Below are 57,671 nucleotides of genomic sequence, written 5' to 3'. Positions count from 1 at the left end.
ATTCAACAAGGTTTGGCGAGTCAATTACAAGAAAAAGACTCTAGTTTGCGAATAAAGAGCCAACGATTTTGGGCCGCTATTTGTAATAAAGAGACGAATTTCGATGAGAAACAACAATTGATCAATGTTATTTTATCATTGACGATTGATGATATTAGTCGCTTCTTTACTCAACAACTTTTATTTAACAACAATACCGACAGGATAACCTTAGCAAGTTACCAAGAAAACATTGCCGAAAATGATGAGAAAACATTGCAGCACAATGAAAGTATTGAAAAAAAATTAAAAAATTGTCAAAGAAAATACTAAACCTGCCGATAAAACATTAGGGCTAATGATATTAACTTATCTGAGTATCTTATTCATATAAGGGTAAATAAGTTGACTTAGCTCTAGCCATGATTTTTAATGTGGCTTGATGCAATATAAATAACAAAAATAATAAAATTGCTTGCTTAATTTATACCGTTCAAACGGTCAAATAATTCATTATAAATATTTTTCTTCTATTTTATATTATGAGTGGTGTAAATAAGCCTAATTGAAGCTTCTATCCAAGGTTGTATTTGTGCTTAATTTTTTTCCAAAAACTCATCTGATAAAATACCAACAGTTATTCCGCATTTTATGCTTACTCACTCTCACGTTAATATTTGGTATCCAAAGTGCTTTGGCTGAACAAACAACAGCAACAACAGAAAACCTTATTGCAGAAAACACCTCACTATCCAGCCAAGCCGCTTTAAAGTTTAAGCACTTACTCTCCGCTGACGGTTTAAGCCAAAATAATGTCTTTGACATTACACAAGGCCATGATGGTTTCATTTGGATTGCCACAGAAGATGGCCTAAATAGATATGATGGCAAAAATTTTGTCCATTATCGAAAAAATCTAGCAGATCCTAACTCAATTGCTCATAACTTTATTCGTAAGGTTTTTGTTGATAACAATGGTATTCTTTGGGTTGCGACTAAAGTAGGTTTAAGTAAATATAATGTTAAACTTGATAACTTTGAAAACTATTACCATCAAGAAAATAATACTGAATCACTTAAAGATGATTTGATCTGGGATATTTATCAAGACAAGAAAGAAAATATTTGGATATCTACAACCAATGGTATTCAGAAATATGATCCAGCTAGTAATAATTTTAAACGAATAAAGATTCATAGTCTTGAAGATGAAATTAAAGAAATATATACAATTTTTCAAGACTCTAATGATAACTTTTGGTTCGGCGGATATGGCAATGGTATTTATTTAGCAAATAAAGATCTTAATTATTCATCTTCTCTACAAAAAAATAATAACAAATGGCACATTACTATTCCGGCTAATTCATTATTTGATATAAAAGAAATCAATAACAACTATTGGCTAGCAACAGAAAGAGGTATCTATGTACTAGATCAAAATTATAACCTCATTGACCGATACCATCTGAACCACCCATCGAATAAACTTATTTCCAATACTGTTCGCAGTATTACTCAATTTGACGAATTCACTGTTTGGGTAGGAACCGACAATGGTTTAAATATTATTAATTTACAAAACAATATAATCACCTCATATTATAGTGATACAAAAGCCAAAAGTTCACCTGAAGATTGGATTAATTCTGTTTTCAAAGACCAATTTGGTAATTTATGGGTAGGAACTTACGGTAAAGGGGTCAACTTATTCTTAAAAGACAGCTTAAACTTTTCTCATTACTTATCTGGAACATCTACTAATTCAATAACTTCATTCGCAGAAACAACAGATGGAACAATTTGGTTTTACTCACAAGAGTCAGGGCTTAATTATATAGATAAAATAGGAAAAAAAATCCCAAAAGAGATACTTCAAAATGAGGATATCTATCAACTAATTACTGATAATAATAACAACTTATGGTTAACCACTCTTTCAAATAAATTATTTGTTTTTTCTCAAAATAAAAATACAATAACTGAAATAACTTTATGGCAAAAAGAATCTCTTTACGATTCAAATTACACACCTAATCTATTAAATAATAGTATTTGGTTTGTTGATGAAAACGGACAACTAGCAAATTATCACTTAGATACTCAAAAATTTAACCGCTTCACAATTAAAGATCAAAACTTAAATAAAATAAAATCGATACACATTGATAATAATAATACTTTATGGACTTTTTCATCCAACAACCAATTGATAAGTTTAAAAATAACCTCTAGCAACATTGTTGAAAATACGATTATTTATCATGATTTATTAAATATTGATAATTTATCTATGATTGATGTTAGGAGCATAAAGTCATACAACCACTGGGTTTGGTTAACCTCTGAACAAGGCATTATTCTGTACAACAAAGAAACTAAAAAAACCGACTATTTTAATGAAAGTAATGGATTATTCAATAATTCTATAGATTCAATTGAGATTGATGAAGCAGAGAATGCTTGGTTATCTACCAACGGTGCTATTACTGTTATCTATCCAAATACAAAAAAAATAAGTAATTTTAACGAAGACTTACATTTATCTGATAGCCAATTTATTTGGAATTCATCATTAAAAACTGCAAATGATAAAATTTATTTTGGTGGAAACAATGGTTTCCACCTGTTATTTCCTTCAAAAATTATAAATATAAAACAAGAAATTAATTCCCCCGTATTTATCGATTTACTAATTGCAAATAAAAAAATAAATGTACAAACATTTACTCAAACAAGAAAACCCAACAAAGAATTCACCCTTAATAGTAATATCAATAATCTAGAGGTATTGACATTAAGACATGAACAATCCCCTTTTACTATTGAGTTTACTTCACCGAATTCCAGACTTCCTAACCAACTTTCTTATAGATACCGTCTAAAAGGACTAGAAAAAGCATGGATAAATGCAGGTAAAAATAAGCATTTTGCTACTTATACCAATCTAAGTGCTGGTGACTATAACTTTGAAGTAGAAGCTTATGACTTATTAGGTACAGCTAAAAGTGAAGTGAACACCTTAAACATCCATATACTTGCCCCTTGGTGGCTTTCAAAAAGCGCTATTATTGTTTACACCTTGTTGTTCTTTCTAGTGGTTGGCTACGTGATTCAGCAAATGCGCCATAAGCGTTTATATCATTTACAAATTCAAAAGAGTGAAGAGCGTTTAAAACTTTCCTTATGGGGAAGTGGTGATGAAATGTGGGATTGGAATATAATCACTGGCAAGATATATCGCTCAAATATTTGGGGGATCTTAGAGTTTCCACAAGATGGTAAACGTAACGTCGGCTCAGACAAAACAAATATTAACGAACATGATATCGCGCGAGTTCGTGATGCAATAAACGACCATTTCGATAACGATACCGACCATTTTGAAGCGACCTATCGTGTTAAAAATAAAGATGATAAATGGATATGGGTTCTTGACCGCGGAAAAATAGTCGAACGCGATGAGAAAGGCACCCCAACCCGCATGACAGGTACTTTAAAAGACATAAGCCGAATAAAAAAAGCTGACGAACGTTTAAAATTATTTGCCAAGTGTATTGAGAATATTTCTGATGCGGTTGTTATATACGATCGTGCTTTTAATATTGTTGATGTCAATAAATCTTACCAACGTATTACCCAAAAAACGCGTAAAGAAATGCTTGGTATAACCTTAGAGTTTGCCCAATATCCAAAAAGTTTCACCAAAGATGTAAAAAAGCACTTAATAACCAAAGGCAGTTGGCACGATGAAATCGAAAGTAAACGTGATAATGGCGAAGAGTATTTAACCGACCTTAATATCGATGTGATACTTGATGAGAATAAAAGTATTTCTCATTTTGTTGGTGTGTTTTCTGATATAACTAAACGCAAAGAAACCGAAGCTGAACTGCGTAAATTGGCCAATAGCGATACCTTAACGGGTCTTCCTAATCGTTCATATTTTCAAGCTAATCAAACTCTGCTAGTTAATAAAAAAGCCCCTCATGCTCTACTGGTTTTTGATTTAGATAACTTTAAAAAGATTAATGACTCTATGGGACACGAAGTAGGAGACGTACTTCTATGTCAGGTAGCAAAAAGAATGCAAGCTGTTGGCAGAAAACAAGATACGGTTTACCGCTTAGGTGGTGACGAATTTAGTATTATTATTGAAAACACCAACGATATTCATACGATCACCAGTATTGCTAAAGATGTGTTAACTACTATTGCTCAGCCGCTGAAACTGAGAAATCAAGAAGTAGTTCTTTTTAGTAGCTTAGGTATTGTACTTTATCCTGAAGATGGCATATCCCCGCAAGAGCTACTGAAAAACGCAGATACAGCCATGTACCATGCTAAAAACAATGGTGGTAATAAGTATCAGTTCTTTAGTGATTCGATGAATAAGGCAGCAGTAAAGCGCTTACAAGTTGAAAGCTTAATACGCCATGGTTTAAAAGAAGATTCTTTCTCAGTCTTCTATCAACCTAAGATTGAAATTTCTACCGGTAAAGTGGCCGGTATGGAAGCCTTAGTGCGTTTCGAAACCCCTAAAAAAGGCATCATTAGCCCAATAACTTTTATCCCTATTTCGGAAGAAACAGGCCAAATAATTGACATTGGCGAAGTGGTTTTAAGAAAGTCATGTTTTGCAACTAAAAAATGGGTTGATGCCGGGCTATTTAGTGGTCGGGTAGCGGTCAATTTATCAGCGGTGCAATTTACCCAGCCTAATTTGGTTGGCATGATTGCTGACATTCTCAAAGAAAGTCAATTACCGGCTAAGTACCTTGAATTAGAAATAACGGAAGGTACCGTTATGGACTCTCCCCAAAAAGCCATTGATATTATGTTGCAAATTCGAGCTATGGGTATTCACTTATCGTTAGATGATTTTGGCACGGGCTACTCATCACTCGCTTATTTAAAGAAGTTTCCGCTTAATACCTTAAAAATAGATAAAGCTTTTGTTGATGATATTGAAGAGTCAGAGCAAGGTCGTAATATGGTTGCCACTATAGTGACTATTGCACATAACTTAGGTATGCAAGTAGTCGCTGAAGGGGTTGAAACTAATCAACAGCTAAGTTTTCTTTCTGGATTACGCTGTGAGCAACTGCAAGGTTATTTATACAGTAAACCTTTACCGGAAGGAGACTTTCAAAAGTACTTACTTTCTTATCAAATCACCAAAGCATCAACCAACTTTGGGAAAACGTCATTTTAATGTCATTTAGCATTATAAAATTCTAACGAATTACTTTAGTCTCTGACAAGTTTTTGACATACGAAAATTCCTCTAAAAAACCTCCACGAAAGCCTTATTTAACAAGGCTTTTGATTTCTGGCATAATACGTGCTTTAGCATAGATGAAATTAATAATAAAAAATTAAGGAAATTTTAATGCTTAGCTCACTTATTTTATCTTTGGCAATGTCTACTTCACCAACACCTGTTGTTGAGTCTGATTCATTAATTATAAATGAAGTTGGTCGCATACGCGGTTCTATTAAAGTGAATGATCAAAAGATAGATATCGAAACTATTGGACGCATACGCGGTTCTATTAAAGTGAATGATCAAAAGATAGATATCGAAACTATTGGACGCATACGCGGTTCTATTAAAGTGAATGATCAAAAGATAGATATCGAGACGATTGGTCGCATACGCGGCTCTGTAAAAGTTTAGGAGTCCAAGATGATCAACTTATTTAAAGCTCTATTTGTAACAACTAAAGCAAACCCTATTGCTGCTAGCATTGAAATTAAAGAAATGCCAGCCAGTAAGTGGTGGAAGTAATAATCATTGAGCCACTATTATCAATGGTTAGTTTGAAGAAAGACACTGTTTGCTACAAGGAATGTAGCTGTCTTATTTTATCTAGAGTGATAAAGAAAAATTAATTTTAAAAGCTTCTAAGCTTTTAAAATTAGTGTATTAAAGCCAAACATTTTATTCATTTTCATCCGTTTCTTCATACAGAACATTGGCCAAATAAAAGGCCCAAAAACTAATCCTGCACATGCCCAGCGCTTCAAACCTAAACCACTACGTAATGCCTGGCAGTAAAAGAACATCGAACAAACAACACTGACAACCGCTAAAAATAACAACATAATATTTACCGCTAAACTGACTAAAAGAATGGCTAAAACTTTATAGGCGAAATATAACTAATTTAGAGTATTTATTCAACTTATTTTTAAAGGGTAAAAAGCATAAAAACAGAGGCATTAAATTGCCTCTTTTTCGTTAAATTGCCACCGAGGTGGCATAACATTGCCTGTTACTAATAATATTTATTACCCGTTTCAGCCATGGTAATTAATGCCTGGCAAGGCTTGAAGCGTTCGCCTAGTTCACTGCTCCACAGGTTCAACTTATTAACAATTACCTCTGCACCTAACGTATCGATATAATGGAATGGTCCACCTAAAAATGGTGGGAATCCGATACCGAAGATAGCGCCGATATCACCGTCTCTAGCATTACGAATAATACCTTCATCTAAACACCTAGCAGCCTCATTCAACATCATAAAAACACAACGCTGGACAATTTCATCATTTGTTTTTTGATCTTTAATGATGATATTTAATAATGGATAGACAGATTCATCAACAAGTTTTTTGGTGACTTTTTTACCATTTTTATCTTTATAGAGGTAAAAACCTTTCTGCACTTTTTTACCTAAACGTTTATCGGCAATAAGTTTATTAAATGCTTCTGGTGCAGCAAATCGATCGCCTAATTCAGCTTGTAAAATAGGACCAATTTTAGCACCTATATCAATACCGACTTCATCTAGTAATTGTATAGGTCCAACAGGGAAGCCAAACTTAACCAGTGCTTTATCTAACTTACCAATCGATTCTCCTTCAAGTAATAATAAGGCGGCTTCATTCATGTAAGGCGCTAAGATACGATTAACATAGAAACCCGCTTTGTCTTTAACAACTATCGGCGTTTTGCCTTGTTTTTTAGCAAAAGCAACTGTCGTTGAAATAGTTTGATCAGAGGTTTTTGAATGTGCAATAATTTCGGCTAACGGCATTTTATCTACCGGAGAAAAATAATGCAGTCCAATGACATTTTCAGGGCGCAAAGCTTTTGCTGCTATTTGTCCGATAGGTAAACTTGAGGTATTACTCGCAAAAATAGTGTCTTCAGCACAAATACTTTCCATGTCATCAACCATTTTTTGCTTTAATGACAAGTCTTCAAAGACAGCTTCTATAACCATATCAACATTTTTAAAACCGCTATAATCAACACAACCTGTAATTTTAGCCAATTGCTTTTGCATTTCACTTTTCAACATAAAGCGACGTTTAACTTTTTTGTTAAGTATGTCATAACCATATTTCATCGCATGGCTGATACCTTGCGGCGCAATATCTTTAATACGTACATCAACATTCGCTTTAGTTGCACTAACAAAAGCAATACCACCGCCCATTAAGCCGCCACCTAAAACACCAATTTGGCTAATCGGCTTAGCATTAACACCTTCGATGCCCTGCTCTTTTTTCATGTCGGTAGTAGCAAAAAAGATTTGTCTTAATTGAGCTGATTCTGGTGACATAACAAGTTCACCAAAATGATCGGCTTCAGTTTGGTAACCACTGACCGATGATTTTTCGATACCACTGCGTACACTATCAATAATTTTGAGGGGTGAAGGATAATTGCCTTTGGTTTTAGCCAATACAGATTTAGTCGCCTGATTGAAAATTATTTTACGGCCAACCGCATTACCTTCAAGTGCCTTATCTAAAACACTGATTTTGCGTTGACTCTTTTTAATCTTACTCGCTTTACCTTGTGCCGCTAGCACTAAGTTTTCAGCAGCAGAAATTAAAATGCTGTTTGGCACAACATCAACAACCAAGCCCATCTTCAAGGCTTGTTTCGCGCGTAATTGTTTACCTGTTAGCATCATATCTAATGCTTTTTGAATACCAACTAATTTTGGTAAACGCTGCGTACCACCGCTCCCCGGTAATAGGCCTAACTGTACTTCAGGTAATCCCAAGGCTGTTTTGCCATTATCACTACAAATACGAGCATGACACGCCATAGCAAGTTCAAGTCCGCCGCCTAGACAAGCACCATTAATTGCAGCAACCACAGGAATTGAGAGGTTTTCAATTTGATCAAAAATCATTTGCCCATTGCGAGAAAGAGCCGTTGCTTCACTCGCACTTTGACAGCTCGCCAGCATATTAATATCTGCGCCAGCAACAAAAGAATCTTTTTTGCCACTGATTAAGACAACACCTTTAATCGTATTGTCATTACGTATTTCTTTTAATACCGTATCAATTTCTTCAGAAAACTCAGCTTTCAAGGTATTCATGGATTCGCCAATCACGTCCATCACTAAATGAGCAATACCATTGTCTTGGCGAATTAATGTAAACGTACTCATATTGTTACTCTCTTGTTTAAGCGCTTCATCGTTTGCTTGAGTGTTATTAGGTGCAGTCATTAGTCAGTCTCCACTATCATTGCAGCGCCTAAACCACCAGCGGCACATGCGGTAGTTAAACCGGTACCTCCACCTCGACGATTTAACTCATTAAGGGTTTGTACAATTAAACGGGTACCTGTTGCAGCAAAAGGATGACCATAAGCTAACGAACCACCCATCACGTTAAATTTAGCCATATCAATATCGCCAATCGCTTTATCTTGACCTAATTGCTCACGGGCAAATTTTGTGCTGGCAAACATTTTCATATTAGCAAGCGCTTGTGCTGCAAAAGCTTCATGCATTTCAATTAAATCTAAATCTTTTAATTCCATACCTGCACGCTTAAGTGCTAATGGCGTCGCATAACTTGGCCCCATAAGCATATCTTGCCAAACATCAATGGCAGCAAAAGCATAACTTTTGATATAACCCAGCGGTTTATAACCTAATTCTTTTGCACGCCCTTCACGCATTAAAATAATGGCAGAGGCACCATCTGTTAATGGTGTACTTGTTGCTGCAGTCACTGTGCCGTGTTTTCTATCAAAACAAGGACGTAATTTTTTATAACTGGCAAGTTCTGAGTTCTCACGAATACAGTTATCTTTTTCAATAAAACTTTTATAAGGTTCACTGTAGGCGGTCATCACCTCACCGGCTAACTTACCTTCTTGCCAACTTTTTGTGGCTAAAGTATGCGAACGGTGTGCTAATTCATCTTGAGCTTCACGAGAGATATTATGGGTTTTTGCCATCTGCTCTGCAGTCTGCCCCATCGATATACCCGTAGAGTATTCAGCAACAGCTGGTGGAACAGGCATAATATCTTTTAGGCCCAACTGACGAATAAGTGATATTTTTTGCCCCAAGCTTCTCGCTTTACTTAAATCAAGTAAGATACGAGCAAACTTTTTTGACACACCAATAGGCGCAACTGATGAAGAATCAGCACCACCAGCAATACCCACATCAACATAACCTGCCATAATAGCTTCTGTTACATTAACCGTTGATTGGAAGCTTGTTGCACAAGCCCTTGAGACACTATAGGCGTCGGTATTTACATTCATGCCAGTACCCAAAACAATTTCGCGGGCAATGTTTGGCGCTTCAGGCATTTGTACCACTTGGCCAAAAACTAATTGATCGATAATAGTAGGGTCAATATCATGCTTTTTTAGCAATTCATTAACGACAATTTTTCCTAAATCTACTGCTGGTACACCATGAAAAGCAGTGGCTTGTTTTGCAAAAGGTGTTCGCAACCCAGCCACTACAGCGATGCGTTCTCCGTTTCGAGTCGTTAAATTCATTTTTGTCATGTTTTACCCTTCTATCGTAATATCTAATTTTATCGTCTTCAAACCAAGAGGTCTGACCACTTATTGATTGCTTTATTCTAACCTCAAATGAAATAAATACAACTCCCAGCTAAAACGTGAGCTATTCATTCGAAAATAAATTGTTAAAAATCATGTCAAATTGTAAAAAATCCTTGTTTTATGGTACCTGAACCTTATATATATACCCATAGGTTTAACAATAAAAACAAGTAAGTGGTAGTTAGCATGGCAATTGAACATTTTTCATCTTTAAAAGAATACTTATCTCAACAAATTATAGGTCAACACGCCCTTGTTGAAAATTTACTTATTGCATTGCTTGCCAATGGTCACCTAATTGTAGAAGGTCCTCCCGGCTTAGCAAAAACTCGTGCCGTAAATGCATTAGCTGAAGGTATTGAAGCTGATTTTCACCGCGTGCAATTTACCCCCGATTTATTACCTGCTGATTTAACTGGCACAGATATTTATCGCCCTGAAGATGGCACTTTTGTTTTTCAGCCGGGTCCTCTTTTTAGAAATTTAGTACTCGCTGATGAAATCAACCGCGCGCCAGCAAAAGTACAATCTGCTTTATTAGAGGCGATGGCAGAGGGACAAATTACGGTTGGACGTAATACTTATCCTCTTCCTGACTTATTCTTAGTGATGGCAACACAGAATCCTATTGAACAAGAAGGTACTTACCCTCTTCCTGAAGCACAATTAGATCGCTTCTTAATGCACATTGAAATTGACTATCCTGATGCTGTAAGTGAATTAGCTATTTTAAAGCTCAACCGCGGTGAAGCACTTCAACATGGCAAAGAAAGTAAAAAACCGGTAAAAGAAATATCGCAAAGTGATATTTTTGCTGCTCGCGACCAAGTGATGGAAATTCATATGGCACCGGCTATTGAAAATTATATTGTTGATTTAATTATGGCGACGCGTACTCCAGAAAAATATGATGACCAATTAAAAAAATGGCTCGCTTATGGCGCAAGTCCCCGAGCAACTATTGCACTTGACCGATGTTCACGTGCTAGGGCTTGGTTACATAACCGTGATTTTGTTAGCCCTGAAGATGTACAAGCCGTATTCCATAATGTATTACGTCACCGCATTTTGCTGACTTACCAGGCTGAAGCTGAAGGTATTAACAGTAATCAACTTCTTGATCACTTACTAAGCTTAGTCGCTGTTGCTTAAATAGCATTAATCGCTTTAACAACATCAAATAATGAACGATCAATCTTGTAAGTAAATTTATGTGGCTTAATCAAAAAAAAGAACAAAACCAGCAAGACGTTTCAAATCTGCTTAGTAGTGTTTTAAGTAATGGTATTGAATTATCAATCGATGAATTAATTCAATACCAAAACAAAACTAAACTCATTGATCTCGCTGCGCGTAAAAGTCAGCATGGTCAAATGTCAGGTAATTACTTATCTCGTAGTAAAGGGCGAGGTATGGAATTTGACGAAGTACGTCATTATCAAAATGGTGATGATATACGTGCCATCGACTGGCGAGTAACAGCACGAACAGGTAAAACCCATACTAAAATTTTTCGTGAAGAAGTTGAACGTCCAGTACTCGTAGTAACCGACCTCAGTAATTCAATGTTGTTTGGTAGTCAGCTTTTATTTAAATCAGTACAAGCTGCACACTTAGCGGCATTAGTGACTTGGCATGCTAAAGGCCGAGGCGATAGAGTCGGCGGTATTGTTTTTAATCAACATAAACATAGTGAATTAAAACCGCGCAGTCGCAAACAAGGCGTGCTTCATTATTTATACAGTTTAGTAGAAACTCATCAACATACGTTATCTATCGAACAGCAAAAACACGAAGAACATTTGTCTATTGAACAACAGCATAATTCTGCTAATGCTGCTTTTGAAGAGAATTGTGCACGACTAAGACAACTTGCTCGCCCTGGAAGTTTGGTTTATTTAATCACCGATGGTAATTATATTAGCCAAGAAACTATCCGCCACTTATCCCATATCAGTCGTCATTGTGAACTAGTTGTCTGTTTGATAAGTGATCCGCTTGAGCACGACTTACCTAATAGTAAACATAAAATGAACGTTACGGTGACCGACGGAAACTCGCGACAGCAATTATTGATTGGTGATGAAAAGGCGACTAAAAATTATCATCAACAAGCCAATGAACGAGTTCAATTGAAAAAAGATTTATTACTTAAAGCAGGCGCCCGAGTATTGCACTTCTCATCAGGTCAAACTTTAGAGCAACAATTAACTGACGGAGTCGCCTCATGGAAGCGTTAAAACAACCGTCTGAGCAATTAGCTCAATTAAAAGATATTCACTTACCAGAGCAGGTTCATAATTACCCATTCGCTTATGGCTGGTGGATCTTACTTGCGTCTATATTAATAGCGCTTATTTTCGTTACTGTAAAATGGCAAAGACGCCGAAAATTATCTCATGCTAAAAAACTAGCATTATCAAAACTTCAAAGCACCGATAATAATGACGAAATAATCACTTTATTAAAATGGGCTGCATTTCAGTATTTTCCACGAAATGAAATTGCCTCGTTACATGGCGAACGATTAAAAGATTTTTTCAAGAACACGTTAGCAATTAAGCATCAAGAAAAATTTCTAACCTTATCTGAACAGCAATTTAGTCATAAATATCAGCTCACTAAAAATTCAGAAAATGAAACGTTGAAGGAAGCCGCTCATCTTTGGCTCAGTCAAGCGCTTCCGCCGCAGTTACTAAAGCAAAATTCGGTAACAAAACATGAGAAACAGTCATGATTAATCTACTACTACCTTGGGTATTGTTAGCGCTGCCGATACCATTATTAATGTATCTATTACCAGCAAAGAATCAAAACCAAGCGGCAGCATTAAAAATGCCAATACTAATTCAAAATACCTCTAGTGAACGTTTTTCAGCTAAAACTAAAAAGTCTCCACGTATTTTGTTTTTACTGATTTGGAGCTTAATTGTTATATCTGCCAGTCAGCCGCAATGGCTTGGCGAAGCAGTAAATGTACCCACCGAAGGGCGCGAAATGATGATAGCTGTAGATCTGTCTGGCAGTATGCAAGTTGAAGACATGCAAATAAATGGCAGCACCGTTAACCGCCTAGATATGTTAAAAGTATTATTAGGTGAGTTTATTGAACGTCGCACCGGTGATCGTTTAGGTCTTATTCTCTTTGGTGATGATGCCTATATGCAAACACCAATGACCTTTGATAGAAAAACAGTACAGCAGATGCTTGATGAAGCCGTATTAGGTTTAGTCGGTAAACAAACTGCAATTGGAGATGCTATTGCTTTGGCAGTAAAACGCTTTGATACAAAGAAACAATCAAATCGTGTGCTATTACTGTTAACCGATGGTCAAAATACGGCAGGTAAAATAACCCCAGAACAAGCATTAGAACTCGCAGTAGCAAAAAATATTACCATTTATTCAGTGGGCATTGGCGCTGATGTAATGATTCAAGATTCAATTTTTGGTAAACGTCGCATTAACCCATCTAGCGAATTAGATGAAGAGTCGTTGCAACAATTGGCTAGCAAAACAGGTGGATATTATTTTCGTGCCCGTGACAGTAAAGATATGAGTGAAATATATCAATTACTCGATGCGCTAGAACCGATAGAGCAAGACCAACAGCAAATGCGTCCCCTTACGGCATTATTTTATTGGCCATTATCAGCAGCATTATTATTATCATTTCTTTATCTAATTTGGCTGAACCTACCCACTATCACATTAAAAGGAGCGAATAGTTAAAATGGCAGACTTTCACTTTATTCGTCCTTGGTGGTTATTAGCCATCATTGCCTTAATTTTTGCGTTAAAACTCCTCAAAAAATACCGGTTGAGCCAATCTGGCTGGCAACAATTGCTTCCAAAACATTTAGCAAGTGTCTTGGTTGATAAGCAAGACAGTCGGCAGAAGTTGTCACTTACTTTACCTTTTATCATAGGTTTATTAGCAATTGTAGCTTTAGCCGGACCTACGTGGAAAAAACTGCCACAACCCGTTTATCAAATAGCACGTGGCTCGGTGTTGATCATGGACATGTCGTATTCTATGTATGCTACTGATATTGCGCCCAATCGATTAACAAGATCGCGTTACAAAGCGATTGATTTACTCGAACAATTAAATGAAGGTGAAATAGGCTTAATCGCCTATGCTGGTGATGCTTTTACGATTAGCCCTCTGACAGCCGACATTAATAATATTAAATTGTTATTGCCATCTTTGTCCCCTGAATTAATGCCAGAACTTGGTAGTAACCCTTTAGCTGCGCTAACGCTCGCTCACGATATGCTGGTTAATGCTGGTCATAGCAAAGGTGATATATATTGGTTTACTGATGGTATCGATAATTATGACATTCAAGACATCACCGATTGGAGTAGAAGCAATAATCATCGATTGAATATTTTAGGCATAGGCACAACAACTGGAGCGCCAATAAAGCTTAATAATGGTGAACTGATGAAAGATACGAGTGGTTCTATTATCGTCCCTAAATTATCAATATCAGCCTTAAAAGGCGCAGCAAAAAGAGGCAGTGGTTATTATGCAACACTCGCTAACAATAATAGTGATATTGAAGCGTTACTTCGACAACCCAGTGATATTGAAGATCAACAACAAAAAGAATCTTCAAATACGGGTGATCAATGGCAAGAAGCGGGTCCCTATCTATTATTTTTAGTCTTAGCCTTGTTATTGCCCTACTTTCGCCGAGGCCGTTTATTAGCGATATTGCCATTCATATTATTAATGTCACCCGTTGATAAAAGCTACGCGCAAAGCACAACATTAACAAGCACTACAAAACCCAATGCAGTGCTAACAAAAGAATCAGTCCCAGATAAACAGGTAACTGATAATTTTTGGAAAAATTTATGGCAAACCAAAGACCAACAAGGACAACAACAATTCAACAATAAAGCTTTTGAGCAGGCAGCCACTAGTTTTGAGGATTCATCTTGGCAGGGGAGCTCTTATTATCGCTCAGGAAATTACGAGCAAGCATTAAAGGCATTCCAACGCCAAGACACTGCGGAAGCTCTGTATAACCAAGGTAATTCTCTAGCGCAATTAAAACGTATTGATGAAGCAATTAAAGCGTATGAACAAGCGTTATTAAAAGATCCGCAGCATCAAGATGCAAAAGCCAATAAAGCTTACCTTGAAGAGTTAAAAAAACAACAAGAGCAGCAACAAGAAAACCAAGAACAGAACAACGAAGAAAACAACGACAAAAATCAAGAACAGCAAGACCAGCAAGAACAAAACAAGCAAGAAAATCAGGGGAAAGATCAAGAACAGAAAGACAGTGAAGATCAAGCTCAGCCAAGTGAATCTGAGCAACAAGATGATCAAAAAGAAGCAACTGACAAAGAGCAGACCGAACAAGAAAAGTCTCAACAAGAACAAAAAGATAAAGCAGAGCAAGAAAAACAAGCTAAAGAAGAGGAAGGTAAAGAAGACGACCCAAGCCAACCCGAGCAAACACCTGCTCAGCTTCGTGCCGCCGAACAATTAGCAGAAGAGACCGAACAAAAACACCAACAATTACTCAACAAAGTAACTGATGATCCTTATATGTTACTGAGAAACAAAATGCAGCTCGAATATCAAAAGCGCCGTAATAGTCGAAGTAGTCGCGCAAAAGGAAAAAAACAATGGTAAAAATAATGACCCAAACAATAATAGCCCTACTAACTATTTTGCTAAGTAACACGCTTTTTACCCCTAATGCGTTTGCGGCAACTCAAATTAGTGCAACTATTGATAAGAATCCTATCGTGGTTAATGAGTCTTTTATTTTAAAAATCACCATAGATGACGATGTCGACACCAACGCTTTAAATACCTCCGCGTTATTAAAAGACTTTGTCGTTGGTAGAACATCGGTAAGTTCTCAAACCAGTATGGTTAATTTTAAAACGACACAAACAACAACCTGGACTACTTTGCTAATAGGCAAATCAGCAGGCGATTTTATTATTCCTCCTTTCACCATAGCGGGCATAAATTCTCAAGCCATAAAAGTACAAATATTAGCTGAAAATGATCCGCTTGCTGACAAACAACAAGACATTTTTATTACCACTGAAATATCGACCAAAGAAGTCTATGTTCAACAACAATTAACCTTAACAGTAAAGCTGCACTTTGCTGCAGAATTGAAGCGTGGCAGCTTAAGCGAACCAACGTTAGAAAGCGCCAGCATTACTCAAATTGGAAAAGATAAAGAAGAAGATACTATTATTAATGGCCGTCGCTATCGAGTTATTGAAAGAACCTATGCAATAAGTCCTAAAAATAGCGGTGAATTTACGTTAAAGTCACCGCTGTTCTCTGGCGAAATCTTAGTGCCTTCAACGAGAAGAAATAACATGTTTAGCTTTTCAGAAACTAAACCTGTTAGTGTCATTGGTGATGAAATTCAACTGCTAGTTCGTCCTATCCCTGAAACATTTCAAGGCACGTGGTTACCGAGTAATTTACTGGCTATTCATCAAGACTGGCAACCTGATTTAACAACGTTCAAAGTAGGCGAGCCGATTACGCGCATCATTACCTTAACCGCAGCAGGTTTATCCGAAGAACAATTGCCACTTTTAGAAATGACGGTGCCCAAAGGCCTGAAAGTCTATCCAGACCAAGCTCAATTACATACCGGCATGAGCAGTGGCCATTTGGTTAGCCAAAAAGTTAGAAATTTTGCCATTGTTGCCAGTAAGCCTGGCGAATATCAGCTACCGGAGATAAGTATTCCGTGGTGGAACACCGTCACTAACCGTTATCAAATCGCTACAATTGCTGCTCAAAAAATTACAGTTTTACCTAATAGCGAGCTTAACACAGCTCCAGCTATCATGAAAAATCAGCAAAACAAAGTACTTATTCCAACGGAGACAATTGTTGTTACTCAAGCATCCTGGCTACAATGGCTATTTTTAACCTTATGGCTACTTACTGCTTTAGCGTGGTTTATCAGTGCAAAACGCTCTAAACCATTGACAGTAAAAACAACGAAGATTGATAATAGAAATAATAATCCTTACTTATCTTTATTAGCCGCCTGTAAAAAAAATCAGGGCTTAGAAGTGCTCGCTTTAATATCGCCATGGATAAATACCTTACAAGCAAAAGCAGGTAACAAAATAACAGCAACACTTGATGATGCGTTAATTGAAATTAATAATAATAAATTTCAGGACGAAATTGAGTTGTTACAGCAATGTTATTATGGGAAAGAGCAAAAAAATTGGCAAGGAAAGGCCTTAACAAGCTTAATTCAAGCTATTAATAAGCAAGGATTAAAAGTAAATGAAGCTAAGGTTTTAACTCTGAATCCAAGATAAAAATGAAATATATTTTTAAAAGCGAAATAAAATAATGTCAGCTCAGGTCTCTTACAACATGGCAACAAAACAAGTTAGATATGAAGCACTAGTTAAAGCTTTGCATGGCGATTTATTCCGTTATGCTTATTGGCTATGTCACGACAAACATGTGGCTGAAGACTTAGTGCAAGAGACATTTTTACGGGCATGGCGAGCTTTAGATTCATTAAAAGATGAAAAAGCAGCTAAGTCATGGTTGATCACAATTTTACGACGAGAGAATGCTCGTCGTTTCGAGCGTAAACGATTTGATATGAGTGAATATGAAGAAGCCACTATTACCGATACTAAATCAACAAGTAGCGAACAAGAAATTGAAAACTATTGGCTGCGTGAAAAAATAGCACAAATGCCAGAAGAATACCGAGAGCCATTAGTTTTACAAATTATTGGTGGTTTTTCAGGTGAAGAAATAGCTAAACAGCTCGATTTAAATAAGAATACCGTGATGACAAGGTTGTTTAGAGCGCGTAATCAATTAAAAGAAGCTTTAGATAATACTCCCAAAGTTAGAGGTCAATACAATGGATGATTTGCAATTTAGACGTCGTATTTATGCAGATCCAAATACACGTGATGAAGATATGCTTGCTGCAATTCACAGTGACCCTGCCAAGCAAAATTTTACACAAGAACTTGAAAGTTTAGACAGTAAACTCTTTCAAGCGTTAAATATTGAAGTACCTACAGGCTTAAGCGATAAACTTATTTTACGTCAAACAATGGCCAGTCATCAGCAGCAAAAACGTAAAAGTCGTGTGCGTTTAGCTTTAGCTGCGTCTGTTGCCTTTGTTATGGGTTTAACGATTAATTTTATGCAGTTTTCTAATGCATATAACAACCTAGGAGATTATGCGATAGCTCATATTGCCCATGAAGAAGGACATTTTTCTAACACTTCAACTGCAAATGTGAGCTTAGCCTCTCTTAACGATAAAATGGCGACGTTTAATGGCAGTTTTACCGATAGCATAGGCAAATTAATGTTTGCTAATTATTGCCGGTTTGATGGCATGAAAAGCCTACACTTAGTTTTTCAAGGTGCAACAAGCATGGTCACTGTTTTTATTGTTCCCAATAATGAAGAGCTTGAATTTACCGCTGATTTTTCAACAGATAAATTAATAGGAAAATCCCAACACTTTAAAAACAGTAATATTATTGTAGTTGCTGACAAAAGTGAATCGCTTACGCAGTGGCAAACAGCCATTGATAAAAATATTAGCTGGTCTATTTAAGTCATAAAAATAATATTTTACTGTTAACGTCGTCGCACATGAAACCATGGCGACGACGTTCTTAATACCCTCTTATTAAAACTCCATTGCTCTTGCACTGAAACCATCATATTAATACTAAAATCCCCAGACTCAACGCGTTTCAGTATCTAGCACTCACCTCCCAAACAACAGAAGCCAAAATCGTCATACTGAACGCGTTTCAGTATCTAGTACTCACCTCCAAACAACAGAAGCCAAAATCGTCATACTGAACTCGTTTCAGTATCTAGTACACACCTCATTAAAATAGAGACTAAAATAACATATACGTTCCTTACCATCCTTAGCACCACGCTATTGCCTCCAGGGATGGAGGTACTTATGATTTGTCAGGAACAAAAATCATGACCGTTCATCCTGAACATATACATTCATTGCCATCCTTGGCACCACGCTATTGCCTCCAGGGATGGAGGTACTTATGATTTGTCAGGAACAAAAATCATGACCGTTCATCCTGAACATATACGTTCCTTGCCATCCTTGGCACCACGCTATTGCCTCCAGGGATGGAGGTACTTATGATTTGTCAGGAACAAAAATCATGACCGTTCATCCTGAACATATACGTTCCTTGCCATCCTTGGCACCACGCTATACCGTTCATCCTGAACATAAAAAGCCCGTTATTGAACATCAATAACGGGCTTTATTTGAGCGAGTTTACAATACCATTAATCGATGTTGTGCTGCTCTAGCATCTCATCAAACATTTTTTCAACAGATTCATCAGGTGCCGCGGTAAAGTTACTCACCACAACAATCGCTATTGTTGAAAGTATAAAACCAGGAACAATTTCATACATCACTGAACTCAATAGTTCACCACCGACAGTTATCGGAGCATAAATCCAAATAAGAACGGTTATAGCGCCCGTTAACATACCTGCTAAAGCGCCTTGCTTGTTCATTTTTTTCCAGTAGAGACTTAAGATAACTAGTGGTCCAAATGCGGCGCCAAATCCTGCCCAAGCATTACTAACCAAACTTAAAATAGAGCTATTTCGGTCATAAGCTAATGATATCGCAACAATAGCAACTAGAAGTACAGATAAACGGCCAACAAAAACAAGCTGTTTATCAGTAGCATCTTTATTTAGAAACGCTTGATAAAAGTCACCGGTTAATGAGCTTGATGTCACTAATAATTGAGAAGAAATGGTACTCATTATAGCAGCTAAAATAGCGGCTAATAAAAAGCCAGAAATGAGAGGGTGAAATAAAACCTGAGAAAATAATACAAAAATAGTTTCTGGATCGGTTAATTCTGTACCCGTTTTCGCCACATAAGCAATACCAGCAAAACCAGTTGCCATAGCACCACAAATAGAAACGATCATCCAAGTCATACCAATACGACGAGCAGCAGGTAAATCTTTAACTGACCGGATTGCCATAAAGCGCACAATGATATGTGGCTGGCCAAAATAACCTAAGCCCCAAGCCATCGCTGAAATAATCGCCAGCGCACTAACACCATTGAACATATTAAACTTTTCAGCATCAATAGAATGAATAACATCATTCATTGCTTGTACGCCACCAATGTCGCTTATGACCACAAAAGGTACTAGCACAAGCGCTACGAACATAATACACCCTTGCACAAAATCGGTTAAGCTTACGGCTAAAAAACCACCAAACATAGTATAAAGTACAACAACACCTGCGGTAACGTAGAGCCCAACTTCATAATCTAATCCGAAAGAGCTTTCAAACAATTTACCACCAGCAACGATACCTGATGAAGTATAAAGCGTGAAAAAGACAATAATAACAATTGATGAAACTACGCGAAGCAAATGGCGCTTATCATTAAAACGGTTTTCAAAGAAATCAGGTAAAGTTATCGAATCATTTGCTACTTCGGTATAAGTTCTCAAACGAGGCGCAACAATTAAATAATTAAAATAAGCACCAATTACTAAACCTACGGCGATCCAAATACTGCTTAAACCTGTCACATACATAGCACCTGGTATGCCCATTAGCATCCAACCACTCATGTCAGAAGCCCCAGCGGAAAGAGCCGTCACTGAAGGACTTAGATTACGCCCTCCTAGCATATAACCTGCTGCGTCACTGGTCGATTTTTTAAAGGCATATAAACCTATACCGATCATAACAATAAAATATAAACCTAAAGAAAATAATGTACCAAATGCCAAATTAACCTCCGAAAGTAGTATTATATTTTTACTAAGTAAAAAAAATGTTAAAAAGTTCTGTTACTAAGCAAAAAATAGAATAAGCTAGTATGACTAGATATTTTGCTATTACTATACTTTTATTCTTTTCAACTATATTAAAGGTATTATCCATGTAATGTTTTTATGCCAGTAACTAATATATAAAAATAGTTGATGCTAATTTCTCCTTTTTCAAATATATTCAATATAGTTACGAAAAGATCAGGAACTTTTATGTATTTTTATGCCGCCAGGCAACCCATTCTAGATAAAGACAAAAATCTTTTTGCCTATGAATTGCTATTTAGAGACAGCATTGACAACGTTTTTCCTGATATTGATGGCGATGAAGCCACCACAAAAATGATTGAAGCAAGTAAATTTAACTTAGGTATAGGAGAATTTACTGGTAATAAGCCCGCCTTTATTAATTTTACCCTTGAAACATTAAGTCTTGGTTACGCAAATATGCTGACCACTGATGAAGTCGTCGTTGAAATTCTTGAAACCGTTAAGCCGGGTAAAAAGCTATTAGCTATTTGCAAAGACCTTTATGAACAAGGTTATACATTAGCACTAGATGATTATGAACATAAAAAAGTATGGATACATTTTTTCCCTTATATCAAAATAATAAAAATAGATTGGAAAATATCCACTATTGAAGAAATTAAAGAAGTTAAACAAGCGATTACTAATTTCCCTGATATTAAATTGCTTGCAGAAAAAGTTGAAACTTACGACGAGTATAATCAAGCACTAGAATTAGGCTTTGAGCTATTCCAAGGCTTTTTCTTTGCTAAGCCTGAGATGATAAAAACTAAAAGTCTCTCTCCATCACAGATTGCCATGGCTGAGTTACTTTATGAAACATCAAAACCCGAATTAGATTTAATCAGTATTACTTCAGTCTTTGAACGCGATGTAACGCTTTCTTATAAACTATTAAGATATGTTAACTCGGCAATATTTCGCAGACGCAATGAAATATCAACAATAAAACAAGCACTTGTAACACTAGGGTCACAAGAATTAAAGCGATTTTTAGGTTTGATGTTTGCTATAAATGTTAACCCTGACAAACCTTCAGAGTTAATTAATTCAGCGATGGCTCGTGCTAAATTTTGTGAACTTGTCTCAAAGGATATTAATGCTCCAATAGATTCATCTATTGCTTTCTTAACGGGCTTATTATCATTAATTGATGCAATTTTAGATGAAAAACTTGAAACTGTTTTAGAAAAGTTACCACTTGCACAAGAGATAAAGGTTTCTTTACTCACTAAAAAAGGTGTCTTGGCTGAATTAATCCAGTTATTAGAGTACATAGAACATGCACAATGGGATGAAACCACTATTGTTATGAAGAAGTTAGGTATAGAAAAGGAAAAAGTCATTAGAGATTACAACCAAGCACTTTCTTGGGCTGACGAGCAGTCACAAATGACAAATGGCAGTTAATTAAGTCAATGGGTCGATTGACAAAAAACAAGTAACCAAATTGTTTACTTGTTTATTGTCAATGATTAGAGAAAGACACACCCATGCTATAATAGGCGCTAGAGAAGTTTATCTGTATTTAGTTAAAATTACATAAGTTCTTTAGCGTTTTTAGATGAAACAGTAGTGGTTAATAAATTAAAGTCTTTTAACACTATTATTTCGTTAGTTAATCTGTCTTCAAGTGCATCGATGTCGACAACAGATTGACAAAGTACTTCACTACTTTTTTTAATTTGTTCACCACGAGATTCCATTTCGTTTTCCATTTTTTCACCGAAATCCTCCATACGAGATTCAAAAGCGTTCATATCGCCACCAGAGAAAAGCATCTGTTGCCCTACCGCTATCATTAAACTACCAATCGAATTTTGCACCGTCTTTTCTATTGCACTTTCAATACGTTGCTCAAAATCTTCGTTGAAAAAGTTTTCTCCTGAAAAACCATCCTCATCAAAATAAATGTCATTATCACTGGTTAAGCCCAGATCTACTTCTTTACGTATCTCTGAAAGTTGACTAGTAATTTCAGCACTCAGCGTATTATCTTGGCCTAGTAACTCATTAAACGCTAAGTTAATGCCGTCATTCGCAAGATCAATAGCATCCAATGCAACACTTTTTACTTGTGGAACTGCAGCCCTAATGCCAGACGAATAATCATGAACCAAGGATTGCTGATTATCTGTTAAGTCAACTTGAACACCATTGACATATAATCGTTCATTATCAACAATTTTATAGAGTGGCAGTTTACTTTTAGAGAATTCAATGGCGGTTGGCGTAATTTTAATACCACCAGATATTGTTGCATTGCATGAGTCATTTGTAAAAGATGCGGTGGAAGCGAACGTACTGCTGCTTGCCAATATAAGTGCTGTTGCGATGAGTGTTTTCATATTATGCCCTTCGATTGTTATCGATTAAATAATGCCTAACTTAATATAGACATTACAAAACTAGTGCCAACTAGTAAAACCAATAAAATTCAATAAGATACAAGAAAACCACAAAATAAAATGAAAATTAAATACCATTTATTAGTGAAATAAACACATTTGTGGCTAATATGCTAATTGTTGCATTTCAATGAGACGGGATTGGCAGCGAGCGAACTCAAAACTTAATTGCTGTCCTTGGTAAAGCTCAATAATATCAACTTCAGCATTAATAATAAGTCGTATATTTCTATCATAAAATTCATCAACAACAGCAATAAAGCGCCGAGCTTCATCATCTAAGTGGCGAAGTTGGCTTAACAATTTACCGTCGCGTTGATAGTCATCTTCTACGCCTGATATAACAGACGTTATGCGCTCTCCATCAAATTGAGGAACTTGGTCAAGCAATACTAATTTAAAATGATCAGCTAGGCTAATGTAGTCTCGCTGACTTCTAGGACCAGAACATAGTGCATAAAAATCGAAAAGTATAATAGTATCTGTTTTCGCTTGAAAAGGGATTTTACGGTGGTTAACGGTTATATTACCTGAAGTGCCTACAATACCCGTAATATCTAAAAACCTTTGTCTAAGCGTTTTGTTATTTAATGGGTAAGTATAGTCACGATATGCGATTGCGGTTTCATCATAACGGTCTAAGCGATGATCTACAGCACCATCAACCGATAACACTTGGCAATAATCGTTAATTAAATCTATGGTAGGCATAAATCTTTCGCGCTGTAATCCATTACGATAAAGTTCTTCGGGTCGACAGTTAGAGGTAGCGATTAAAATAATATCTTGTTGAAAGAACGCCTGAAATAAGCCAGAAAGCAACATAGCGTCACCAATATCTGAAACATAAAACTCATCAAAACACAGTACTTTGATCTTTTTAGCCCATTGCTTAGCAATAAACGTTAATGGATCACTTTGTCCTGTACATAAATTTAATTGTTGGTGTACTTCTTCAATAAAGCGATGAAAGTGAATACGTTTTTTAGCTGTAACGGCTAAATTTTGAAAGAAGAGATCCATAAGCATGGTTTTACCACGACCGACTCTCCCATAAAGATAAATACCACGAATAGCAGACGATTTTTTCAGTCGTTTAGCAAGCCAAGATTTACGCTCATGTTGATAGATTTGTTCAGAAAGATCATCAAGTTTGGCAACGGCATTAACTTGTGCATAATCGTATTTAAAATTATTCGAAGTAGATAGAGCTTGGTAAGCTGAAAGCATATCTTAAGTTTTAAACGTTGAAACTAAATTTTTCCCACAAAAAAAGGGTGAGACATAAGTCTTACCCTTTTTAGCAATTTATTTGTATGAGGTAACCTAAGTTAGCTCAAGATACAAAATTAAAGAGCTTGAATGTTCTCAGCTTGAGGACCTTTCTGACCTTGAGTTACAGTAAACTGTACTTTTTGGCCTTCAGCTAGAGTTTTGAAACCGTCGCCAGAGATTGCAGAAAAATGTGCGAAAACGTCAGGACCAGATTCTTGCTCGATGAAACCAAAACCTTTAGACTCGTTGAACCATTTTACTGTACCAGTAGTTGTAGACATAATAGTATCCTATTTGTTTAATATAATTAATCTTAATTTTGTTTTAGCCATTAAATAAATTTAATTCACTAAAACGATGATGCTGAGAGTGTTGCTATGACTTATTAAACAGGACGAGCTACTAACATAACTTCGAAACTTGGTACATAAATATAGGTAGTACTTTCTAGCTGCGTGCATTGTATATCGTTGACAGAAAGAGTCAAGTTTTTTATCGACTTTATTAATTCTTTTGTTTGTTTTATGAACAAACCGTTAGGTTAACACTATCAACAAGCCATTTTACTGTTTCACTTTTACCGTGTTATTTGTATCTCTACTTTTTCGGATAAGTTCATCGTCACCAATAGCTATTGCAGACTTTGCTAAGCGGTCATAAAGTAAAACATTTACTGTAGCTGCCAAGTTCATACAACCATTCGTTGGAATATATACCACAGCATCAGCTTTATCGATAACAGCCTGACTAATAGTGCCATCTTCAGGGCCAAACACATACATAGCATTTTTAGGGTGAATGAAGGCCGGCAATGGCACCGCTCCTTCAATTAAATCAACACATATTAGCTTGCTCCCTTCGGGTAAACTTTCCACCAAAGATTCAACACCAATTAAAGGTATTTTTTTACTGGCACTTTGTGTGTCGGTATGAAATTTCGCAGCTCTTGCATACCTAACACCACTGTAGAGTACGCTATCAACTTGATAACATCCTGCTGCGCGCATTACAGCACCAACATTACTTGGGCTTTTAGGATCGGTTAAACCTAAGGTTATCTCAGCTGATTCAGCGTTTTTATGTTTTAACGGTACTTTTATCTTTTTAGTCATTAATATAATCGTTTTGGTTAGTTACTTTACAAATACAGGTAAATTCTACAGGAATTCTCCTTAGCTTTAATAAAAAATTCAAGTAAATAATAATTTTTTATTTGTTCTCAAGTTAACGTTTGATTTTATCTAGTCTACCTTAGCGATCCATAGTTTAAGCTCGAAACCTATAGTGATATGAACACTAAATAAGTTTCACACTAGCAAGTGAAGTGACCAACGAAGTTTACTTTTTAAAAGTTATACAAAGCTATTATTAACGCATTATTCATGAGCTCTTTCCTTGTTAAACAGTAAAGTTGTCATAATCCGTTACATTTCATAAGCAACAAATCAAAAAATAATGGTCATAATAAACTAAGATTTTCTGTTAATAACTATACCTGTGTCATCAATATTTAAAAGGAAATAAAATGAAAAATAGTCTCAAGAAACTATGGAAAGAAAATAAGTTATTATTTATTTTTATTGGTTTAATGTTAGTTTTTCGTAGCGCTGTCGCTGACTGGAGTGACGTACCTACAGGTTCGATGAAACCAACAATTGTTGAAGGCGATAGAATTTTTATTAATAAAATGGCTTATGATATTCGCTTACCCTTCACTCATATTTCTCTTGTTACACTTTCCGAACCACAAACCAATGACATCATTATTTTTGATTCAGTGGTCTCAGATAAACGTTTAGTAAAACGTGTAATTGGTGTTCCAGGTGATACAGTTACTATGAGAAACAATAAATTAATTATAAACAACCAAGTGATTAGCTACAAAAAAGAATCAACAACAAACCTGCCATCGAACAATTACCACGACAAGATTGAGACGATCAATGGCCAGCCACATTTTATTCGAACCAGTAAGTTGGCGTCACAATTGGATAACTTCAACCAAGTTATAGTGCCTACTGGTCAGTATTTAGTTCTGGGCGACAACCGAGATAATAGTGCAGATTCACGGGTAATTGGCTTAGTGCCAAGGAAGGAAATTGTTGGAAAATCTAGTCAAGTCGCTTTTTCTCTAGATTACAATAATAACTTTTTACCACGCACTAATCGTTTTTTTCATTCACTTTAAATGTTTGTTAACTACTGGTACCTTTTGCTCAGATTTTAAATCACATTAGGTAAATTCAGACGACTTTTTTATTTTAATCTCGATAATAAACGAATTTATATCTAAACTTATATTTATATTCAGTGAATTGATAAAGGTATTCCCCTTCATGTTTAGATCGCTTCTTAGAGCTATTTTCCCTTCAGCTTTTGTTAAGAAAACTACACCTAACTATGAATATTTTCATCTGCTAAGAAGTGAAGAAGAAAGTAATAACACAGCTAATATATCTGTCTCTCAGGAACCACTTTTTTCACAAATAGATAACTTAGCTGGCCAAATAAAGGATCATCAAGAAATAGATTACGATAAGTTGTTTTTTGATTTATTGTTTGGGGATGACGACACTCAGTATATCAATAAAATTGATCCTCTTAGTGATTATGTAGCTGACCAAATAAATGACTTACTGTTACGCCCACAAAATTTAATTTCTGAACTTCCCGTTATGCCAGCTTCTGTTGATGCTGTATTAACAGCAATAAATAACAAAAATTTTAATGTTAATGAAATTTTAAACATCATTGCGAAAGAACCCAGTATGGCGGCCAGCATGATAAAACTCGCTAATACGGCTAAATACCGTCGAAGTGATGTGCCGATAGTCAGTTTAAAGTCAGCTTTTATGGTGATGGGGTCTCAAGGATTACTAGAAGGCGTTGTTTATGTGTTTATTAATAATTTTAGCCCAAAAAACACGCCATATTTCAAATATTTTGGCACTAAAATTTGGCAACATGCTTTACAAACAGCTCTAATATCAAAAGACTTAGCTGACAAAAGTTCTAATATAGATAATGCTTCTGCCGCCTATTTGATTGGCTTATTAATGAATTTAGGAGAAATGATTATCTTCGACTTAATGGTTGAAGCGTTTCATCATGTTGACCCATCCGCGACACCTAGTTCTCAAACCTTTAAAGCCTTAATTTCATATCACTCGATTAGCTTAACCGCCGCGATTGTTTCAAAATGGAATTTACCGCCAATGATCATTGAGACTATTAAACAGCAAGAAAATAAACAACTGATAAAATCCCCTTTAGCCACGCTCATTGAAGAAGCGAGCTTTATCAGTAAATTGCAAAGTTTATATAGTTATAAAAAAGTCAATCAAGAGCAATATGAACTCGCTTGCCAACAACTTAAAAATGAGCAAGTTAAAGCCTATGCATTAAATGTATTGCCAGTGACTACTGAGTAAAATACCTATTGAGGGCTGTTAAGGTAATAACGTTCATCAGCTTAAAAGGTATACTTTTTCTGACGATGATTCTGGTATTTATTTAACGTATGTCGTTAATAACGATATACGTTATCAGTTCTCACCTCTTTTATAGCCTCATTGATATGCTGAAAAAAAATGCTACAACCACAAAATCAAATTTACAGGTAAGAAAAGCTCTTGTTGTTTTAGACTAATACTTTTAGTATCTCTAGCATTGTATTCAACTATTATTATCCCTAATAAATTTAAGGTTACTATGTATAAAAATTCTCCTAAATCACTCGTACTAGCGGGTGCATTTTCTATTGCGACACTATTATCAGTATCGAGTAATGCGACAATTGTTGAATTTGAAACTTCTCAAGGGAATTTCAAAATTAACTTACACGATCAAACCACACCTAAAACAGTAGAAAATTTTTTAAAGTACATTAACGACGGGGATTTCAACAATACTGTTGTTCATCGCTTAGTGCCTAACTTTATTATGCAAGCGGGAGGCTTTGAATTTAACGGAAACTTTCCATTAACGGCCATTGATGTCGATAGTTCCGTAGAAAATGAACCCTTGTATTCAAATGTTAGAGCAACTGTCGCGATGGCAAAAGTAGGAAACAGTCCTAATAGTGCAACCAGTCAGTGGTTTATTAATTATAAAGATAATAGCGCTAACTTAGATATACAAAATGGTGGTTTCACGGTGTTTGGTGAAGTTATTGAAGGTATGGATAATATTGATAAAATAGCCCAGTTACCCATTTGTCAAAGTATACCAATGCCAGACTATACCGACGAGCAATGTGCTAATAGTAATTTTGTACCTGCAAATGAAAATTTTGTAACCATTCGTACTGTTACCATTTCAAATAGTTCAACCACAACGGCTGAAAGCCTATCTCCGGTAAAAAATACGCTGATTAATCAGGAGAGCAGTTCAAGTGATAGTAGCGGTGGCGGTAGCTTATCCTACTTTGCATTACTGGCATTATCTTTAGTCGGCTTACGACGTAAAATGAAAATATCTTAACCAATGTTAACTAGTCAGTGACCTTGCCGCGGAGTGCTTTTACATTGCCGCGGTGAGATTTACCCGCTAAGCGTCTTTTTTTGGAATTTTTTGATGGTTTAGTTTCTCTTCGAACCTTTTGAATAACCATTGCTGATTTAATCACTTCAACAACACGCTCAAGCGCAGATTCACGATTTTTCTCTTGTGTTCTATACTGTTGCGCCTTGAGAACTAAAATTCCCTCTTTAGTGATACGTTTATCTTTTAATGCTAATAAACGTTCTTTATAAAAATCAGGTAAAGACGATGCCTTAATATCAAAACGTAAATGAATCGCTGACGATACTTTATTCACATTTTGACTAAATAGACCTATACTTCATTTCCCAAAAACAAAACAAGCACAACCTACCCTACAATGAAAAACAAAGCCTATTCTTACATTAGATTTAGTTTAAAGCGTCAACTTCAAGGTGGCTCATTAAGTCGCCAACAAGAGAGCGTCATTACCTATTGCGATGAACACAGCCTTGAATTAGACAACGAACTTTCTTTTCAAGATTTGGGTAAGTCAGGCTTCACTGGTGCTAACTTATCGACAGAAGCAGGTCTAAGCTTATTCATCAACGCATGTGAAGAAGGCTTAGTTAAGAAAGGTGGTGTACTTATCATTGAAAACTTTGACCGACTAACCAGACAAAAAGTAAATGTAGCAGTAAAGTTATTTCTATCATTACTTGAACATGTTGACATTGTAACTCTTCATGACAAGAGACGTTATACCAAAGACGTTGAAATGACTGACCTAATAATGGCAATTATAATAATGTCTAGGGCTTATGAAGAAAGTGAAACAAAGTCTAAACGGATGCGTCACCAATGGGACAGAAAGCGTGAGAATGTATCCACCGTTAAGCTAACTAAGTTTTGTCCTTTCTGGTTAACCTTGGCTGATGATAGAACACACTTCATAGTAGATAAATCTCGTGTAACTGATGTAAAGCATGTATTTCAACTATCTATTGATGGCTTAGGTCAATCTAAAATAGCTGAACAACTTAATAAAGAAGGCATACCAAGTTCGAGAGGTGGTACATGGGCTAGTTCTTCTGTACGTGAACTATTAACTAATAAGATGGTATTAGGACACTACCAACCCAAACTTAGACGTGAAGGTAAAACGACCCCAGTAGGTGACGTAGTACCAGATTATTATCCACAAGTAATAAGCGAAGAAATGTATTATAAATCTGCATCTTCAAGAAATGAAAGGAAGAACGCTGGCTCTTCAAAAGGTGGTAGACGTGGAGATAGCTTTAATAACTTACTTCAAGGTGTTGCTAAGTGTGGTAAGTGTGACTCACCATTACACTTCGTTCAAAAAGGTAAACGAAAACCAAATACTAAACCTCAGAACTATTTAGTTTGCTGTAAAGCTAAAGTTGGCCGTGGCTGTAAATACACCAGTTACCGTTACGAAGAAATAGAACAACAGATTCTAGCAATGTCTTATAAGCTCAATTCGAGCTACTTCACTGACCCATTCCTTAAGCCACCAGAGCAAGATGAACAGGAAACCCTAGAAGCTAAGCAAGCTAAATTAGATGACCTTGAAAGTAACTACGAAGCATACATGGACATGATAACTGATTACAACAGTGACGCTACCAAACGCAAAGTTCAACAGTTCACTACAAATATCACAAAGCAGAAAGAAGAAATAGATAACTTCCAAGTTAAAACAAGTGGCACTTATAACTATACCGACTTCATAACAAGCTTTAAAACCTTAAACTTTGAAGCAAAAGAAACTAACGACTACCAGCACAGGGCTAAACTTAACAGAATGCTAAAGAAACGGTTTAGCAATGGCATTACCCTAAACAAAGCTGATAACACCATCACACTAACAACAGAAGGCTTAGTGACAACTTTAGACCTAGACTACAAACCTTGTTAATGCTCGCACCAGAGCCACTTACAGGAGCATACAGAGGGTGTTTTGCACTGATAGACTCTAGTTATCATTGATGCAACTGAAGAGGCATTCCATTAATATATCTAAGAAATTAAACTTGCTTTTTTTCTAGAGAATTCATCTTCAGTTATGATTCCTTTTTCCTTCAAAGAATACAGTTTCTCCAATTCATCAGCATGACCGACATTACCAACTTCAGTCTTCTTAAGAGCCCAAACCAAAGCAACAACCCAGCCAATTAAAAACCACCCCAACAATATATTTATTAAAATAATTGATGTTCTATCTTGATGGTTCTTTTTTAAAGCTATGATAGTAGGCAATAAAAAAATATAAATAAGAAAAAAACAACATAACACCACAATAATTTGAAATATACTAACTTCACCCATCGACCAATCTCCTTTATGATTTAATCATCATTCCTTTAATTATCGGAATTTCCGCCCTAAGATAACAAAAAATCTTTATTATTCAAACTATTAATGAATTATCTTATATAAATAAAGTCATCGAGTATCACCACCCCACCATTATATATGAATTAAAAGGGCGCTTAGGGACATCAAAACACACCTAAAATATTAGACGCCCCTTTTCAATGCTCGTTTTTAAAGGTTTGTAGGCAAACGGATACACATGGGACGCTAAACTCCACCTATTATATAATTAGTAACTATTGTGAAAGCACTTAATAACTCACCCAACACCTACTCTTCTTACCCGTTATTTTGTTCTTCCTTGAACCCGATGCAATGTAACCATTAGCCCTAAGAATACCTGTAATCTCGCCAGAGTTACTGTCTTTAGACAATCCTAACTCTGCTTTAATATTCTCAGTGAAAACTATATCACCAGCATCCAATATAGCTTTCAACGTTTTATCTTTCATATTTGGTTCACGCTTTACAGTGAGTAATTTAGCTATGAAATTTTGACTTTTATTGTCGTTTATTAGCTTTAGTAAATAACTATTAAGCTTACTTAAACCATCATCACAATCAATAAACCTAGCAAGCTTTCCAATAAAATCTTTAGTCTCTGACATACTTTTTTTATGTTCTATATATGGAAGCAGTTTTAACCTTCTATAAAGATTTTCACCTTGTTCAAAAGGTATGCGAAGATTAGAGCAAAAGACAAATGATGCCGTAGTTTTTTCAGATGCTACATCCTTACCTTTCTCTTCGACTACGACCATTTCATTACCAATCAAGTTAAGCAGATTATTTTGCGCTCCTGCTTGAAGCTCATCACAAAAAATTAAACTCTTCTTAGATGCACCTATCGCAAACTTACCCTTTAATTGATGCATTGATATACGTTGATAATTTGAATCACCAATTAAAGGCTTAACTATAGAGTCTATTAAAAAGGACTTTCCTGTACCACTATCTCCAACCAATACAGGAGCAAAACCAAACACATCTTGAGGCTTGTGAACCAATCCTGCCAACCAACACAAAACCCCCATCCTAATAACATCATCTGGAAACAATCTCTTAAAGTACAAATCAAACATATCTGGGATAGCTTGCTCTGATGACTTTTCTAATTGGAAAATTGATGGTTTATAGGTATTCAAGTTATAATCTAATGTTGCAACACTTTTATCAATTAGGTGACCATTACTTACAACAGGCTTATAAATAACCTTTCTAACTAAAGGAACTGCTGACAGTATTACAGCATCAACGTCTTCCTTATTATCAATCCCATCAACCCTCCTTCTAACCAAAGACTGAATTTCACCATAGTTTATGTTCGTATCATCTTCAACACGATGATAAACAAGATACCCTTGCTTACTGGTGGTTTTATAAAAACTCTCTTCTATATAACTTTTAACCTCTTTTGGTAATTTAAACATACATACTCCTTATACTTTTTAATTAGATAGCTTAATAGCCCTCTCTCTCTTTAGTTAATCAATTCAATTACCACAGAACCATTTGACACACCCTTTTCAGGACGTGCGCTTCAGCCCTACAGTCGCTTCATTTACAATAAAAAATACTACGACATTCTATTGTTAATCTTTTAATTTATGGCGATAAACACACTTACTTACAGACACAGAAAAGCCCGTGATTAACCGATTCTGAACACTCCTGAGAGGTAGCTTTAGGAATCGTTAAAGACGAGCTTAAACATTTACACAAATTACATTTTCACCTGATAACAATCAAATGAACGACGACAACACACAAAAGAATGACGCCCTAAAAACAAACCTCGTCAAACTCCATCAATTGTCTTATAGGTTCTTTGTTGTACCTTTCAAATTAGGAAATGAATCTCTTAATCTCATTATTGACTGCCTACTAACGCCATACTCCCGAGCAAGTGCGCTAACACTTTCACCAACAGCAAGTTTTTCCATAATTTCATCCTGTTGCTGAGGTGTGGTGGACTTCTTTCTCCCACCCTTTTTTCCTGTCCTTTCTCTACCAGACTGTAATCTATCAACAATAATTGAATGCTCAAGCTCAGCAAATAACCCCAATAGATGTACCATTGCTTTATTCATGGGTGAGCTATCACTGGTATCAACCTGACCGTCTAAAGTGACCAATGTCGCACCTTTATCAGTAATGCTTTGAAGTACCTGTAAAACTTGATTAAGACTTCTACCGAGCCTGTCAAACTTAGTAACAACCACCTTGTCGCCACTCCTTATGTAATCTATAAGCTCTGATAGTTTTTCAAAGTTCTCATCTGATTTACCAGACTGCTTACCTGAGAAAACCTTCTCGCAACCATATTCACGTAAAGAGTCAATTTGCGACTCTAAATCTTGGTCTTGTGTACTAACTCTTGCATACCCAAACATCATAAAGCACCTGTACGAAACTATGTAGTAATGGACAGTACGATACATGATGTACGAAATACTGTCAAGACCAATTACGGACACTGTACGAATTAAACACCTACAATCGGACATGCAACTAAGATTGAATGACGGACACATCAAGACCCTATCCATGTTTAATGAAAGCCTATGCAGAGATTTACCACTAACAGACTTAGAAGATAAACCTATCGTATGGATGATAAAAGAGTGGATTGATATAAGCCTAAGCTACCTCGTTACGCCATAGTCAATTGATAGGGATTTTAAAATTGCTACGTAAATTTAGACAAAGACCTTATTACGCACTAAGTACCTTTACATTGGATTTTACATTCGTGGTTGTTTGGTATGGTTAAAAATAATCAAGCCTAAAAATAAGGAAGTAGGTTTTTATAATTACAACTAACACCTTGTTTATTGAAGGTTAACCCCCAAATAATGTGATAGCGTGTAGCTAATAGTATTTACTAAGTAGGATTACCCATGAGTCAAGTTACCTTTAACCAGTTATTAGATGATGTACCTTTATACACACCAGTCGATGTTTCAGGGTTCCTATGTGATATCACAGTAAAGAGACAGGAACAAAACAAAGGACTTGCTGCGCTGGAGCAAAGGAAAATAGTAGAAAAAACCACACAACTATCTGGCAAGCTACAACCTAGCCTCTACTGTGGTTCAGATGGCTGTAATAATTACACCTACTTCGAGATGCTAAGCACCACTCAGCAACATCTAGACCTAAATTGCCCATCAATAAACAGGGTTGCATTCAGGTGTTGTAATTGTAAGCAGAAGAGTTATGAATTTTACCTTGAGATTACACCTACAGTAAACGGAAATGCTAACAATGACACTATTTTCCGAATTCAAAAGGTAGGCCAACAACCACGCCACGGTAAAGCTATCCCTAAAAAGGCATCTAAGCTTATTGGTAAGGAAAGAAATCTGTTCTTCAAAGGTTCAATTAGTGAAAACCAAGGCATGGGTATTGGTGCATTCTCATACTACCGTAGAGTGATAGATTCACAAAAAGACAAAATCTTTGACGAAATTATTAAGGTACTAAACCTAACTACTGGTAATGAAACTTTAATCCAAGAATTAACAGATGCTAAAGCTGAGACTCAATTCACAAAAGCTGTAGACAAGATTAAAACTGCTTTACCAGATGGTTTAAAAATAAGTGGTTATGACCCACTAAAACTTCTCTACCAAGCGTTAAGTGAAGGCCTTCACAACCATACTGACGAGGAATGCTTAGAGAATGCTCACGACATTAAATTGGTTTTGTTTCAATTCTCAGAAAGATTAGATTCTGCATTGAAAGATGATGCTGAACTAACTAGTGCCATAAACAGGCTGGCTAGAAAAGGTAGATAGAAGCTAAGCATGGGAGTTATAAGTTAACTTTTCCTCTAAGTTTCTTGGTACTACCAGCTTTAGTTTTACTATCCATACGTCTACGCTGTGAACCTCTGGTAGGCTTGGTGGCTTTCCTAGACCTCTGAACTACCACGGCGCTAACTATTAACTCCTTCAATCGCTTTAAAGCATCATCTTTGTTCTGGTCTTGAGTTCTAAAAGACTGTGCTTTAATAATAATCACACCATCTTTGGTCACACGACTATCAGAAAGTTTAAGTAATTTTTCCTTATATAATGAAGGTAGAGATGACCTATTAATGTCAAACCTTAAGTGAATCCCTGTAGCAACCTTATTTACACGTTGTCCACCATTACCTTGTGAACGGATTGCATTAAGCTCTACCTCCCAATCTGCTAGGGTGACGTTATTGCTTATTTCTAACACAGGGGTCTAATCAACCAAAAGTTATTGACATTTTGTCCACCCGCCCCTTGTGCACGAATAGCGGTTAACTCGAGTTCATTTTGATCTAACCAGACATTATTTGAAAGGGCCAACATATTTTACTTCTACTACCTTATTTATTCACACGTTAAGTATACCATTCATAATGATAATAATAAGCTAGAAACTAAAACGGGAGCAATAGCTCCCGTAAACATTTAAGTATAACTACTTTGAAATTAGTTCAAATTCATTTCTTGAACTTTCTCATGGGCAATTTCAGGCGTAACTGAAACAGGCTTACTGTGTAAATTTGCTTTTAATTGGCCTTTTCTATGTTTAAGTGCGGCATCAAGCTTTTTGGCTACACTAGCAATTGCGGGAAACATGACATCGTCTTCTGCTGATACAGCAATACGACCACCTTCATAATTTGTTGTTATTTCTGCTCCATATTTTCCATGCTCTTTTGAAAGAATAATGTCTAATGAGATCAGCGTTGGAAAATGGTTAGAAATTTTTAAGAATTTTTCATCGATATGTTCTTTTACACCATCGGTAACATCTACGTGGTGACCTGAAAGATTTATTTTCATAGGTATTCCTTTTGTTTATTGCTCTATTTAAGACTTGAGGGTAAAGTCGAAAAACGCAAGGCCTTAGTATGAAAAAAATAGAAATTAATTCATAAAAGAGCTTACACAATTAACTGTAGCAAAAATTATACATTTTATTTGGATTTTGCTTCATTTTTTATATTAATATTATTATTTACCCCTAAGCTAATGAAATTATATTATTTAAAAAAGTAAAGCATAAACAATAGGAGTCTTTTCATTTAAAAAGCGGTTATAATATCCGCCAATTTTTAAGTTAATTAATCGCTGTTAAGCAGTAAAGAGACCTTACATGTTTGATGATATTCGCCCTTATCGTGATGATGAGGTTGCAACTGTGATCCGAAAACTGATTAATGACCAAGGGCTACTTTCTTCTATTGCTAGTTTTAAAATGCCTCGACTGTACAAGCTTCTACCGGTAATTTGTCGCTCAGTGGTAAAATGGACGTTAAAGTTACGCGTGAGTAAGTTTCATAACATCGAAGACATTCAACGTGAAGTAGCAAAGTACTTGCATCACCTCGTAAAAAAAAGTACCGATGGTTTTACTTTTCATGGCTTAGAGAAAATTGATACAAGTAAACCTATGCTGTTTATCAGTAATCATAGAGACATAGTACTTGATGTAGCATTAATTAATTGGGCGTTGTACAACAGTGGCATTAATACCGTTGAGGCAGCAGTTGGCGACAACTTATTGCATCAACCTTGGGTTGCTGACTTAATGCGTATTAACAAAAGCTTCATTGTTAAACGTAGTGAAGAGTCAAAACGTGCCATGCTCAATGCGTCAAAGCAATTATCAGCCTATATTCACCATACAGTTTATGAGCGCCAACAAAACATCTGGATAGCGCAGCGAGAAGGTCGTGCTAAAGACGGGATAGACAAAACCAACTCGGCTTTAATTTCAATGTTATTACTAAACAAAGACAAGCAAACGCCGCTTGCAGACTATTTAAATGAAATTAATATTGTACCTGTTTCAATTTCGTATGAATTTGATCCCTGTGATAGAGATAAAGCAATCGAACTTGCAGAACGAGAAGCAACGGGGTGTTATAAAAAGAAAGAAAACGAAGACTTAAATAGTATTACACAAGGGTTAATGGGGAAAAAAGGTCGTGTTCATGTTGAGTTCTGCCACGCGATTAAAGGCGACTATGCCGATAGTAAAGCCGTTGCAAAAGCTATTGATAAAGAGATTATCAGTAACTATAAATTATATGACAGCAACTTAACGGCTTATGCACAGCTTCACCAGCAAGATGACATTAAACAAAGCGTAATGAATCAGTTAAATAGCAGGATGTCTGATTTAACTGAACAGCAGCAGCATTGGTTATTAACTATGTATGCAAATCCTGTTAGAGCGAAACAAGCAGTAGATTAATGGCTAACAGTAACGTGTATTAATAAAAAACGGCGCTTTATAGCGCCGTTTTCATATAAAGATAACCTTATTTTTTTATTGATATGTGATAATTTTTTACATTATTAGCAAAAGAGTTATTATTTTCATTTTGATAATACAATAAATAATTTTCATATTTATCAGTATCTTCACTTTGTACCAAATCTGTACTGGTACCCAATACAAGGGTCTCATCATTAATAATACCTTCATAACCAGGTAAAGCTGTAGTTACGGGTAATTGACCAGTAATTCGCCCATAACTTGTCCATTTAGCTGGCATAGGTGTATTATTTTCGGGGTGGTAAGCTTGATAATTGACGGTAATTATAGCCAAAGGATAATTAGCAACATTACTGTAATCATAACTCCAGTCTGATTTGATTTCTGAGAAATAAATATCATCAACATCTGGTTTTTTCGTTGCAGCCGCTAAGGCAAAACTAGTGTTAAAAGCTGAAGAAATAACTTGGTGCTGGCTCGATATTTTTATTTGACCAAAGGCAGAATCAGTTTCAGATAAAATAACCTCAGCATTTGATTGATAAACAGTTTCTGAAACATAAAGATGGCTATTAAATAAATCAACTGAGTTATCATCTTCAAGAACTCTTGTTGCAAAATGCGCCTGCCCTAAAAATAACTGTTGTGTTGTAAAAGGCTGATGATTTTTATTTAAGCCAATTTGTTCAATAGCGGCGAAAGCTGAAAGTTGCCATACAGCTTGATTGTCGCTATTAACGGCTGTTTGACTAAAATCATCAATAAAGCCAGCAGCACCCAGAACGTTACTGTTATTTCCAGTACCAACAAGCGAGAAAGAATGTAGTGGCCAAGCGCCATCAATTGCTCGGCAAGCTTCAACATTAATAAAGTTAGTGCGTTGTGAGTCTACAGCTTCAGTGCTGGTAAATGTTGCTGAGCTGGTTACTTGGGTAATATCAGAGATAGGGGTATGTGACACTTCAACATTTCGAGTGATACATTCACAATTAGCATCAACAACTTTACTGATATGTTCTGCCTGATAAATGGCGGGCGTTGTTGCTTTTACCTGATGAAAGCTAACAAAATCTAAACCTTCCACTTTTCCTTCTTGCTGAGTTTTAGCAACAAGTGTGTAATTGATGAGTTCATTGTCTGATAAAAAACTAAAAAGTCCATCATCGTTTGGCTGTAACTTTGTAACAACACTCCAATCATTATTTTGAATAAACAACTCAACATCAACAAACGGTAGTTTTTCGCCACATTTATTGGTCAGTGTAGACGTTAATGAAAAAGCATAACTTTTTGGCGCTGTTGGGGTCGTATTATCGCTGCCACCACCTCCTCCACATGCTTGTATACCCAAAAAGATAGGCAGTAATAAAAGTGTTTTTTTATAATTGTTTAACAATGAGTTTATTGGGCGGTTTTGTAGCTGAAATAATTTTAATAGCATATCAAGAATTCTTCCTAAGTTTAGCGATCCATTACAGTAATTATAAAGTAATCACCACTAAGACTTAAAGCACTAATATCATCGAGTCTTGTATTCATTATAAAAAATGATATTTTAGCTTTATATAAAGAAAAAAGATCAGCAAATGCTGATCTTTTGATATTGAAATTAAGTGTTAAGTTTATTTTTGCTGATAGAAAGCCGACATAGCTTTATATAATGAATATAAGTCAACTTTTGAACCTACCGCATAAGGAGAGTGAATTGACAAAATGGGTACACCAAAATCAATTACTTCCATATTGTCATTAGACAAATCGCTACCAATAGTTCCGCCAGAAGCTTTACCTTTATAAGTCGATGTTTGCCATTTGATTTTATTATTATCTAAGTAATTACGCGTCCATGCCATGTACTCTGAGTTAGCATTAAAACCACCACCGTAAAGTTTCAAGTTAATACCGTTACCTAAACGTGGCGCATTGCCTAATTCCCAAACACCAGCCCAGTTAGGATTAACACCCGGGTTAACATCCGCTGAAATAACTTTGGTATTACGCAAAACTTTACGTAACTGGTAATCGTTATAATCGTCACCCATTTGGTTGTATAACAAGCCACTTAACATATCAACAAGATAAGTTGAGCTTGCCCCGGTATTATTAATATTGCCCACTTCTTCGTTATCCACTAAAAAGGCAACTGAGGTATACTCTGGAATTTTCTGTTCAAAGATGGCAGTAACAGCGGCAATAGAGCTTGCCTTATCATCTTGGCCATAAGCAGCGATCATGCTGCGATCAAAGCCAACATCGCGAGGCTTAGTTGCTGGTACTAAGGCTAATTCAGCAGACACTAAATCTTCGATTGAAATGTCATACTCTGTTTTTAAGAAATCGGTAATTAATTCTTTTATTGATTTATCTAAGTCAGGCTTAGCTGCGATAATAACATCAAGTTCTTCTTTCTTGATCACATCACGACTTTTACGATCCCTGTTTGGATGATCAACATGCGGGGCTAAATCAGGTACCATAAAAATAGGATCGTTTTCATCAAAGCCAACAGAGATATTAACAACTGTCCCGTCTTTTTTGTCAACGCGGCCAACCAGCGCTAAAGGGATATTGACCCATTGATAGGTTTTAATACCACCATGAACATAAGTCTGCAGCATAGCAAACTTCTCTTTTTCATAAAGCGGTCGTCCTTTAAGTTCTAGGCGAGGTGAATCAATATGAGCGCCAACAATACGAGTACCTTGCTCAAGGCCTTTTTTACCAATAACAATTAATGAAATAGTACGGTCACGATTGACGTCATAAAAACGAGCACCTGGCTTTAAGTTACTTTTTTCAGACAAACGCTTAAAACCTTGTTTCTCAGCACGTTTTATAGTTTCTGTAACAAAGGTCAATTCTGTTGGTGTTTGATAAATAAAAGTTTTGTAATCGGTCGCATATTTTTCAACGGCAACTAACTCACTTTCAGATAAATTTAGCCAGGTTGATGATGAAACTTTCTTTGCTTGATCTTTTTCAGCGGTATCTGCATAACTATGACCAGAAAGGGCCATAGTACTTATTATTGCGATGCTTGTTAGGGTTCTTTTTATGTTCATTATTATTTCTTTTGATTAATGGCTCCTGATTATAATAAAGAGAAGTAACGTCCCCTTACAAGGTTTATTCGTTTGAACAGATAGAAAATAAGATGAACGTCGGCATTTTAATCTCCTTATTACAATAAATGCTCATCGCGTTGATCAATATTACTCAGCACAATTAACTTTTGACATAAAGCAGCAAACAAAAACAATAAAAAGTGAATAACAAACAACACTTATTTGACATGAATAAATACTAAGAAAATACTAATACCACTCTGTTTTAATTAAAAAAGTAGATAAAAATAAGTTGATAAAAAGCAAGCCTTGTTAAAAATCAGTTGAAATTCGATCAACTCCATTATTTACGCGATGACTGAAGTAAATTTCCCCCGCTTATATGATATAAATACTGAGGTATTTACAATGAAAAGTGTTTCCACTAGGAAATCTTAAAAATAATAAAGTAGGATCTGGGTAAATGACATTAAATAAATCTCAAATAGCTAAGGCGCTGTCCATTGCTATTATTGGCTCAAGTGTTGCACTGATGGGCTGTGAAAAAGCAGACACAGCAAGCGACTCAGCAGTCGCTGAAACCGTACAACAACAAACAAGTTTATTACGCACTCAAAGTGAATCACTTGAAGCAGTTTATGCTGAGATGCGTGCTAAACAAGTCAGCAACGTTAGCTATAAGTTAAGTGTGACGATTGATAATAAAAGCGAAAGTTTTTCTGGCTCTACCGAATTACTCTTTGACTTAGTAGAGAACAATCAAAATGATTTAACCATAGATTTTGATGAAGGTACTATAAAGTCATTAAAAGTTAATGGCAAAGTAGTTAAGTTTAGCTATGAAAAATGGTTTATCACTATTCCTGCTAGCGAGTTAACTGCGGGTAAGCAAAGTATTACTATAGATTACCAGCGTCCTTACTCTACTGACGGCTCTGGTTTCCATCGTTTTGTTGACCCTAAAAATGGTGAAGTTTACTTATACACCGATTTTGAACCTTATGACGCGAACCGATTATTTCCTCACTTTGATCAACCTGATTTAAAAGCCAGCTACGAAATACAAGTGACCGCTCCCGCTCATTGGCAAATAATTAGCGCCACTCGCGAAACAACTATTAGCGAAAACGGTGATAACAAAGTATGGTCATTTCCTGCTTCAGCAAGATTCTCTTCTTATGTTTTCTCTCTTCATGCAGGTAATTACGCTGTATGGGAAGATGATTTTGAAGGGATGAAATTGCGTTTATTTGCTCGTCAAAGTTTAGCCGAATACGTTAAAACTGACGAATGGTTTATTCCAACCAAACAAAGTTTTGCCTTCTTCAATAAGTACTTCGATGTGCAATACCCTTTTGGCAAATATGACCAAATTGTCGCACCTGACTTTAATGCCGGTGCTATGGAAAACGTTGCTGCGGTTACATTCAATGAAGGCTATATTGCACGTGGAGAGAAATCAACCAGTGCTCGTATGAGTCTTGCTAATGTTATTGCTCATGAAATGGCACACATGTGGTTTGGTGATTTAGTCACCATGCGCTGGTGGAACGGCTTATGGTTAAATGAAAGTTTTGCTACTTATATGGCCAACTTAGCTATTGCAGAAGCCAGCGACTTTGAGAACAACTGGGATGTATTCTACTCTGGTACTAAACAATGGGCTTACCGCACTGATGACTCAGTGAACACTCATGCGATAGAACTACCGGTTGCTTCTACGGGTGTTGCTTTATCAAATTTTGACGGTATTACCTACGGTAAAGGCGCATCAGTATTAAAGCAGTTGCCTTATTATTTAGGTGAAGAGAATTTCCGTATTGGTGTCAGCAATTACTTGAAAAAGTTTTCTTACCAAAATACTGATTTAGAAGATTTTATCGGTGAATTAGGCAAAGCTGCAGGTAAAGATATGACCCAGTGGACACAAGACTGGTTATATAATGCAGGCTTAAACACCATCAAAGTTAATTACCAATGTAGTGACGGTAAGATTAGCGCGTTTGCAATAAACCAAACAGCACCAGAAGGTTACCCAACATTACGTGAACAACGTGTTCAAATAGGTTTATACAATGTTAGTGCTGATGGTAATGCGATGAACTTAACCTCTGCAACACCTATTATGTATAAAGGTGCGACCACTGAGATTAAGGCCGTGATAGGTCAAGCATGTCCTGATTTGGTTTATCCAAACGAAGCCGATTGGGGTTACGTAAAAGTAGATCTTGATGAAAAGTCATTGGCATCGGCACAACAACACATTAATGCGATTGATAACCCCACTATGCGCTTAATGCTATGGCAGAGTTTGTCTGACAGCGTCAACGATGCAAATTTAGCCGCTGACCAGTTGGTAACGTTTGCCATGGCTAATATTGAAGGTGAAAGCGATTATAACGTATCACGTAAAATTGCGAGTACGTTAACCTCGGCTTTAGGCTTCCTAACTGTTGCAACACGTTTAGAGCAAAAAGATTATACAGCGCTTTATATGGACGTTGAAAACTTATACTTACGTTTATTAGAAAATGCCGAAGCGGGTTCAGACTTCCAAAAACTTTGGTATGGCCGTTATGTTGGTGTAACGAAAACAACTAAGCATTTAAATCACTTACAAAACATTTTGAACGGTGAAAAAAGTTTTGATGGTATTACCATAGATCAAGACAAGCGCTGGACATTAATTGCTAAAATGAACCGTTACCAACATGGTAATTACCAAGCATTATTGAGCACTGAAGCCAAAAAAGACATTACCGATTCAGGTGTTAAAAGTGCTATTTATGCAGAAGTTATTCGACCTGAGGCTGAAGTTAAAGAAAAATGGTTTAACATCGTTATTAATAACCCTGACAAACTAAAACTTTCTACCCTTCGTTATATTATGTGGGGTTTATTCCCTGGTGAGCAACAAGCTTTAGAAGCGCCTTATAAAGCTAAAATTCTCGCACACATTCCTAAATTAAATGAAGGAAGTGATTTAGGTTTATTAGAATCTTTTGCCGGTAGCATGTTGCCGACACAATGTAATGCAGTCAGTGAAGCAGAATTAGCGCAACTGATTAAAGACTACAGTGGTATGAAGCCACAAGTGTTAAAGACAGTCAAAGCTAGCCATCAACAAATTGGTCGCTGTGTTAAAGCGCTTGAACTATTAAAATAATATTTCGTTAGCGTAATAAAAAGGCCTTATGTGAAAACATAAGGCCTTTTTATTCTATTTAATTTTATAAAAAATTAAAGCGTTAAAGCGTAAGCTCTAGCTTTTTCTAGGTCTTCTGGCGTATCAACCCCTTCAACCGCTAAACGAGTTTCTGCTACCGCAACATGAATTTTTTCACCTTGCCATAATACGCGCAGTTGTTCTAAAGACTCAATTTGCTCTAATTGACTGGCCGGCCATTGCACGTAATCTTTAATGAACCCAGCGCGATAGGCGTAGATACCAATATGGCGTAAGTAAAAATCGCCAATAGCGGCGGGACTTTCCTCATTAAGAAAGCGATCTCGGTCATAAGGGATCGTCGAACGGCTAAAGTACATCGCATAACCGTGTTTATCTGTTAACACTTTAACCGCGTTAGGATTAAAAGCCTCTTCAACGTCATGGATATGCACAGCAAGTGTCGCCATTCTAGCTTGTTGTTGGTTTGTTCTTTGCTGGTCTGCTAAATTTCTGGCAACTTGAGCAATATTTTCAGCGGGAATAAAAGGCTCATCCCCCTGAACATTAACGATAACCTGATCATCGTCAAAGTTATAAATGTTCATCACTTCGGCTAGACGTTCGGTACCCGATTGATGATCGGCACGAGTTTTACAAACCTCGCCACCAAATGCTAATACCGCTTCTTCAACCTGCTTATTATCAGTGGCGACAATCACTTGGCTAGCACCGCTTTGCTGGGCTTTTTCAACAACCCATTGGATCATCGGCTTACCATTAATATCGGCTAACACTTTTCCCGGTAAACGAGACGACTCAAACCGAGCAGGTATTACAACAATAAAAGACATTTAATTCTCCAAATATATTTAATTAGTCATTTTCAGTAATACGGCGCGCTTCACTTTCTAACAAGACCGGAATACCTTTTTCAATAGCGTAAGCAAGGCGGTCGAATCTACAGATCAATTCTTGTTGTTCTTTATTGTAATCAAGTTTGCCCTTGCATGCTGGACAAGCTAATATTTCCATTAGTTTTACGTCAAATGCCATGTTTATTCTCTTATTTATCAGTTTATTTATTAGTTAACTTAGCGTGAATCTAGCCTTAATACGGCTCAGTTTATCTGCTTTTACTTTGTCAAATAGCGCATCTAAAAATGGCGTTATTTGTTTATTTTCAATATGGGCATCAACCGGTAAATACCACCAGTTATTTTTAGCAAAAGACGTACATTTTACCGCGTCTTTTTCTGTCATCAAAAGTGGAATATCGTCAGAAAAACTGACAAATTGTGCTTCATTATAATGCTGATGATCTTTGAAACCTACCGATGCTTCAAGACTAAAACCACTATCAACTAAGGTTTTAAAAAAACGGCTAGGGTCACCAATACCGGCGATAGCATTGATACACTTAGTTTGACTTTCGTTATCATTAAACTGTTGATAAAAATCAGTTAATGATAGTTCCTGCTTGGTTTTAACATTGACCACCATTTTTGCCATTAAAGTCATTGTTATTTGTGGTATACCGACTGGATAGACTTTATTATCGGTTGGCGTTGCGCCATTAAAGATAAGCGCGTCGACTGTTTTTAAACGCCATAAACCTTCACGTAATGGCCCTGCGGGTAATAACAAGCCATTTCCAAACACGCGTTTACCGTCAATAACAATAAGCTCAAAATCTCGTTCTAAGCGATAGTGTTGTAAACCATCATCAGCAATAATAACGTCGCAGCCTTGCTGCATTAACAACCTGGCACTCGCCACTCGATCGCCGCCAACCACAACAGGAATACCATGGCGTTGATAAATTAATAAAGGCTCATCGCCTGTTTCAGCTGCGCTACTGCTTGCATTGAGTAAATAGGGATAGTGCGGTGCTTGTCCGCCATAACCTCGACTAATAACGCCAACTTTCATGTTTTGTGCTAAGCATTGCTTAATTAAGTACAAAACCACCGGTGTTTTTCCGTTACCACCAATACCAATATTACCCACCACCACAACAGGGATGTCGATACCAAAAGATTTAAAAAAATACAGTTGATAGCATTTTCGTCGTAACGCGGATAGCAACCAAAAAATAACGGTTAACGGTAACAAGAACGGCACGAGCAGCCATTTTGCTGGGTGTTGAAAAAACCAAACCTTTTCAATTAAGCGCATAGCAAAATCTCAACCGTCATTTTATTCGCTAAATTGAAAGTTGTGTAATTTTGCATAAGCACCTTCTTTTGCTAATAATGTTTGATGATCGCCCTGTTCAAGAATTTTCCCTTGTTCCATAACGATAATTTTATCGGCATTTTCAATGGTAGACAAGCGATGAGCAATAACAATACAGGTACGATCTTTTTGTAAAACTTGCAAAGCATCTTGAATATGACGTTCTGACTCGGTATCTAATGCACTGGTTGCTTCATCAAGAATTAAAAAAGGTGCATCACACAATAATGCTCGAGCGATAGCAACACGTTGGCGTTGTCCACCAGAAAGTAAAGCACCATTATCACCAATATTAGTATCTATTCCATCAACCATATTTTCTGCAAACTCAAGCACATGAGCACTTTTAGCCGCAGCTAAAACTTCGTCACGACTGGCGCTGGGTTTACCATAGGCAATATTATTAGCGATAGAGTCATTGAATAACACCACTTGCTGAGAAACATAAGCAAACTGAGCACGTAAGTCTTTCAACTTGTATGAGGTAATGTCTTTTCCATCAATTAATACTTTACCCGCTGTTGCATCATAGAAGCGCAGTAAAATTGCACTGGCGGTTGATTTACCACTCCCCGAGCGACCAACCAAAGCTACTGTTTCTCCAGCATTCGCGGTAAAGCTTAGTTGAGTAAGCGCTAATTTTTCGTCGTTAGTATAAGAAAAATCAACTTGTTCAAAAGCAAGTGTTCCTTTGGCTTTCTCAAGTGATTGTTGACCCGTGTCTTTTTCATTTTCTTGGTCAAGCACTGCAAAAATACTGACACAAGCCGCCATACCATTTTGAAAGTCACTGTTAACCGTAGTTAGTAACTTTAAAGGTCTCAGTAGCATAGTCATACAAGTAATCACCGTTATGAAAATCCCTGGCGTTAAGCTTGCTTTCATACTTTCTAAATTGGCAACGTAAAGTACAAACGCTAACGCAAAAGAAGCGATAATTTGTATTAAGGGTACGCTGAAAGATTTTGTGGCCACCATTTTCATGCGCTGTTGGCGATTATGTTTATTTATCTGACCAAAACGTTCGAATTCACGTTCTTGCCCGCCAAAGGTTAAGACAACCTTATGAGCGTTAAAGGTCTGCTCGGCAGCAGAAGTGACTTCTCCCATCGCATTTTGAATTTTTTTACTAACTTGGCGAAAACGTTTCGAAACCACAGTAACAATAATAGCGATGATAGGAGTTATAAGGAGGAATATTGCTGATAACTGCCAACTGTTGTAAAACATAACCGCGAGAAAGCCAATCACCATAGCACCTTGTTGTACTAAGGTAAGCAACGCTTTACTGGTTGCATTAAGAACTTGCTCGGTATCAAAGGTCAGTTTAGAGATTAACGTTCCAGTAGACTCTTTATCATGAAAAGTCACCGGTAGCGCCATAATGTGTTCGAATAAATTTTGTCTTAAATCGGTAACGACATTATTACCCACCCAAGCTAAACAATAATTACCAAAAAAATGGCAGATACCTCGGATAATAAAACAAACAATAACAAAAAGTGGGGCCCACTTCATAAAGTTAGGATTAGCATCAGTTAAACCATCATCGATTAATGGCTGTAACTGCGAGAAAAATAAAGTGTCGATACCGGCATAGCCAAGCATCCCTAATATAGCGATGACAAACCCTGCTTTGTAAGGTTTGGCATAACTCATTAAGCGTTTAAAATTTTGCCACGTTGTGGCTTGTGCGGCTACTTTGCTTTTACTTGCTAACATTCAGTCTCTCTGTGACTTCGCGATTAATTATTCATATCCAAGCCATTTTAGCGTTATTTCTTAGTTGCAACCAACTAATAATATTTACAACGTTAATTAGCAAACCAATATGGCTTGATATGCAGACGATAAGATTGAATTTCAAGGGCTTGTTCGGTAATGTTTATGCGGATCATTCCATGCTCAGCAGTTGCATACGGCGTTACATTAAGCTGATGATAACGTTTAAGTACCGCTTTATTAGGCATCTTCCATCGATTCATAAAACCCGCACTAAAGATAACGGCCTCGGGTGAAACCGCTTTAATAAAACGCGTACTTGATGAGGTTTTAGAGCCATGGTGCGGCGCAACAATAACATCAGCTTTTAACTGATTAGCGATTTCAGTATTAGCGACCAGTATTTTTTCAACTTTATGAGGAATATCACCCGTTAATAGCACCTTATATTTACCATCAGAAATATGGATCACGCACGAATTATCATTTTCTTTATCTTCAAGAACCACCGGCCACAACACAGAAAAAGTGAGACCTTGCCAAGTAAAGTCATCGCCTTGTTTACAACTGTACATGTTAACAAAACTATACCTGCCAACATCTTCTACCGGTTGATTATATTTGATGTGCTTAACGATAATTTTATTTAGCGCCATTTTTTTATCGATAAAAGCCAAGCCACCAGCATGGTCGTTATCTGCATGACTTAACAGTAAATAGTCAAGAGTGGTCAAACCTTGATACTGTAAATAAGGAAAAACCACACTTTCTGCCAAGTTAAATCCACTGGGGTAACTTGCCCCAGTATCGTATAAAATAGCCTGCCCATGCCTTTCAATAACAACCGCTAACCCTTGCCCAACATCAAGGACATTTACTTGCCAATCATCATTTTTTTGTTGGTCATTAAAAAACATATAACTGAATAAAAAAGTGAGTAATAGCGCAACAGCCAGTACTTTTTTGGGTAAGGCTAAAAAATAACTGATGAAGCATAAACCGCTGATTATCAAAATAATCATTAATGTCTGATGGCTAACGTCGATAAACAGCCATTGTTGGCTCGATAAGTAACTTAGCCACTGCCAAATAAACGTTAATGATATTAACGATAACTCAAGAAAAAACATAGCCAGCGTTTCACTAAAAGGCATAGCAACCACAGCCAATAAACATAACGGAATAGCGGTAAAGCTCATCCAAGGCACGGCAATAATATTAGCAAGTAATGCAGAAAGAGGCAGTTGATGATTCAATAAAGCCGCCACGGGCAACATAAATAATGTTAAGCCTAGCTGGATAATAATTAGAGAGTGGAGCCAGGCTTTTATTTTGTCAACTTGACCATCACCTGATGTTAAGAGTAACTTTCGACATCGCCAGATAACCAATAATATCAGTGATACCGCATAAACGCTTAGCCAAAAACTGACACTAAATAGACTAAAGGGTGATATTAATATAATGCAAACGATACTCAGTAATAACCAACGTATTATTGTTAATTTAACCCCCACGAGCTTAGCGCAAATAAATATTTGCATCATGATCAAGGCACGTAATGTGGGTAAAGAAAAGCCGGCCAGATAAGCATAAAATAGTGCGACTAAGCTACTAAAAGCGAAAGCCACGATACGGCTGTTCTTTTTTACCAACCATAACTTGCCTTTTTGAGTTAACAGTACGTAAAACGGACTATAGCGAAAAAACATCAACATGAATCCAAAAGCACCACTGGCAATTAAGCCTAAGTGTAAGCCAGAAATAGCCATTAAATGCTGTGTTCCTGTTGCTTGTAAAACTTGCCATTGCTCAGCCGTAATTTTGCCACGCTCGCCAAAGGTAAGAGCAAAAATAAAATGGTGCAGCTCGTTTGTTAAAGTCAATGAGTCCATTAATTCATTGAGTTGTAAGTACAATTTTTGACGATAACTAGGCTGCGCTGCTATTAATTTATTTTTTGCTGAATGTTTTACATAGCCAGTAGCATGGAGTTCCTTTTGTCTTAACCATGTTTGATAGCTAAAACCGCCAATATTTGCAAAACCATGGGCAGGTTTTACTCGCACCGTAAGTTGCCATTTCTGGCCTTGGTTAATCTTAGTAACTTTTTTTAAGTGATCCGGTTTAACAGACTTATGATCCCAACGCAGACGAATATTTATCTTTGATTGAAGTTTTTGTTGATTGACTTCTTCAACAACAAAATTAAAACGTGATACTTGTTTAACCCTTTCATCCTTGTTTGTTTTACGCGTTAATGACTTTGGAATATTAGCAACAACACCTCTTACCGTTAAGGTTGTACCGAAAAAATCATCTGTAATTAGGCTATTAACTTGCCATATATTTTGATAAACGAAGCCAGCATAGAGTAACCAAGCACAGCCAAAAAAGAGCCCACTATAACTCCGTAACCTTTTGATGAGACAAAAAATGACAGCAAAACAAAAACAAATATAAACTTGCGAAATGTCTGGTACTATCGGTAAGAATAGTGACAAAATAGCACCGATAAAAAATGTAAATAGCCACCGTTCCATAGTGATTAATTTCCGTATCTGTCTAATCGATAAATAAAGCCTAGATAATATAAGTAAGTATATGCCTAAAAAACTCTTCAAGCGTTATATGCCGGATCACAACACCATAAAAAATAATAAACATTTAAAAATTTTTGGTGCGTCATTGCATAACCCCAACTTATGGCATTTAAACCGTAATTCTGTCGCAAAAGCTTTTGCCGTAGGTTTATTTTTTGCCTTTATCCCGGTACCTTTTCAAATGGTTTTAGCTGCTGGTGTTGCTATTATAGTACATTCGAATTTGCCACTTTCTGTTGCACTCGTTTGGATAACTAATCCGCTCACAATACCCGCAATTTTTTATGGCTGTTATATGGTTGGCATCTGGCTACTAGGCCGATCTGAAAAAGAATTTGTATTTGAAGCGAATTGGCAATGGCTGGTTGATAGTTTATCAACTATTGGACCAGCATTTTTACTTGGCTGTGGCGTGCTAGCGGTACTTTTCTCGCTAATAGGTTATTTTGCCATACATGGCCTATGGCGATATTCTGTTATCAAACAATGGAATAAACGTAAAAGTAGAAAGTAGAAAGTAGAAAGTAAAAATCTGCTCTAGTCTCGCGTTGGTGATAAAAATCATCTGTTAATAATGTAAAAGCGAAACCCGCTACATTTGTCCTAACACCTGCGCTGGCTCAACCTTAGTTGCTTGCCATGCGGGGTAAATAGTCGCCAGTAAACTCATCAGTAAAGCCGTAAAAACAGTGATTACAACATCAGTTTGGCTTAAGTGAGTGGGAAGAAAGTCGATAAAATAGATATCACCTGATAACACTTTTACGTTAAGAAGTGTTTCTACTGCAGTAACAATATCAGTTAAATTTAATGAGATAACAATACCTAACACTGTCCCCACTAGACAACCCACGACTCCATTAACCAGTCCTTGAAACATAAAGGTCATCATTATAACGCTCGCCGGTGCTCCCATAGTTTTTAAAATAGCGATATCACCTTTTTTCTCATTGACTGCCATAATAAGCGTTGAAACAATATTAAAACTTGCTACCGCTATGACTAATATTAAGACAATAAACATCACTAATCGTACAAGTTGTATATCATTAAAAATATGGCCGTGACTTCGTGTCCAATCATAAATGGCAACATAAGTATCATCAAAGCTATAAGCAACATCACGTGTTACCTGGGGCGCTTGAAAAACATCAGCTACTTTTATGCGAATTCCCTGAACTTGCCCCTTCGCGAGATTAACCATTTTTTCGGCATGCTCAAGTGAAAGATATACAGAGTTTTCGTCAATCGTACCGCCAAATTTAAAAATGCCAACAACTTTTACTTGGTGCTTAACCGGCACAGGAAATTTAGCACTCACTTGCTGGTTATTTTTTTGGGCAATAACACTCGATAGTAACAATTGTAGTGAGTCGCCTAATTCAAGTTGTAATTTTTTTGCAACTCCCGAACCGATAACAACACCAACCGTAGGGTTTTCGGTATTTTCATTATCAACGATCGCTTGCCAGCTGCCGGCAATCATATAATCGGCAATGGTAGAAACTTGCTGTTCTAACTTTACATCGACACCACGCACAGCAACGGCTTTGAGTTCACTGCCATGTTGCATCATACCGGTAAGTTTAATCACAGGTGCAGCGGCTATCACTTGTGGATGTTGTTGTGCTTTCGCCACGTGTTTTTGCCAGTTATCTATCGGCGTATTAATAGCAATTAGCTCACCGTGAGGAATAACCGACAGCAAATGTTGCGCTAATGCTCGCTCGAAACCGTTCATTGCTGAGAGCACTATAATCAATACCATTACACCAAGCGCAATACCGATAGTGGAAGATGCTGAAATAAACGAAGAGAAGCCATTACCGTTTCGGCTACGCACATAACGTAAACCTAAAAATAAACTTAATGATTTGGTCATTTAAAAGCCTTAACTTTCAAGGGGCGCTAACCGGCCGTGCGATAAACGTAGTTGACGATCCATTCTGGCAGCAAGTATTAAGTCATGGGTAACAATAACAAAACTGGTGTTTACCGTTTTATTAAGGTCACGTAATAACTGATATATTTGCTCTGCGGTATCAAAGTCTAAATTACCTGTTGGTTCATCAGCTAATATTAATGAAGGTTTAGTCACTAATGCCCGAGCAATAGCGACACGTTGACGCTCACCACCAGAAAGCGCGGAGGGCCGGTGCTCAAAGCGGTGACTTAACCCAACCTGTGTGAGCATTTCTTGTGCGGCAGCTAGGGCCGATTTAGGTGAATCCCCGCGAATCAGTAAAGGCATTGCCACGTTTTCTTGTGCTGAAAACTCCATCATTAAATGATGGAATTGATAAATAAAACCAATATGTTTATTGCGAAATTTAGCACGTTGCTTGTCAGATAACTGGTGGATATCAACACCGCTAATAAAGACCTGCCCTGAAGATGGAGAATCGAGTGCTCCAGCTATATGTAAAAAAGTACTTTTACCACAACCAGAGCTGCCCACTATAGCAACAAGTTCACCCGCATCTACTGACAAATCAAGCCCGTCTAAGACTTTGGTTTCAATGCTACCTTGATAATATGACTTTGATAATTGCTGACAAAGTAAACCTTTACTCATTTCGTAAAACCTCGGCAGGCTCTGTTAAAGAAGCCTGATAAGCGGGATATAATGTAGCAATAAAACTCATCGCTAACGCTGATAAAACAATACTAAACACATTGTTCACTGATAGTTCGACGGGCAAAGACTGCCCTGCTCCCAATAAATTAACACCGAGAAGGGTAAATATAGTGTTTAAATTTAAGGTTAGTATGGCGCCAACCACAGTACCGATAGTGACGCCCCAAAAACCATTAACTAAACCTTGAGTAATAAATATTTTTACCACGCCAAGACGATCTAGCCCAAGTGTTTGTAAAATACTAATTTCACCCTTTTTTTCGATAACAACCATCACTAAAGCGGAAACAATATTAAACGCGGCAACGGCAATAATTAAGCTCAACATCAACCACATCATATTTTTCTCCATGCGCACAGCAGAAAATAAAGCGCCTTGAGTATCGCGCCATGTCGTAAAATCATACTGTGGATATTGTTGTTTTAAACGTTTGACCACTTGCTCAGCAGCAAAAGCATCATCAAGATACAAACGAAGTTTTTCAACGCCATCACCTCTTTGTCGATGAAGTTTTGCGCCATCTTTACTGTGAATATAGACCAGTCCTTCATCAACTTGTGAGCCAACACTAAAAATACCAGCGATGGTAAAAGTGCGTTGCACCGGAATTCTCCCCATTGGGGTAAATACGGTTTTATTAGGCAGTGTTAAACGTATTTTATCACCCAAATCGACATCAAGTTGCCTTGCTAACGACTGTCCGATAACAATGGCAAAGCTCTGTGTCGATAGATTATCTAAATGTCCTGATACCATAGAGTTGTTAACAATATTGTGCTGCTCGAATTCAGGCATGATTCCTTGAATGAGTACACCGCGTAATGCGCCAGAATTAGCTTGTATGAGTGCTTCACTTTCCAACAAAGGAGTAACTTCTTTAACTTTAGGCGTAAGTAATAATTGTTCACGTAGGATTTGCCATGTAGGTAAAGCATTGTTTTTGTTTTGCTGAGGTTGATTGGCGACGACAATATGGGGAACTAGACCCAATATTCTCCGTTTTTGTTCACCTTCTAAACCGTCCATAACGGAAACAACGGTGATCAATGATGCGACACCCAGGACGATACCGACAATGGAGAAAAAAGTGATAAAGGATACAAATCCAGAACTTTTACGGCTACGACTATAGCGTAGCCCAATGAAAAAACTGACGGGTTGAAACATTAATTAAACTTCATCTTATGTTATTCAGTAAGAGAACTATTACTCTATAAGTAGCCACAGCATAGCACAGTCAATGTTTTATTTGGCAGCAAAAAAGCCAACAATTAATATTGATAAAAATCAAAGTGAAAAATATTACGATTACTTTCAATTAGTTAAATAAAAAAATAAAAAAATCATCAGGCTTAATGTACAAAATAAAATACGGCACTGCTGATACATTATGTAAAAATTCATGTCCAAATCTAGTAAAAAGCCCTGTAACCCTTTAGTATCAATGCGTTTACCATTTTATAACCATATTCTTTACTTAATAATAATGAGATTACCATGAAAAAAATAATAACAGGTGCAGTCTGTTCTTCGTTATTGTTGCTTGCCGCTTGCAACGACAATCCAGAAAGCACTGAGACAACTAAGCAAGAAATGCCTATCATGCAAAAAACTGCATTAGCTTCAGGTATCGACAAAGCAACAATGGACTTATCCGTTCGTCCACAAGACAACTTTTATCGTTATGTAAACGGTGCTTGGTTGAACGCTAATGAAATCCCTGGAGATAAAACGTCAATTGGTGCCTTTTATGACTTACGTGACGAAGCTGATGACAATGTAAAAGTAATCATTGAAGAATTAGCAGCAACAGAAAATTTAAAAATGGGCAGCGACGAGCAAAAAGTAGCTGACTTATTCCGTTCATATATGAACATGGATGCACGTAATACTGCAGGTACGGCTCCTATCCAACCATTATTTGATAGCATCAATGGTTTAAAAGACAAGAATGAACTTGCGACATTTTTTGGTGAAAATCAAAAAAATGGTGTAGGTAGCCCATTAGCGTTTTATATCAGCGTTGACGGTAAAGACTCAACTCGCTATGCCACTCATATTTGGCAAACAGGTTTAGGCTTACCCGACAGAGATTACTACTTTGATGAAACCGAACGTTTTGCCGCATTACGTAAAGGTTATGTTGCTCATATTGAAAATATGTTCAACTTAGCTGGTTTGAAAAACGGTAAAGCTGCTGCGCAAACGGTCATGGCAATTGAAACTAAATTAGCAGGTTTTCATTGGACAAAAGTTGAAACTCGTGACAGCAGTAAAACTTACAATAAATTCGATGTCGCTGACTTAAACACAGTTACTGATGCATTTAACTGGAATGCTTACCTTGCTGCTCAAGGCGTATCAGCCCAAAAAGACATCATTATTAACCAACCTTCATTTGTTAAAGGTTTTGGCGAAATATTTGCAGCAACCTCATTAGCTGATTGGCAAACTTACTTAACTTTCCATACCTTAAGTAACTTTGCTGGTTCTTTAACCGCTGATTTAGATAATGAAAATTTTGACTTTTATTCTCAGCAGTTAAGAGGACAAAAAGAACAACGTCCAATGTGGAAGCGTGGTGTTGGCGTAGTTAACAGCAATTTAGGTGAGGTTATTGGTAAAGTTTATGTGAGCCGTCACTTTAAGCCTGAAGCTAAAACCCGAATGACACAACTTGTTGAAAACTTACGCGGAGCATATGGTGCAAGTATTGATGAACTAGAGTGGATGTCTGATTCAACTAAAAAAGCTGCCCATGTAAAACTAGCAAGCTTTGATCCTAAAATTGGTTACCCAAATAAGTGGGAAGATTACTCCGCACTTGTTATTAAAGGTGATGACTTAGTTGGCAATAAAATGCGTTCTGGTAGTGTTTCTCATCAAAAAGAAGTCGCTAAGTTAGGTGGTCCAATTGATAAGCAAGAATGGGGCATGACGCCGCAAACTGTTAATGCTTATTACAATCCAACTAAGAATGAAATTGTTTTCCCTGCAGCCATATTACAACCACCATTTTTCAACTTAGCCGCTGACGATGCGGTTAACTATGGCGGTATTGGCGCGGTTATCGGTCATGAAATGGGTCACGGATTTGACGACCAAGGGAGTAAGTATGATGGCGACGGTAACATGCGTAACTGGTGGACTGAAGCAGATTTAGCAGCCTTTAAAGTTCGCACCGATGACTTGGTAAAACAATACGATGGCTATTCAGTATTTGAAGACTTAAATGTAAACGGTTCTTTAACACTGGGCGAGAATATTGGTGATTTATCAGGGGTAACTATCGCGTATAAAGCTTATATTGCTTCATTAAATGGTAAAGAAGCACCGGTAATTGACGGACTAACTGGCGATCAACGTTTCTTCATGGGCTTTGCTCAAGTATGGCGTGGAAAAAAGGTTGAGAAATCATTACGTAATCAAGTAGCAACTGACCCTCATTCACCTGGTGAGTTCCGTGCATTAGGCTCTTTATCTAACATGCCTGAATTCTACAAAGCGTTTAACGTTAAAGAAGGTGATGCTATGTATATCGCCCCTGAGAAACGTGTAAAAATTTGGTAAGCCAATGGCTTAATTAAATAACGTTATTATTAGAAAAACACTAAAAAGCCAACAACTATTGTTGGCTTTTTTATTACTGAAAATACCCGGCCTTAGATTCTATTTATCAAAAACATAAAATCAATGATGTTTAATACCGCTAGATATTGTAAATAATTATAAATCTCGTAAACTAACGCAACGTAAATGTGTTTAGGGAATAAGGTGAGAAACCTTGACTGTTCCCGCAACTGTAAATTGTAGTGACTTAAGAGTTGCCAATGAGTCAGCATACCTATCCACAATAAAATCACCACCATTAACATCAATAAAATCGTGCGGGAATACACGGTAAATTGCTATTTTTTAAGGGCCCCCCTTAACGTTAGCCTTGCCTTTTCTCCTCTTTAAAAAAACTATAATTACCCATAGGAATACTCATGGTTGACGAAACACAAAAAAGTGAAAAACACCAAGCACGCATGCAAAAAGTAAAAGACAAAGTTGATGCAAGAGTTGATGCTGCCACTGATGAACGCGGTATATTAATTGTAATTACAGGTAACGGTAAGGGTAAGTCAACATCAGGATTTGGCACGCTAACTCGCGCAGTAGGACACGGTCTAAACGCAGCAGCCATTCAGTTTATAAAAGGCACTTGGGCTTGTGGCGAAAGAAATGTCCTAGAAAAGCTCGGCGTACCTTTTCACGTGATGGCAACAGGGTTTACTTGGAATACACAAGATAAATCAACCGATATTGCCGCTGCTCAACTTGTTTGGAAAGAAGCAAAGAAACTATTAGCTGACGAAACCGTTGATGTTGTGCTACTTGATGAACTGACTTACATGCTGTCGTTTAAATACCTTGATCTTGATGAAGTACTAGACGCCATCGCTAATCGCCCGCCGATGCAACATGTAATAGCCACAGGCCGTGGCGCACACCGTTCACTCTTAGAATTAGCTGATACAGTAAGTGAAGTGCAATCGATTAAACATGCTTTTGATAATAATATAAAAGCACAAAAAGGTATTGATTGGTAATAACTCAGCCATATTGATACCAACTACGTTATGTTGATACCAACTACGTCATGCTGATAACAACTACGTCATGTTGATAACA

46 protein-coding genes, 1 pseudogene and 1 riboswitch (1 of these 48 running past the window's edge) are annotated in these 57,671 nt (G+C 36.8%); of the genes and pseudogenes, 22 read left to right on the top strand and 25 right to left on the bottom strand.

Annotation, left to right across the window (positions count from 1 at the left end; genetic code table 11):
- From H4J75_RS10340 to H4J75_RS10330, 3 genes are all read left to right on the top strand, one after another.
- Positions 1-312: the 3' portion of an insulinase family protein gene (locus H4J75_RS10340; RefSeq protein ID WP_182222080.1), read on the top strand. Its footprint begins 2,472 nt before the window's first position; the window shows 312 of its 2,784 coding nt (coding positions 2,473-2,784); the start codon falls outside the window, past its left edge; its stop codon occupies positions 310-312.
- A gap of 259 nt (positions 313-571) precedes the next feature.
- Positions 572-5,194: an EAL domain-containing protein gene (locus H4J75_RS10335; RefSeq protein ID WP_182222079.1), complete on the top strand. Its 4,623-nt coding sequence runs from the start codon at positions 572-574 to the stop codon at positions 5,192-5,194.
- Positions 5,195-5,371: 177 nt separating this feature from the next.
- The gene (locus tag H4J75_RS10330; protein ID WP_182222078.1) at positions 5,372-5,659 is read left to right on the top strand and encodes a polymer-forming cytoskeletal protein; all 288 of its coding nucleotides are present in this window, start codon (positions 5,372-5,374) and stop codon (positions 5,657-5,659) included.
- A 227-nt stretch (positions 5,660-5,886) separates the two neighbouring features.
- On the opposite strand, the gene H4J75_RS10325 is transcribed toward H4J75_RS10330, so the two are convergent.
- From H4J75_RS10325 to fadI, 3 genes are all read right to left on the bottom strand, one after another.
- A complete protein-coding gene (locus tag H4J75_RS10325) occupies positions 5,887-6,087 on the bottom strand; it encodes a hypothetical protein (protein WP_182215051.1) in 201 nt (66 codons plus the stop codon).
- A 173-nt stretch (positions 6,088-6,260) separates the two neighbouring features.
- Complete coding sequence (gene fadJ, locus H4J75_RS10320) at positions 6,261-8,402, bottom strand: fatty acid oxidation complex subunit alpha FadJ (RefSeq protein ID WP_259366443.1); 2,142 nt, start codon at positions 8,400-8,402, stop codon at positions 6,261-6,263.
- Positions 8,403-8,461: 59 nt separating this feature from the next.
- Positions 8,462-9,769 carry an acetyl-CoA C-acyltransferase FadI gene (gene fadI / locus H4J75_RS10315; RefSeq protein ID WP_070376076.1) on the bottom strand — a complete coding sequence of 436 codons (1,308 nt, stop codon included), beginning with the start codon at positions 9,767-9,769 and terminating at the stop codon, positions 8,462-8,464.
- 246 nt (positions 9,770-10,015) lie between these two features.
- Between fadI and H4J75_RS10310 the strand changes: the two genes are divergently transcribed.
- Genes H4J75_RS10310 through H4J75_RS10275 form a run of 8 tightly spaced genes read left to right on the top strand, consistent with a single transcriptional unit; the run spans position 10,016 to position 18,447 of the window.
- Positions 10,016-10,981 carry a MoxR family ATPase gene (locus tag H4J75_RS10310; protein WP_070376075.1) on the top strand — a complete coding sequence of 322 codons (966 nt, stop codon included), beginning with the start codon at positions 10,016-10,018 and terminating at the stop codon, positions 10,979-10,981.
- Between the two features lie 59 nt (positions 10,982-11,040).
- Positions 11,041-12,069, top strand: coding sequence for a DUF58 domain-containing protein (locus tag H4J75_RS10305; RefSeq protein WP_182222076.1), 1,029 nt, complete (start codon positions 11,041-11,043; stop codon positions 12,067-12,069).
- On the top strand, positions 12,057-12,566 hold the full coding sequence (locus H4J75_RS10300) for a DUF4381 domain-containing protein (protein ID WP_182222075.1): 510 nt from the start codon (positions 12,057-12,059) through the stop codon (positions 12,564-12,566). Before H4J75_RS10305 ends, H4J75_RS10300 begins: the two co-directional genes overlap by 13 nt.
- Entirely contained in the window at positions 12,563-13,561 is a 999-nt protein-coding gene (locus tag H4J75_RS10295; RefSeq protein ID WP_182222074.1) for a VWA domain-containing protein, read from the top strand. The genes H4J75_RS10300 and H4J75_RS10295 overlap by 4 nt, the downstream gene beginning before the upstream one ends.
- Before the next feature lies 1 nt (position 13,562).
- Entirely contained in the window at positions 13,563-15,485 is a 1,923-nt protein-coding gene (locus H4J75_RS10290) for a VWA domain-containing protein (RefSeq protein ID WP_182222073.1), read from the top strand.
- 5 nt (positions 15,486-15,490) lie between these two features.
- Positions 15,491-17,167: a BatD family protein gene (locus H4J75_RS10285; protein ID WP_182222072.1), complete on the top strand. Its 1,677-nt coding sequence runs from the start codon at positions 15,491-15,493 to the stop codon at positions 17,165-17,167.
- 58 nt (positions 17,168-17,225) lie between these two features.
- A complete protein-coding gene (locus H4J75_RS10280) occupies positions 17,226-17,741 on the top strand; it encodes a sigma-70 family RNA polymerase sigma factor (protein WP_070377194.1) in 516 nt (171 codons plus the stop codon).
- Positions 17,734-18,447 carry a DUF3379 family protein gene (locus H4J75_RS10275; RefSeq protein ID WP_182222071.1) on the top strand — a complete coding sequence of 238 codons (714 nt, stop codon included), beginning with the start codon at positions 17,734-17,736 and terminating at the stop codon, positions 18,445-18,447. The genes H4J75_RS10280 and H4J75_RS10275 overlap by 8 nt, the downstream gene beginning before the upstream one ends.
- 716 nt (positions 18,448-19,163) lie before the next feature.
- On the opposite strand, the gene putP is transcribed toward H4J75_RS10275, so the two are convergent.
- A complete protein-coding gene (gene putP, locus H4J75_RS10270; RefSeq protein ID WP_182222070.1) occupies positions 19,164-20,657 on the bottom strand; it encodes a sodium/proline symporter PutP in 1,494 nt (497 codons plus the stop codon).
- Between the two features lie 255 nt (positions 20,658-20,912).
- Here putP and H4J75_RS10265 point away from each other — a divergent pair, with 255 nt between their 5' ends.
- Positions 20,913-22,139 carry an EAL and HDOD domain-containing protein gene (locus H4J75_RS10265; protein ID WP_182222069.1) on the top strand — a complete coding sequence of 409 codons (1,227 nt, stop codon included), beginning with the start codon at positions 20,913-20,915 and terminating at the stop codon, positions 22,137-22,139.
- 128 nt (positions 22,140-22,267) lie between these two features.
- Here the strand turns inward: H4J75_RS10265 and H4J75_RS10260 are convergent, their stop codons facing one another.
- The 4 genes from H4J75_RS10260 to H4J75_RS10245 all read right to left on the bottom strand — a co-directional run bounded on the left by H4J75_RS10260 (position 22,268) and on the right by H4J75_RS10245 (position 25,524).
- Positions 22,268-23,077 (bottom strand): DUF2884 family protein, encoded by an 810-nt coding sequence (locus H4J75_RS10260; RefSeq protein WP_182222068.1) that lies wholly within the window; start codon positions 23,075-23,077, stop codon positions 22,268-22,270.
- A gap of 165 nt (positions 23,078-23,242) precedes the next feature.
- Complete coding sequence (zapE, locus tag H4J75_RS10255; RefSeq protein ID WP_182222067.1) at positions 23,243-24,367, bottom strand: cell division protein ZapE; 1,125 nt, start codon at positions 24,365-24,367, stop codon at positions 23,243-23,245.
- Positions 24,368-24,486: 119 nt separating this feature from the next.
- The gene (locus H4J75_RS10250; protein ID WP_070376065.1) at positions 24,487-24,693 is read right to left on the bottom strand and encodes a cold-shock protein; all 207 of its coding nucleotides are present in this window, start codon (positions 24,691-24,693) and stop codon (positions 24,487-24,489) included.
- Positions 24,694-24,975: 282 nt separating this feature from the next.
- Positions 24,976-25,524: an RNA methyltransferase gene (locus H4J75_RS10245; protein ID WP_182215072.1), complete on the bottom strand. Its 549-nt coding sequence runs from the start codon at positions 25,522-25,524 to the stop codon at positions 24,976-24,978.
- A gap of 413 nt (positions 25,525-25,937) precedes the next feature.
- Here H4J75_RS10245 and lepB point away from each other — a divergent pair, with 413 nt between their 5' ends.
- The 3 genes from lepB (at position 25,938) to H4J75_RS10230 (ending at position 28,894) form a co-directional block, all read left to right on the top strand.
- On the top strand, positions 25,938-26,600 hold the full coding sequence (lepB, locus tag H4J75_RS10240) for a signal peptidase I (RefSeq protein WP_182215073.1): 663 nt from the start codon (positions 25,938-25,940) through the stop codon (positions 26,598-26,600).
- Positions 26,601-26,748: 148 nt separating this feature from the next.
- Positions 26,749-27,843: an HDOD domain-containing protein gene (locus H4J75_RS10235; protein ID WP_182222066.1), complete on the top strand. Its 1,095-nt coding sequence runs from the start codon at positions 26,749-26,751 to the stop codon at positions 27,841-27,843.
- 280 nt (positions 27,844-28,123) lie between these two features.
- Positions 28,124-28,894: a peptidylprolyl isomerase gene (locus H4J75_RS10230; protein WP_182222065.1), complete on the top strand. Its 771-nt coding sequence runs from the start codon at positions 28,124-28,126 to the stop codon at positions 28,892-28,894.
- 10 nt (positions 28,895-28,904) lie between these two features.
- Here H4J75_RS10230 and arfB (H4J75_RS10225) read toward each other — a convergent pair.
- Positions 28,905-29,249: pseudogene (gene arfB / locus H4J75_RS10225) on the bottom strand (alternative ribosome rescue aminoacyl-tRNA hydrolase ArfB); the annotation flags it as partial.
- A 45-nt stretch (positions 29,250-29,294) separates the two neighbouring features.
- On the opposite strand from arfB (H4J75_RS10225), the gene H4J75_RS10220 reads away from it, so the two are divergent.
- Complete coding sequence (locus H4J75_RS10220) at positions 29,295-30,836, top strand: recombinase family protein (RefSeq protein ID WP_182222064.1); 1,542 nt, start codon at positions 29,295-29,297, stop codon at positions 30,834-30,836.
- Positions 30,837-30,937: 101 nt separating this feature from the next.
- Here the strand turns inward: H4J75_RS10220 and H4J75_RS10215 are convergent, their stop codons facing one another.
- From H4J75_RS10215 to H4J75_RS10205, 3 genes are all read right to left on the bottom strand, one after another.
- A complete protein-coding gene (locus H4J75_RS10215) occupies positions 30,938-31,246 on the bottom strand; it encodes a superinfection immunity protein (RefSeq protein ID WP_182222063.1) in 309 nt (102 codons plus the stop codon).
- Between the two features lie 299 nt (positions 31,247-31,545).
- Positions 31,546-32,724, bottom strand: coding sequence for a primase-helicase family protein (locus H4J75_RS10210; protein WP_182222062.1), 1,179 nt, complete (start codon positions 32,722-32,724; stop codon positions 31,546-31,548).
- A 387-nt stretch (positions 32,725-33,111) separates the two neighbouring features.
- Positions 33,112-33,690 (bottom strand): recombinase family protein, encoded by a 579-nt coding sequence (locus H4J75_RS10205; RefSeq protein WP_182222061.1) that lies wholly within the window; start codon positions 33,688-33,690, stop codon positions 33,112-33,114.
- A gap of 504 nt (positions 33,691-34,194) precedes the next feature.
- Here H4J75_RS10205 and H4J75_RS10200 point away from each other — a divergent pair.
- A complete protein-coding gene (locus H4J75_RS10200) occupies positions 34,195-35,094 on the top strand; it encodes a hypothetical protein (RefSeq protein ID WP_182222060.1) in 900 nt (299 codons plus the stop codon).
- Between the two features lie 16 nt (positions 35,095-35,110).
- Here H4J75_RS10200 and arfB (H4J75_RS10195) read toward each other — a convergent pair whose 3' ends face one another.
- The 3 genes from arfB (H4J75_RS10195) to hpf all read right to left on the bottom strand — a co-directional run bounded on the left by arfB (H4J75_RS10195) (position 35,111) and on the right by hpf (position 36,120).
- Positions 35,111-35,524 carry an alternative ribosome rescue aminoacyl-tRNA hydrolase ArfB gene (arfB, locus tag H4J75_RS10195; protein WP_182222059.1) on the bottom strand — a complete coding sequence of 138 codons (414 nt, stop codon included), beginning with the start codon at positions 35,522-35,524 and terminating at the stop codon, positions 35,111-35,113.
- Positions 35,518-35,640: a hypothetical protein gene (locus tag H4J75_RS10190; RefSeq protein WP_182222058.1), complete on the bottom strand. Its 123-nt coding sequence runs from the start codon at positions 35,638-35,640 to the stop codon at positions 35,518-35,520. Before H4J75_RS10190 ends, arfB (H4J75_RS10195) begins: the two co-directional genes overlap by 7 nt.
- A gap of 123 nt (positions 35,641-35,763) precedes the next feature.
- Positions 35,764-36,120 carry a ribosome hibernation-promoting factor, HPF/YfiA family gene (gene hpf / locus H4J75_RS10185; protein WP_070376060.1) on the bottom strand — a complete coding sequence of 119 codons (357 nt, stop codon included), beginning with the start codon at positions 36,118-36,120 and terminating at the stop codon, positions 35,764-35,766.
- 313 nt (positions 36,121-36,433) lie between these two features.
- Between hpf and H4J75_RS10180 the strand changes: the two genes are divergently transcribed.
- On the top strand, positions 36,434-37,537 hold the full coding sequence (locus H4J75_RS10180) for a 1-acyl-sn-glycerol-3-phosphate acyltransferase (protein ID WP_182215079.1): 1,104 nt from the start codon (positions 36,434-36,436) through the stop codon (positions 37,535-37,537).
- Positions 37,538-37,604: 67 nt separating this feature from the next.
- Here H4J75_RS10180 and H4J75_RS10175 read toward each other — a convergent pair whose 3' ends face one another.
- Together H4J75_RS10175 and H4J75_RS10170 are read right to left on the bottom strand one after the other, a co-directional pair.
- Positions 37,605-39,002: a hypothetical protein gene (locus tag H4J75_RS10175; RefSeq protein WP_182222057.1), complete on the bottom strand. Its 1,398-nt coding sequence runs from the start codon at positions 39,000-39,002 to the stop codon at positions 37,605-37,607.
- 181 nt (positions 39,003-39,183) lie between these two features.
- A complete protein-coding gene (locus tag H4J75_RS10170) occupies positions 39,184-40,623 on the bottom strand; it encodes a hypothetical protein (RefSeq protein ID WP_220465288.1) in 1,440 nt (479 codons plus the stop codon).
- A 466-nt stretch (positions 40,624-41,089) separates the two neighbouring features.
- Here H4J75_RS10170 and pepN point away from each other — a divergent pair, with 466 nt between their 5' ends.
- Positions 41,090-43,792, top strand: coding sequence for an aminopeptidase N (gene pepN / locus H4J75_RS10165; RefSeq protein WP_182222056.1), 2,703 nt, complete (start codon positions 41,090-41,092; stop codon positions 43,790-43,792).
- Between the two features lie 74 nt (positions 43,793-43,866).
- Here pepN and kdsB read toward each other — a convergent pair whose 3' ends face one another.
- The 5 genes from kdsB to H4J75_RS10140 all read right to left on the bottom strand — a co-directional run bounded on the left by kdsB (position 43,867) and on the right by H4J75_RS10140 (position 50,295).
- Entirely contained in the window at positions 43,867-44,646 is a 780-nt protein-coding gene (gene kdsB, locus H4J75_RS10160) for a 3-deoxy-manno-octulosonate cytidylyltransferase (protein WP_182222055.1), read from the bottom strand.
- Positions 44,647-44,668: 22 nt separating this feature from the next.
- Positions 44,669-44,848 carry a Trm112 family protein gene (locus H4J75_RS10155; protein WP_070376055.1) on the bottom strand — a complete coding sequence of 60 codons (180 nt, stop codon included), beginning with the start codon at positions 44,846-44,848 and terminating at the stop codon, positions 44,669-44,671.
- Positions 44,849-44,881: 33 nt separating this feature from the next.
- Entirely contained in the window at positions 44,882-45,970 is a 1,089-nt protein-coding gene (gene lpxK / locus H4J75_RS10150) for a tetraacyldisaccharide 4'-kinase (protein WP_182222054.1), read from the bottom strand.
- A gap of 21 nt (positions 45,971-45,991) precedes the next feature.
- Positions 45,992-47,752, bottom strand: a complete 1,761-nt coding sequence (gene msbA / locus H4J75_RS10145) for a lipid A export permease/ATP-binding protein MsbA (protein ID WP_182215087.1) — start codon at positions 47,750-47,752, stop codon at positions 45,992-45,994.
- A 92-nt stretch (positions 47,753-47,844) separates the two neighbouring features.
- Positions 47,845-50,295, bottom strand: a complete 2,451-nt coding sequence (locus H4J75_RS10140; protein ID WP_182222053.1) for a DNA internalization-related competence protein ComEC/Rec2 — start codon at positions 50,293-50,295, stop codon at positions 47,845-47,847.
- 61 nt (positions 50,296-50,356) lie between these two features.
- Here H4J75_RS10140 and H4J75_RS10135 point away from each other — a divergent pair, with 61 nt between their 5' ends.
- Positions 50,357-50,869 (top strand): DUF2062 domain-containing protein, encoded by a 513-nt coding sequence (locus H4J75_RS10135; protein WP_182222052.1) that lies wholly within the window; start codon positions 50,357-50,359, stop codon positions 50,867-50,869.
- A 78-nt stretch (positions 50,870-50,947) separates the two neighbouring features.
- Here H4J75_RS10135 and lolE read toward each other — a convergent pair whose 3' ends face one another.
- Genes lolE through H4J75_RS10120 form a run of 3 tightly spaced genes read right to left on the bottom strand, consistent with a single transcriptional unit; the run spans position 50,948 to position 54,161 of the window.
- A complete protein-coding gene (gene lolE, locus H4J75_RS10130) occupies positions 50,948-52,237 on the bottom strand; it encodes a lipoprotein-releasing ABC transporter permease subunit LolE (RefSeq protein WP_182222051.1) in 1,290 nt (429 codons plus the stop codon).
- A 9-nt stretch (positions 52,238-52,246) separates the two neighbouring features.
- Positions 52,247-52,930, bottom strand: coding sequence for a lipoprotein-releasing ABC transporter ATP-binding protein LolD (gene lolD, locus H4J75_RS10125; protein WP_182215095.1), 684 nt, complete (start codon positions 52,928-52,930; stop codon positions 52,247-52,249).
- A complete protein-coding gene (locus tag H4J75_RS10120; RefSeq protein ID WP_182222050.1) occupies positions 52,923-54,161 on the bottom strand; it encodes a lipoprotein-releasing ABC transporter permease subunit in 1,239 nt (412 codons plus the stop codon). Before H4J75_RS10120 ends, lolD begins: the two co-directional genes overlap by 8 nt.
- A gap of 330 nt (positions 54,162-54,491) precedes the next feature.
- Between H4J75_RS10120 and H4J75_RS10115 the strand changes: the two genes are divergently transcribed.
- Together H4J75_RS10115 and cobO are read left to right on the top strand one after the other, a co-directional pair.
- Positions 54,492-56,564, top strand: a complete 2,073-nt coding sequence (locus H4J75_RS10115) for a M13 family metallopeptidase (RefSeq protein ID WP_182222049.1) — start codon at positions 54,492-54,494, stop codon at positions 56,562-56,564.
- Positions 56,565-56,716: 152 nt separating this feature from the next.
- Positions 56,717-56,861: riboswitch (cobalamin riboswitch) on the top strand.
- Between the two features lie 122 nt (positions 56,862-56,983).
- A complete protein-coding gene (cobO, locus tag H4J75_RS10110; protein ID WP_070376046.1) occupies positions 56,984-57,589 on the top strand; it encodes a cob(I)yrinic acid a,c-diamide adenosyltransferase in 606 nt (201 codons plus the stop codon).
- Positions 57,590-57,671 lie beyond the last annotated feature (82 nt).

Source organism: Colwellia sp. BRX10-1 (genome assembly GCF_014077545.1).
GTDB lineage: Bacteria > Pseudomonadota > Gammaproteobacteria > Enterobacterales > Alteromonadaceae > Colwellia_A.
Note: the sequence above shows the minus strand (reverse complement) of the source record. Positions and strands in the feature narration are given on the sequence as shown.

Coding starts and splice junctions, on each gene's coding strand:
- H4J75_RS10275 (WP_182222071.1), top strand. CDS start 17,734: ATGGATGATTTGCAATTTAGACGTCGTATTTATGCAGATCCAAATACA.
- H4J75_RS10200 (WP_182222060.1), top strand. CDS start 34,195: ATGAGTCAAGTTACCTTTAACCAGTTATTAGATGATGTACCTTTATAC.
- H4J75_RS10175 (WP_182222057.1), bottom strand. CDS start 39,002: ATGCTATTAAAATTATTTCAGCTACAAAACCGCCCAATAAACTCATTG.
- H4J75_RS10290 (WP_182222073.1), top strand. CDS start 13,563: ATGGCAGACTTTCACTTTATTCGTCCTTGGTGGTTATTAGCCATCATT.
- fadI (WP_070376076.1), bottom strand. CDS start 9,769: ATGACAAAAATGAATTTAACGACTCGAAACGGAGAACGCATCGCTGTA.
- H4J75_RS10285 (WP_182222072.1), top strand. CDS start 15,491: ATGACCCAAACAATAATAGCCCTACTAACTATTTTGCTAAGTAACACG.
- fadJ (WP_259366443.1), bottom strand. CDS start 8,402: ATGAGTACGTTTACATTAATTCGCCAAGACAATGGTATTGCTCATTTA.
- H4J75_RS10215 (WP_182222063.1), bottom strand. CDS start 31,246: ATGGGTGAAGTTAGTATATTTCAAATTATTGTGGTGTTATGTTGTTTT.
- lepB (WP_182215073.1), top strand. CDS start 25,938: ATGAAAAATAGTCTCAAGAAACTATGGAAAGAAAATAAGTTATTATTT.
- H4J75_RS10305 (WP_182222076.1), top strand. CDS start 11,041: ATGTGGCTTAATCAAAAAAAAGAACAAAACCAGCAAGACGTTTCAAAT.
- lpxK (WP_182222054.1), bottom strand. CDS start 45,970: ATGCGCTTAATTGAAAAGGTTTGGTTTTTTCAACACCCAGCAAAATGG.
- H4J75_RS10210 (WP_182222062.1), bottom strand. CDS start 32,724: ATGTTTAAATTACCAAAAGAGGTTAAAAGTTATATAGAAGAGAGTTTT.
- lolD (WP_182215095.1), bottom strand. CDS start 52,930: ATGAGTAAAGGTTTACTTTGTCAGCAATTATCAAAGTCATATTATCAA.
- H4J75_RS10170 (WP_220465288.1), bottom strand. CDS start 40,623: ATGAACATAAAAAGAACCCTAACAAGCATCGCAATAATAAGTACTATG.
- H4J75_RS10190 (WP_182222058.1), bottom strand. CDS start 35,640: ATGTTGGCCCTTTCAAATAATGTCTGGTTAGATCAAAATGAACTCGAG.
- lolE (WP_182222051.1), bottom strand. CDS start 52,237: ATGACCAAATCATTAAGTTTATTTTTAGGTTTACGTTATGTGCGTAGC.
- H4J75_RS10280 (WP_070377194.1), top strand. CDS start 17,226: ATGGCAACAAAACAAGTTAGATATGAAGCACTAGTTAAAGCTTTGCAT.
- H4J75_RS10330 (WP_182222078.1), top strand. CDS start 5,372: ATGCTTAGCTCACTTATTTTATCTTTGGCAATGTCTACTTCACCAACA.
- msbA (WP_182215087.1), bottom strand. CDS start 47,752: ATGTTAGCAAGTAAAAGCAAAGTAGCCGCACAAGCCACAACGTGGCAA.
- H4J75_RS10260 (WP_182222068.1), bottom strand. CDS start 23,077: ATGAAAACACTCATCGCAACAGCACTTATATTGGCAAGCAGCAGTACG.
- H4J75_RS10135 (WP_182222052.1), top strand. CDS start 50,357: ATGCCTAAAAAACTCTTCAAGCGTTATATGCCGGATCACAACACCATA.
- H4J75_RS10325 (WP_182215051.1), bottom strand. CDS start 6,087: ATGTTGTTATTTTTAGCGGTTGTCAGTGTTGTTTGTTCGATGTTCTTT.
- H4J75_RS10155 (WP_070376055.1), bottom strand. CDS start 44,848: ATGGCATTTGACGTAAAACTAATGGAAATATTAGCTTGTCCAGCATGC.
- H4J75_RS10295 (WP_182222074.1), top strand. CDS start 12,563: ATGATTAATCTACTACTACCTTGGGTATTGTTAGCGCTGCCGATACCA.
- H4J75_RS10115 (WP_182222049.1), top strand. CDS start 54,492: ATGAAAAAAATAATAACAGGTGCAGTCTGTTCTTCGTTATTGTTGCTT.
- H4J75_RS10310 (WP_070376075.1), top strand. CDS start 10,016: ATGGCAATTGAACATTTTTCATCTTTAAAAGAATACTTATCTCAACAA.
- H4J75_RS10140 (WP_182222053.1), bottom strand. CDS start 50,295: ATGGAACGGTGGCTATTTACATTTTTTATCGGTGCTATTTTGTCACTA.
- H4J75_RS10230 (WP_182222065.1), top strand. CDS start 28,124: ATGTATAAAAATTCTCCTAAATCACTCGTACTAGCGGGTGCATTTTCT.
- H4J75_RS10300 (WP_182222075.1), top strand. CDS start 12,057: ATGGAAGCGTTAAAACAACCGTCTGAGCAATTAGCTCAATTAAAAGAT.
- H4J75_RS10120 (WP_182222050.1), bottom strand. CDS start 54,161: ATGTTTCAACCCGTCAGTTTTTTCATTGGGCTACGCTATAGTCGTAGC.
- H4J75_RS10265 (WP_182222069.1), top strand. CDS start 20,913: ATGTATTTTTATGCCGCCAGGCAACCCATTCTAGATAAAGACAAAAAT.
- H4J75_RS10220 (WP_182222064.1), top strand. CDS start 29,295: ATGAAAAACAAAGCCTATTCTTACATTAGATTTAGTTTAAAGCGTCAA.
- H4J75_RS10245 (WP_182215072.1), bottom strand. CDS start 25,524: ATGACTAAAAAGATAAAAGTACCGTTAAAACATAAAAACGCTGAATCA.
- hpf (WP_070376060.1), bottom strand. CDS start 36,120: ATGAAAATAAATCTTTCAGGTCACCACGTAGATGTTACCGATGGTGTA.
- zapE (WP_182222067.1), bottom strand. CDS start 24,367: ATGCTTTCAGCTTACCAAGCTCTATCTACTTCGAATAATTTTAAATAC.
- H4J75_RS10250 (WP_070376065.1), bottom strand. CDS start 24,693: ATGTCTACAACTACTGGTACAGTAAAATGGTTCAACGAGTCTAAAGGT.
- pepN (WP_182222056.1), top strand. CDS start 41,090: ATGACATTAAATAAATCTCAAATAGCTAAGGCGCTGTCCATTGCTATT.
- kdsB (WP_182222055.1), bottom strand. CDS start 44,646: ATGTCTTTTATTGTTGTAATACCTGCTCGGTTTGAGTCGTCTCGTTTA.
- H4J75_RS10180 (WP_182215079.1), top strand. CDS start 36,434: ATGTTTGATGATATTCGCCCTTATCGTGATGATGAGGTTGCAACTGTG.
- H4J75_RS10235 (WP_182222066.1), top strand. CDS start 26,749: ATGTTTAGATCGCTTCTTAGAGCTATTTTCCCTTCAGCTTTTGTTAAG.
- cobO (WP_070376046.1), top strand. CDS start 56,984: ATGGTTGACGAAACACAAAAAAGTGAAAAACACCAAGCACGCATGCAA.
- H4J75_RS10205 (WP_182222061.1), bottom strand. CDS start 33,690: ATGATGTTTGGGTATGCAAGAGTTAGTACACAAGACCAAGATTTAGAG.